The sequence below is a fragment of the Stenotrophomonas sp. CASM110 genome, from assembly GCF_049384345.1.
GTDB classification, from domain to species: Bacteria; Pseudomonadota; Gammaproteobacteria; order Xanthomonadales; family Xanthomonadaceae; genus Stenotrophomonas; species Stenotrophomonas muris.
In genome coordinates, this window is record NZ_JBMRGI010000029.1 from 1 (window position 1) to 56,528 (window position 56,528).

A 56,528-nucleotide genomic window follows, 5' to 3' on the forward strand; every position below is an offset into this window, starting at 1 on the left:
CGATTCCACGATGGACATCTGCCGGCCAGCGGCCGGCACTACCGCATGCCACACCGTGCGCGAATCGCCCGGTAGGTGCCGACCTTGGTCGGCACCCACCCAATCCGGGCGGTGTCGGCGATCCCGATCCGGCGCAGGCAGACCTGACCGGCTGGTAGTGCCGGCCGCTGGCCGGCAACCTCACGATTCCACGATGGGCGTCTGCCGGCCAGCGGCCGGCACTACCGCATGGCACCCGCCCAAATCAGGTTTCCGCCCTCAGGTATTGGCCGGCGAACTCAGCGGCGGCCGCACCAGGTCGCGGTGGAAGAAATAGATTTCCTGCACCAGGAAGCGCCAGCTGGTGTGGAAGCTGCGGAAGCGCGTGCTGGGCGTGGACGAGGCCAGCGCATCGATGCCCAGCGCCTTGCTCAGGCGCAGCGCGCGCGCCATGTGCAACGGGTCGCTGACGATGATCACCCGGTGCAGGTCGCGCTGGTCCATCAGCCGCTTGGCCTCGACCAGGTTCTGCACGGTGTTGCGCGAGGCCGTCTCGATCAGGATCGCATCGTCCGGCACGCCATGCTTGAGCGCATAGCGCCGCGCCACCTGCGATTCGGAAAAGCGCGCGCCGGTGCCACCGTAGCCGCCGGTGAAGATCAGCAGTGGCGCGTACCGGGCTTCATAGAGATCCAGGCCATGACGGATGCGTTCTTCAAAGACCGGCGACGGCTTGGCGTCATAGGCCGCCGCACCGAGCACGATGATGGCGTCGGCCTTGGCTGCCTGGTCGCGCTCCCCCACCCAGACGATCCAGGCGGTCACGCCCAGCAGCCAGACCACCAGCAGCACGAACAGCCGCCACAGCCAGCCCAGCAGGCCGGTGCGGGGCCGGTGCCGGTCGCGGCTCAAGGCGCCCCCCAACGCAGCGCGGGCAGGTCGACATTGCCACCGGACAGCACCAGGCCCACCCGCAGGCCGGCGAACCGCTGCGGCTGTGCCAGCACCGCGGCCAGCACGGTGGCCGAGGACGGCTCGACCACCTGCTTGAGCACCTCCCACAGCAGGCGCATCGCGACCATGATGGCGGCGTCGTCGACCACGATCACCTCGACGCCGGCCGCGCGCAGCAGCGCGAAGTTGGGGGCGCCGATCAGGGTACGCAGGCCGTCGCAGATGGTGTCAGGGGTGAACGCGCCCTGGCGCTCGCCTGCGGCCAGCGAGCGCGCGGTGTCGTCGGCACCGGCCGGTTCGGCCAGCACCAGCCGGGTCTGCGGGCTGGCGAACTGCAGGGCCCGGGCGGTACCGCTGGCCAAGCCGCCCCCTCCGACTGGGACTACCAGCACGTCGAACGGACCGTCGCTGTGCAGCAGCTCCAGGGCCGCGGTGCCCTGCCCGGCCATCACCGCCGGGTCCGCATAGGGATGGACCAGGGTCGCGCCGGTATCAGCCTGTACTTTGGCGCAGGCGGCCTCGCGGTCGGCGATGGTCGGCGGGCAGCGCCAGAGCGTGGCACCGTGGCGGGCGATGTTGGCCAGCTTGGCCGCCACCGCACCTTCGGGCACCACCACGTGGCAGGGAATGCCACGGGTGCGCGCGGCCAGGGCCAGGGCAGCGCCGTGGTTGCCGGACGAATGGGTGACCACGCCGGCACGGGCGCGATCGGCATCCAGCGACCACACCGCGTTGCAGGCCCCGCGGAACTTGAATGCGCCGCCGCGCTGCAGGTGCTCGGCCTTGAACGCCAGCTGCGCGCCGGCCAGCGCATCAAGCGTGCGCGAGCGCAGCACCGGGGTCACGCTGGCGTGCGGCGCGATCCGCGCAGCGGCAGCCAGGACATCGTCGGCACGGGGCAACAGTGAATCGCTCATGACGCAAGATTAACGTATGGCCCCACGCTGGCGACCCCGGCACAGGTCATGCCAGCATGAGGGCCTTCACCTCCATTCATCCTGGCCAGTGAAGTTAAGGGCCGATTCAACGCCTGCGCACGAAGCTGACTGCACAACCCGTCCTCTGGGGGGACCCACCATGAAAACGCGCCTGATGCTTGCCGGTGGCCTGTTGCTGGCCCTGACCGGCTGCACCACCTACGACTATGTCGGCGGTGGCCGCAGCGGCAGCTACTACCACGGTGCGCCGTCGGTGGAGTACCGCTACCCGGCCGGCTATCCCTACAACTACGGCTACCCTTACTACGGCGGCTATGGCGGCTACTACGGCGGCTATGGCAATCCGTACTACTCGCGCCCGATCTACCGCCCGCCGCACAACCACCGTCCGCCACCGCGCCCGCCCGGCAACGGTGGCGAGAACCGTCCGCCGCCGCCGCCGCGGCCGTCGTACAACGGCGGTTCGCCGTGGCGGAACATGGACTCGATGCGTCGCCCGCCGCAGTCGAACATCCAGCCGTCGGCGCCGCCACCGCCGGCCCGTCCGACCCCGGCGCCGAGCGCGCCGAGGATGAACGGTTCCCCTTGGCGCAACATGGATCGTGGGACGCAGCGCACAGTTGAGCGCTGAACCGTCTTGCATTTCACCCGGTCCAGGTTGCACTCTACGGAACCGGTGACGGCCCGCGTCACAAAGTGACAAAAAGCGAGACGGGCCGCCGCAAAAATCTCTACGTCGATATCCGACAGGAACATCTGGATCCCCCCTGTTCCGGCCCTGTCGGATGTCGGCACCTCTGAAGACAGACGGCCCCGCACTGCGGGGCCGTCTGTTTTGCCGGGTCGCCAACCGGAGAGAGCCCCAGCGTCGGTAGATCCACGCCATGCGTGGTCGGGCCTTTCCCGGCAATCCCGAAAAAACAGGGCCGGACAGTCCCCCGACTGCCGGCCCTCTGCTCCCCCACCGTGCGCCTGTACCGGCCCCTGTTCCAATTCCGGTCACGGGCGCCTGCGGCGCCAGCCACGGTGGGTGCTATTGGGTTATCTGCAATAATCCTGCCAACTTTAGGGCTGATTTCGACGCCGGCCGGCCGGCACCGACGCCGCGGCCCCGAATGGCGCTAAAATCGCCACCCCGGCGCCGCCCCGGCCGCGCCCGCCCCCAGCTGAACAGCCCCATGAACCCGTCCTTCCATCGTTACGACGTCATCGTCATCGGCGGTGGCCACGCCGGCACCGAAGCCGCGCTGGCCGCGGCCCGTACCGGCGTGCGCACCCTGCTGCTGACCCACAACATCGAAACGGTGGGCGCGATGAGCTGCAACCCGGCCATCGGAGGCATCGGCAAGGGCCACCTGGTCAAGGAAATCGACGCCCTGGGCGGTGCGATGGCGCATGCCGCCGACCGTGCCGGCATCCAGTGGCGCACCCTCAATGCCTCCAAGGGCCCGGCCGTGCGCGCCACCCGCTGCCAGGCCGACCGCAACCTGTACCGCATGGCGATCCGCGCCATCGTTGAAGGCCAGGCCAACCTGACCGTGTTCCAGGCGGCCGTCGATGACCTGGTCATCGAAGGCGACGCCGTGCGCGGGGTCATCACCCAGACCGGCCTGCGCTTCGATGCCGAGGCCGTGGTGCTGACCGCCGGCACCTTCCTGGCCGGCAAGATCCATGTCGGCCCGACCCAGTACGCCGCCGGCCGCATGGGCGACCCGCCGGCCACCACGCTGGCGGCGCGCCTGCGCGAGCGCCCGTTCCAGGTGGACCGCCTGAAGACCGGCACGCCACCGCGCATCGACGGCCGCTCGCTGGACTACAGCGTGATGGATGAGCAGCCCGGCGACTTGCCGCGCCCGGTGATGTCCTTCCTGGGTTCGGTGGACGAGCATCCGCAGCAGGTCAGCTGCTGGATCACCCACACCACCGAACAGACCCACCAGATCATCCGCGACGCGCTGCACCGCTCGCCGCTGTACAGCGGCCAGATCGAAGGCATCGGCCCGCGCTACTGCCCGTCCATCGAGGACAAGGTGGTGCGCTTCGCCGAGAAGGCCAGCCACCAGATCTTCGTCGAACCCGAAGGCCTGGGCATCGTCGAGATCTACCCCAACGGCATCTCCACCTCGCTGCCGTTCGACGTGCAGCTGGAGATGGTGCGCAGCATCCGCGGCTTCGGCAACGCGCACATCACCCGCCCGGGCTACGCGATCGAGTACGACTTCTTCGATCCACGCGGGTTGAAGGCTTCGCTGGAAACCAAGCTGGTCAACGGCCTGTTCTTCGCCGGCCAGATCAACGGCACCACCGGCTATGAAGAAGCCGCCGCGCAGGGCCTGCTGGCCGGCCTCAACGCCGCACGCCAGGTGCGTGGGCTGGACGGCTGGTGCCCGCGTCGCGACGAGGCCTACCTGGGCGTGCTGGTGGATGACCTGATCACCCACGGTACCAACGAGCCGTACCGCATGTTCACCAGCCGCGCCGAATACCGCCTGCAGCTGCGCGAGGACAACGCCGACCAGCGCCTGACCCCGGCCGGCCGCGAGATGGGCCTGGTGGATGACCAGCGCTGGAGCGCGTTCGAGACCAAGCAGGCCGCCGTCGCCGCCGAGCGCGCGCGCCTGGGCGCGCTGTGGGCGACCCCGGCCAATGCGCTGGGCCGCGAAGTGCAGGACACGCTGGGCGTGGCGGTCAGCCGCGAAACCAACGTGCTGGACCTGATCAAGCGCCCCGAGCTGGATTACGCGCAGCTGATGCAGGTGCCGTCGCTGGGCCCGGCCGTGGCCGACGCCAAGGTGGCCGAGCAGGTGGAGATCGGCGTGAAGTACGCCGGCTACCTGGACCGCCAGCGCGAGGAGATCGAGCGCCAGCAGCGGCATGAAGCCACGCCGATCGCTGAAGCCTTCGACTACGCCACGGTGCGCGGGCTGTCGGCCGAAGCCCTGCAGAAGCTGGAACGCGTGCGTCCGCAGACCATCGGCCAGGCGCAGCGCATCCCGGGCATGACCCCCGCGGCAATCTCGCTGCTGCTGGTGCACCTGGAGCGTGCACGCCGGGGCCGCGTGGCGTAGGCAGCACCGTCCGCTTCTGGTGGGTGCCGACTTGGGTCGGCACATGAATCTGCCTTGGTGGGTGCCGACCTTGGTCGGCACGAATCATCAGATCGCGACACTCCATGCTTCCGTGCCGACCAAGGTCGGCACCTACCAGAGCAGGGCGCGTTACCGTGCGTCTGCGCCACCGCCCAGCACCTTGAACAGCGTCACCCGGTTTCCCGCTTCCTGCTGCTGCAGCGCGATCAGGTCCTGCTGCGCGGCAAACAGGCTGCGCTGCGCATCCAGCGCCTGCAGATAGCCGTCCAGCCCGGTGCGATAGCGCGCATCGGCCAGCGTGTAGCTGCGCTGGCTGGCGGCGACCAGTGCACGTTGCGCGTCCACCTGCGCGGCCAGGTGATCGCGCGTGGCCAGGGCATCGGCCACTTCACTGAAGGCCTGCTGGATCGCCTTCTCGTACTGCGCGATGCCGATGTCCTTGCCAATCTTCGAGGCATCCAGTGAGGCCTTCAACGCGCCGGCGTGGAAGATCGGCGCCGTGATGCTGGGCGCGAACGACCAGCCGCGGGTGCCGGCCGAGAACAGCGTCGACAACGCGGTGGAGCTGTGGCCGTAGTTGGCAGTCAGCGTCAGCGTCGGGAAGAACGCGGCGCGCGCGGCGCCGATATCGGCGTTGGCCGCCTGCAACGCGTGTTCGGCGGACAGCACGTCCGGACGCTGCAGCAGCACGCTCGAGGGCAGGTTGGAAGGCAACGGCGCCAGCGCCACGGTGCCGTCCAGTGCCTGTGCGCTGGGCAGCAATGCCGCGTCCAGCGGAGCACCCACCAGTAACTGCAGCGCATCACAATCCTGCGCCTGCTGGGTCTGCAGCCTGGCCAGCGCAGCGCGCGCGGCGTCCACACTGGTCTGCACCTGCGACAGGTCCAGGCCCGAGGCCAGGCCTTGTGCATGGCGGGCCTCGGTGCGCTGCAGGGTCTGCTGCTGACTGTCCAGCGTCTGCCGGGTGAACGCCAGCGACTGCTCGTCGGCCGCCAGCGCCAGCCAGGCCGTGGCCACTTCGGCGACCAGGCTGGTGCGCGCCGCACGCTGGTTCTCGGCACTGGCCAGCCAGCTCTGCAGCGCCTCGTTCTTCAGGCTGCGGATGCGCCCGAACAGGTCCAGTTCCCAGCTGCTGAAGCCCACCTGCACGGCATCGGATTCGGTCACCTGGCTGACGCCGATCTCGCTGTTGGCATCACTCACCCGCGAACGGGTCACGCTGCCGCTGGCATCCACCGACGGCAGCAGCGCCGCGCGCTGGATGCGGTACTGCGCGCGTTCCTTCTCCACCTGCAGCACCGCCACGCGCAGGTCGCGGTTGTTCTGCAGTGCCAGCGCGATGACCTGCTGCAGGCGCGGCTCCAGGAACACCTCGCGCCAGGCCGGCATCGCCAGTGCTGGCCCGGTCTCGCCGGTGGCGGCATTGGCGAACTGTGCCGGCACCGGCGCCTCGGGGCGCTGGTAGTGCGGGGCCATGCTCACGCAGCCGCCCAGCACGGTGGTCATCGTTGCGGCCGCCAGGGCGCGCAGCAGCATCGGCTTCATGGGCGTGCCTCCGGGGCAGTGGCGTCGGCCGGCGCGCGGCCCGGGAACAGGCGGCGCACCAGCAGGTAGAACAACGGCACGAAGAACATGCCCAGCACCATCGAGGCGACCGTACCGCCGGCCACGCCGGTACCCAGCGAACGGCGCGCGGCCGAACCGGCGCCGGTGGCGAACACCAGCGGCAGCACACCCATCAGGAATGCCAGCGAGGTCATCACGATCGGGCGCAGCCGCAGGTAGACCGCCTGCAGGATCGCGTCGCGGGTGCGCCTGCCCTGCTGCTCGAGGATGCGCGCGAACTCGACGATCAGGATGCCGTTCTTCGCAGCCAGGCCAATCGTGGTCAGCAGGCCGACCTGGAAGTACACGTCGTTGTTGAGGCCACGCAGGTTCATCATCAGCACGGCGCCGAACACGCCCACCGGCACTGCCAGCATCACCGCGAACGGTACCGCCCAGCTTTCATACAGCGCGGCCAGGCACAGGAACACGAACAGCAGCGAGATGGCATACAGCATCGGCGCCTGGTTCCCCGACAGCTGTTCCTGGTAGGCCATGTCCGACCAGGCATGGCTGAAGCCTTCCGGCAGCGTGTCGGCCAGGCGTGCGATCTCGGCCATCGCCTCGCCGGAACTGACGCCCGGTGCCGGCTGGCCGGTGATCTCCATCGCCGAGACGCCGTTGTAGCGCTGCAGCGCGGCCGGCGCACTGGTCCAGTGCGCGCTGACCAGCGACGACAGCGGTACCATCTGCCCGGCCTGGTTGCGCACGCTCCAGCGCTCGATGTCCTGCGGCTGCATGCGGGCTTCGGCCGTGCCCTGGATGAACACCTTCTTGATGCGGCCCTTGTAGATGAAGTTGTTGACGAAGTCGCCACCCAGCGCGGCGTTCAAGGTGTCATTGATGTCCTGCGGATTGACGCCCATCGCCTGCGCCTTGGCGTCGTCCACCTTCACCGCGTACACCGGCGCGTCTTCCAGGCTGGCGTAGCGCACGTTGACCAGCTTCGGATCCTTGGCAGCGTCCTTCAGCAGCGTGTTGCGCGCGGCCACGGCGGCGGCATGGCCGGCACCGCCTTCGTCCTGCAGTTCCAGGGTGAAGCCACCGGCATCGCCGAGGCCGAGGATGGCCGGTGGCGAGGTGATGAACACCTGCGCATCGGGCACGCTGGCCATGGCCGCGGTCAAGCGCGCGGCGATGGTATCGGCATCGTCCTTGCGGTCGTCCCAATCCTTGAGCCGGATGAAGGCCTGGCCGACGTTCTGGCCACTGCCGCTGACACTGAAACCGGCGGTGGCCTGGATTGACAGTACGCTGTCGTCCTTCACCGCGGCGGCGCTCAGGCGATCCATCACGGCACGGGTCTGCTCCAGGGTGGACCCGGCGGGCAGCTTCACCAGCGCGTTGAGCATGCCCTGGTCTTCATCGGGCAGGAACGCGCCCGGCAGGTGCCACAACAACAGGCCGGTGGCCACGCTCAGCACCAGGTAGAACAGTACGCCCAGCGTGCGCCGGCCGAGGAAGCGGTCGACGCGATGGCGCAGTCGGTTGGAGGTGCGCTCGAAGCGATGGTTGAACCAGATGAAGAACTTGCCCAGCAGGCCCGGCTCGCCAGCGTGGTCGCCATGCGGATGGCCGCCCTTGGGAATCTGGTGCAGGATGCTGCCGCACAGCGCCGGGGTGATGGTCATCGCCACCAGCACCGACAGGATCATCGCAGCGGCGATCGTCACCGAGAACTGGCGATAGATCACGCCGGTGACACCGCTGAAGAACGCCATCGGCAGGAACACCGCGGTCAGCACCAGCACGATGCCGACCAGCGCGCCGGTGATCTGGCCCATCGCCTTCAACGTGGCTGGCTTCGGTGCCAGCCCTTCGAAGGTCATCACCCGCTCCACGTTCTCCACCACCACGATGGCGTCGTCCACCAGCAGGCCGATGGCCAGCACCAGCGCGAACATGGTCAGCGTATTGATCGAATAGCCGAAGGCGGCCAGCACGCCGAAGGTGCCCAGCAGCACCACCGGCACCGCGATGGTCGGGACCAGCGTGGCCCGCCAGTTCTGCAGGAACAGGTACATCACCAGCACGACCAGCGCGATCGCCTCGATCAGGGTGATCACCACTTCCTTCAGCGAGATGGTCACGAACGGCGTGGTGGTGAACGCCACGTGGTAGGTGTAGCCATGCGGCCAGTACTTCTGCAGCTGCTGCAGCCGTGCCTCGACGGCCTTGGAGACGGCGATGGCGTTGGCACCGGCGTTGAGCTCGATGCCCAGCGAGGCCGACGGCTTGCCGTTGAACGTGCTGATGCTGTCATAGCTTTCCGGGCCCAGGCCGATCGTCGCCACGTCGCCCAGGTGCACCACGCTGCCATTGGCATCGGCCTTGAGCACCACCTGCGCGAACTGCTCGGGCGTGTGCAGGCGGCTGCGCGCGGTCACGGTCGCGTCCAGCTGCTGGCCCTTCAGCGCCGGCTGGCCACCGAGTTCACCGGCCGACACGTCGGTGTTCTGCGCCTGCAGTGCGGTCTCGATGTCCGACGGCATCAGCGCGTACTGGCGCATCTTTTCCGGGTCCAGCCAGATCCGCATGGCGTATTCCTGGCCGATCGGCTGGATGTTGCCGACACCGCTGACGCGGCTGATCTGGTCGTCGATGCGCGCTTCCATGAAGTTGGCGACATCGAAGTTGTCCATGCTGCCGTCTTCGCTGGTGAACGACAGCACCTCGAAGATCGAACCGCTGGACTTGGTGATGGTCAGGCCGTTCTGCTGCACCGCCTGCGGCAGCGTCGCCATCGCGGCCTGCAGCTGGTTCTGCACCTGCACCTGCGCGGTGTCCGGGTTGGTGCCGGTGGCGAACACCAGGTTGACCTGCGCCGAGCCATCGGAAGCACTGGTCGAGGTCATGTACATCAGGTGGTCCAGGCTCTGCTGGGACTGCTCGATGACCTGGGTGACCGCGTTTTCCACGGTCTGCGACGAGGCGCCGGTGTAGGTGGCGCGGATGGTGATGGTGGGCGGGGCGATCTGCGGGTAGCGGTCCACCGGCAGGATCAGGATCGCGAGCAGGCCGAGCAGGCTGACCGCGATGGCGATCACCCAGGCAAAGATCGGCCGGTCGATGAAGAAACGAACCATGCGCGGCAGGCCTCAGTGCGACTTTTCGTCGGTGTTGCCGTTCGGGTCGACCGCCGGCATCGCCGCCAGCTGCGCCGTGGTGGCCGCCACCGCCTTCACCTGCTGGCCCAGCGCTACCGCACTGCCGTTGCTGACGATCACCCGCTCGCCAGCCTTCAGGCCCTGCGTGATCTGCCACTGGTTGCCCACCACCTGGCCGGTACTGACCCGCCGCTCAACCACGCGATCCTCTGCGTCGAGCAGGCGCAGCAGCGGCTCGCCACGTTCATTGCGCAGCACCGCCTTCTGCGGCACCAGCAGGGCACGCGCATCGGTGGCCATCGGCAACACCGCCTTCAGGTACATGCCCGGCAGAAGCAGGCCCTCCGGGTTCGGAATGACCGCGCGCAGCACCACGTTGCCGGTGCCTGGATCGACTGCGCTGCCGACGAACTCCAGCGTGCCCTCATGGGCATAGGTGCTGCCGTCCTCCAGCAGCACCTTCACCTGGGCCTTGCCATCGATGGCCTTCACCAGGCCGGCGTCGAGCTGCTTGCGCAGCGCCAGCATCTGCGTGCTGGACTGGGTCACATCCAGATAGACCGGGTCCAGCCGTTGAATGGTCGCCAGCGCCGCGTCCTGGCCGGCGGCGACCAGCGCGCCGGCGGTGACGCTGGAGGTACCGATGCGGCCGTCGATCGGTGCGGTCACCCGGGTGTGGTCGAGGTTGATGCGGGCGGCCTGCAATGCCGCGCGCGCGGCAATCACGTTGGCCTGGGCCTGCTTCAGTGCCGAGGTGGCATCGTCGGCGTCCTGCTTGCTGGCCGCGTCCATGCCCAGCAGCGTGCGGGTGCGCTCGGCCTTCGGCTGCGCCGACAGCACAGCGGCCTCGGCCTGCGCCAGCTGGCCACGCGCGGTATCGAAGGCGGCCTGGTACGGCGCCGGATCGACCTGGTACAGCAGCTGCCCGGCCTTGACCTGCTGGCCTTCGGTGAACAACCGCTGGCGGATCAGCCCACCGATCTGCGGCCGCACCTCGGACACCTCGAACGGCACCGCCCGGCCGGGCAGGGTCTGCTGCAGCGCCAGCGGTTGCGCGCGGGCGGTGACGACGCCGACTTCGGGGGTGGCCGGGGCCTCGGTCCTGCCCGCCGAGCAGGCCGCCAGGGCCAGCAGCAGGGGCAACAACAACGCACGGGGGGAGCGGAACAGCGGACGCAGGAGTGACATGGGGGGCGTGGGGGCCTTTCGTTGACCCGTGCACGCTGCCGTGAAAGTGTGCAGAGAATATGGAGATTGTGCGACCGGCTCAGCGGGCGCTTGCTTTCGGCGCCGCATGCGCCGCTAATGGCCCGGCGATGGCGAAGATTCGATTCAAATTCGGCCTGACCGCGAAGACCTTCCTCGCGATCTTCACCGCCTGCCTGCTGGTGCTGGCAGTGAACGGCATTGCCAGCCGCGTGGCGTTCCAGACCGGCTTCCTGGACTACCTCAACGACCAGGGCGACCTGCGCATGCAGCGCGTGATGCCACACCTGCAGCGCGAGTACCGCACGCAAGGCGGCTGGGAGCATCTGCGCGGTGACAGTGACCGCTGGGCGCGGCTGCTGCGCCCGGACCTGGGCCATGGGCACGAGGGGCCCGTGCCGCCGCTGTCCGACCAGACCGGCGTTCCCTCGCGGCTGGGCCTGTTCGATGCACAGCATCGGTTCGTGGCCGGCAACCCGGACGCGATCAGCGACGACGAGCCGCACAGTGTGCAGGTGGACGGACACACCGTCGGCTGGCTGGGCATGGTGCCGTTCCAGACCGTCATCGCTACCAACGACCTGAATTTCTACAACACCCAGATGCGCGCATGGTGGGTGATCGGCATCTCGTTGCTGCTGGTGACCGTAGTGCTGGCCTGGCTGGTGTCGCGCGCGCTGCGCCAGCGCCTGGCCAAGCTGGCCGCCGCCACCCACCGGCTCGCCGCCGGCGACTACGCCACCCGCATCGAGCGCACCAGCGATGACGAGCTGGATGCACTGGTCAACGACTTCAACCGGATGGCGCAGGCGCTGGACGACACCGAGCGCAACCGCCGCGCCTTCATTGCCGACATCTCGCACGAACTGCGCACGCCGCTGGCGGTGGTGCGCGCCGAACTGGAGGCCATCGAGGATGGTATCCGCCCGCTGGACCGCGCCAACCTGGGTGCCCTGCAGGGCGAGATCCGCCAGCTGGGCAAGCTGATCGACGACCTGCACGACCTGTCGATGACCCAGTCCGGCGGCCTGGCCTACCGCTTCGCCCCGCTGGACCTGGTGGCGCTGGTGCGTAGCGAGCTCAATGGCATGCGCGTGCGCTTCTCCACGGCGGGGCTGGCACTGGAAGAAGCGCTGTCCGCCACACCGCTGCAGGTGTCCGGTGACGAGCGCCGCCTGCAGCAGGTGCTGGCCAACCTGCTGGAAAATGCGCTGCGCTATACCCATGGCGGCGGCCGCGTGCGCGTGCAGGCTACGCGCGTGCCTGCCGGCGTGCAGCTGATCGTGGAAGACACCGCGCCGGGCGTACCGGCCGACAAGTGTGCGCTGCTGTTCGAGCGCTTCTACCGGGTGGAGAGTTCGCGCAACCGCGCCAGCGGCGGCAGCGGGCTGGGCCTGGCCATCAGCCACAACATCATCCTCGCCCACCACGGCCATATCCACGCCGAGCCCTCGCCGCTGGGCGGGCTGCGCGTGGTCGTCACCCTGCCGGAGTCCGCATGAGCCTGTCCCCCGCCGCGTCCGCGAAGATCCTGATCGTCGAGGATGAGCCACGCCTGGCCTCGGTGCTGCGTGACTACCTGGCCGCCGCCGGCATGACCAGCGAATGGGTGGACGATGGCGGCCAGGTGATCGACGCGTTCGCCCGCTACCAGCCCGACCTGGTGCTGCTGGACCTGATGCTGCCGCAACGCGATGGCGTGGACCTGTGCCGCGAACTGCGCGCCGGCAGCGACGTACCGGTGATCATGGTCACTGCGCGGGTGGAAGAGATCGACCGCCTGCTGGGCCTGGACATCGGTGCCGACGACTACATCTGCAAGCCGTTCAGTCCGCGCGAGGTGGTGGCGCGGGTGGTGGCGGTGCTGCGCCGTTACCGCCCGGACCCCGCTGCACGCGCCAACAGCGGGCTGCATATCGACGAACCGGCGGCACGCGCCACCTGGAACGGCAAGGGCCTGGACCTGACGCCGGTGGAATACCGCCTGCTGCGCACCCTGCTGGCCACGCCCGGCCGGATCTGGGCGCGCGATGAGCTGCTCGACCGCCTCTACCTGGACCACCGCGTGGTGGTCGACCGCACCGTCGACAGCCATGTGCGCAACCTGCGCCGCAAGCTGGCCGACGCCGGCATGGAAGGCGAACCGATCCGTTCGGTGTACGGCATGGGCTACAGCTACGAACCCTAGCCGGTAGTGCCGGCCGCTGGCCGGCAACCGCAGAATTCCAGGTGCGCCCATTGAGGTTGCCGGCCAGCGGCCGGCACTACCCGTGCGCAACTGCGCTACAGTCGGGCACGCTCGACATCAACGGATCACGACTGCATGGACGACATCCACCCGATCGCGCCGGACAAGCGCGCCGCCATTCTTTCCAGCCTCGCCGACATCGAACAGCGACACGACGTGCGCGTTCTGCTGGCGTGCGAGTCCGGCAGCCGTGGCTGGGGCTTCTCTTCGCCGGACAGCGATTACGATGCACGCTTCATCTACGTGCATCGCCAGCCGTGGTATCTCACCGTCAACGAGAGCACCGGCCCCGGCGATGCGCAGCGGGACGTGATCGAGCTGCCGATCGACGATGAGCTCGATGTCAGCGGCTGGGACCTGCGCAAGGCATTGCGCCTGGTTTCAAAATCCAATCCGACACTGATTGAATGGCTGCGCTCGCCGATCATCTACCAGCAGGATCACACCGCAGTGCCGCAGCTTTGGAAGGCAGCTGAGTCGTTCTATTCACCACTGGGCACGTGGTGGCACTACTTCAACATGGCGCGCTCGAACCATCGCGGTTACCTGCGTGGCGAAACGGTACGCACGAAGAAGTACCTGTACGTGCTGCGCCCACTGCTGGCCTGCCAGTGGATCGAGCACGAACAGACCCCCCCGCCGATGGCCTTCGAGGACATGCTGGACCGGCTGCTGACGCACGGCCCGGTGCGTGAAGCCATCGATGCCCTGCTGGCAGTTAAACGCGCCAGTGCCGAGGTCAGTGCCGGACCACGCATCGCGGCGATCAGCGATTTCATCGATCGTGAACTGGCCATCCGGACTGCGCAGGCGCCGCAGCTGCCCGCTGGACACGGTGATGCGGCGTGGCTGGATGAGCTGTTCCGGCAGATGCTGGCCGAGCACGCGCCGATCTGAGCGGCTGCACCTGACTCGGGTAGTGCCGGCCGCTGGCCGGCAACCGCAGAATTCCAGGTACGCCCATGACGTTGCCGGCCAGCGGCCGGCACTACCACGCAGGTATCATCGCGGTGAACGCCCTGATTTCCGGAGACACCGATGAACCCGCTGCGCCCCTTCCGCGACAAGATGCCCGTCCTCGGCGAGCGCGTGTACATCGATCCGGCCTGCACCCTCATCGGTGACGTGGAACTGGCCGAGGACGTATCAGTGTGGCCGGGTACGATCATCCGCGGCGACGTCAATTACGTCCGCATCGGTGCGCGCACCAATGTGCAGGACGGCACCATCATCCACGTCAGCCACCACAGCCCGTACAACAAGGCCGGCTACCCGACCCTGATCGGCGAAGGCGTGACCGTCGGCCATGGCTGCATCATCCACGCCTGCACCATCGGTGATTACAGCCTGATCGGCATGGGCGCGTGCATCCTCGATGGCGCCCGTGTGGAACGCCATGGCTTCGTCGGTGCCGGAGCGGTGGTCGGCCCGGGCAAGGTGGTCGGTGAAGGTGAGCTCTGGGTGGGCAACCCGGCCCGCCCGGCGCGCACGCTGAGCGACAAGGAGATCGAGTCGCTGCACTATTCGGCCGACCACTACGTGCGGCTGAAGGACGAATACCTGGGCTGAACGGCCAACGCCGCCATGCGGCTCTGCTAAAGTCTGGGCCCGACCAGGACCTGTCGAGACCCCCATGCCTGTGGCTGCCTGCCGGAGAGGACTCCGCCGCCCACAACGAAGGCCATCGCACTGATGGCCGCACCGATGCTCGATACCTACCGCGAGGTGGTGACGCCGGAGGGTGTGCCGCTGCAGTTGCCGGCGGCCGGCCCGGTGCCCCGGGCGATGGCCTGGCTGATCGATCTGGGCGTGCGCATCGCGGTGCTGGTGCTGATGTCGATTCCGCTGGCACTGCTGGATTCGTTCGGCTCCGGGCTCGGCCTGGTGCTGATGTTCCTGGTCTACTGGGCCTACCCGATCGTCTGCGAAGCGCGGTGGGGCCGCACCCTGGGCAAGCGCGCACTGGGCCTGCACGTGCTCGCGCGCGATGGCGCGCCGGTGGGCTGGATGGCCGCCATCACCCGCAACCTGCTGCGCACCGTGGACATGCTGCCGTTCGGCTATGCACTGGGCCTGATCAGCAGCCTGTTCGATTCCCACGGCCGCCGCCTCGGCGACCTGGTGGCCGGTACCGTGGTGGTGCATGCACCGGTGCTGTACCTGCCGCCTCCGCCCACCATCGACAGCGTGCTGGCCCCGCCGCAGCCGCTGCGACCGGAAGAACAGGCGGCGCTGATGGCCTTCGCCGAGCGCGCGCCGCGGCTGTCGGCGGCACGCCAGCAGGAACTGGCCGGCATTGCCGAGCCACTGACCGGCACCCACGGCCAGGTCGGCGTGCTGCGCCTGTATGCCATGGCCAACTGGCTGCTGGGGCGGCGATGAAGCAGGAACAGTTCGTCGCCCGCTACCAGCAGGAATGGCAGGACCTGGAACACTGGCTGCTGCTGCGCGCCGGTGCTTCGCGCCGCACGCGGCGCAAGGCCAGCGCGCTCGCGCTGGACGATACCGCCTTCCCGCAGCGCTACCGGCGCCTGTGCCAGCAGCTGGCGCTGGCCCGCGAGCGCGGCTACAGCCCGCAGCTGGTGCAGCGCCTGCAGCAGTTGATGCAGCAGGGCCACAGCGTGCTGTACCGCACGCCGCCGACGCGCTGGCGCGGTGCGCTGGAATTCCTGGTGGCCGACTTCCCGTTGCTGGTGCGCAGCCAGGCGCGCAGCATGTGGGTGGCGCTGGCGATGTTCGCGCTGCCGGCGCTGGCCTGCTTCGTGCTGGTGCAGGTCTATCCGGACCTGATCCACATGGTGATGGACAACCGCCAGATCGCCGAGATGGAGCGCATGTACGATCCGGCCGCCGAGCGCCTGGGACGCGACAGCGGCACCGACTGGATGATGTTCGGCCACTACATCCTCAACAACATCAGCATCGCCCTGCGTACCTTCGCCAGCGGCCTGCTGGCCGGCCTGGGCACGCTGCTGGTGCTGCTGTTCAACGGCGTGATCATCGGTTCGGTGGCGGGCCACCTGCAGCACATCGGCCATGGTGATCCGTTCTGGCGCTTCGTCGCAGGCCATGGTGCCTTCGAGCTGACCGCGATCGTGATCGCCGGCGGTGCCGGTCTGCAGCTGGGCATGAAACTGCTGGCACCCGGCCGGCGCAGCCGCCTGGATGCACTGGTCGAGGGCGGCCGCATCGGTGCGCGCCTGTGCCTGGGCGTGGCGTTCATGCTGCTGGTGGCCGCGTTCATCGAAGCCTTCTGGTCGTCGATTGCCGACGTGCCGGCGTGGGGCAAGTTCAGCGTGGCCGGCATGCTGTGGGCCGGCGTGCTGCTGTGGCTGTGGCGCGGCGGACGCGGAGGCGGCCATGCGCATTGACCACCTGGACGTGGTGCTGCGCGCGCGCAGCGGCTGGGAAGCAATGGAGCTGGGCAGTGCCCTGTCGCGCCGCCACGCACGCGCGGTATGGGGCAGCTGGCTGCTGGCCAGTGCGCCGCTGTTCGTGGTCTTCAACGCGCTGGGCTGGTGGCTGGATGCATTCGGCTGGGCGTGGCTGGCGATGTGGTGGTGCAAGCCGCTGTTCGAACGGGCGCCGCTGTACGTGCTGTCGCGTGGCATCTTCGGCGAGCCGGTCGGTACGCTGGCGGCCCTGCGCGCGCAACGCAGCTGGGGCAATGCAGGTTTCTGGGGCTACCTGGGCTGGCGCCGTTTCAGCGTGCTGCGCAGCCTGTGCCTGCCGGTGAACCTGCTGGAGGGCAATGCGCCGGCCCAGCGCGGTGCACGCCGCCGCGCTGTGGCCGCTGGTGCGGCGGGTGCCGCCGCCGTGCTGACCGTGGCCTGCATGGCGTTTGAAGCGGTGCTGGTGTCCGGTGCGATCGGCGCGGTGTTCATGTTCATGCCGCTGGAGCTGATGTCCGAATCATGGCGTGCCGCGTGGGACATGATCGGCCAGGACACACCCGCCTGGGCGCGGGCCGGCTTCAACCTGGCGTGCTGGCTGGCCTCGGTGCTGATCGGTCCGTTCTACGTCGGCGCCGGCTTCGGCCTGTACTTGAACCGGCGCACGCAGATGGAAGCGTGGGACGTGGAGATCGCCCTGCGCCGCCTGCGCGAGCGGCTGCTGCCGGCGGCATCGACGCTGGCGCTGCTGCTGTGCCTTGCCCTGCCGCTGGCCTCCGCGCCAGTGCATGCGCAGGACGCGCAGACGGCCGCAGAACAGGCGGACGATGCCGGAGAGGACGAGGACAGCGCGGAGGAACCGGCCACTGCGGCGAACGATCCGGCCAATGCACCGGCCATGATCTTCGGTGCAGCGCCAGTGGACACCGCCGGCTTCCGCCAGGCGGTTAACCGCGCCTATGAGGACCCGCTGCAGCGCCCGACCCGCGAGATCACCCGCTGGAAGCCGATCGAGCAGGCCGAGGAAAAAGAGAAGGAAGACAAGCAGCTGCAGCGTGACACCAACAGCAAGGGTGAACGCAAAGCGCGCAAGGACGGCATCGCCTGGCTGGCACGCCTGGCCGAGTGGGGCCTGTGGGGCCTGCTCGGCGTCCTGCTGCTGGTGCTGCTGCTGACCGCACGGCTGTGGCTGCCGTGGCTGCGCGGCAGTGGCCGGCGCAAGGCCGAGGCCGCACCGCAGGTAGTGGAAGAACCGGTGGAACTGCCGGTCGTGCTGCCGCCGGACGTGGCCACCCAGGCCGGCCTGCTGTGGCACCAGGGGCGGCCGCGGCAGGCGCTGGCCCTGCTGTACCGCGCCAGCGTGCGCACGGTGGGCGAGCGCAGCGGCATCGCGCTTCCGCCCGGTGCTACCGAAGCGCAATGCCTGCGCGCGTCGCGGCGCATGCCCGATGCCACCGACCGTGACCTGTTCGCGCGCATCGTGCGCATGTGGCAGTACGCCGCCTACGGTGGCCGCCTGCCCAGCCGCGCCGATTTCGATGCATTGGCCGATACCCTGCGCCGGCAGTACAGGTGGCTGGCATGAGTCCGCGCCTGTTCTGGTCGCTGCTGCTGGGCGCGCTGGTGCTGTTCGGCGTGCCGCTGACGATCCTTTACCTGCGCACGCACGAACGCGTGACCGAGACCGTGCAGCTGCCGCCGCAGGGCGAAGCTGGCTACAACCCGCTGTACGTGCTGGGCCAGGCCCTGCGTGCCGATGGCATCGAGGTGCACTCGCGGCCGCGGCTGGACCTGCAGCAGATGGCGCTGGGCCCGCACGATACGGTAGTGCTGCTGCAGGACAGCAGCGAACTGCCGGCGCCGGCGGCCAGGGCCCTGCTGGCCTGGGTTGATGGTGGTGGCCATCTGCTGGTGCGTACGCCGCCGCCCGCCGAGGACGACGCCAGCAGCACGCAGGGGCCCCTGCTGGACCAGCTGGGCGTGGACAGCCTGTATCAGCAGAGCGACTGCCAGCCATTCCACGTCATCGATGATCCCAGCCACGTCGAGTTCTGCGGCGGCCGTCGCTTCACGCTGGGCTTTGCCGCCAATGCGCGGGCCGAACGGCGCTGGGGCAACGAGCACAGCCTGGTGTTCGCACGCCTGCACCATGGCCAGGGCAAGGTGAGCGTGCTGGCCGACATGGAATTCATGCGCGGCGAGGTGGATTCGCCGGCGGCACGCCTGGCGTCGGCCGCAGGCAAGGCCAGTGATGGCCTGCACGATCTCTCGCACCGCGACCTGACCCGTTACCTGCTCGACCCGAATTACGGCAAGGGAGCGTTCTGGCTGGTCTATGCCAGCCGCCCGCCGTCACTGTGGGCGCGCCTGTTCTACCAGGGCTGGCCGCTGTGGGCGCCGCTGCTGCTGGCCCTGCTGGGCTGGTTGTGGGCCCGCTCGCAGCACTTCGGCAGCCTGCTGCCGTCGCCGGTGCTGGAACGCCGCTCGCTGCTGGAGCACGTGCGTGCCAGTGGCGAGCTGCTGCTGCGCTTCGGCCACGGCACGCGCCTGTACGACGCCGTGTTCGCCCTGTTCCTGCATCGCCTGCGCCTGCGCGCACCGGTAGCCGCTGCACTGGACGGTGCGCCGCGCGATCAGGCCATCGCCGAGCTGCTGAAATGGCCGCAAGGCCGTGTTGCCAGCGCGCTCACGCCCCCGCCACCGCACGATTCCTCCGCCCTGCGCGAGCGCATCCGCTTGCTGCTCCAGATGAGATCCCTGCTATGACCGAAGTCCCCGAGCTGCCGGCGGCCGCCAACGCCCGCCTGATCGAACGCGTCGATGCCATCCGCACCGCCGTTGGACACGCCTTCATCGGCCAGGCCGATGTACTGGACCAGATCCTGGTGGCGCTGCTGGCCGGTGGCCACGTGCTGATCGAAGGCGTGCCCGGTCTGGGCAAGACCCTGCTGGTGCGTGCACTGGCACAGGCCCTGGAGCTGGACTACGGGCGCGTGCAGTTCACCCCCGACCTGATGCCCAGCGACGTCAGTGGCCACGCGGTGTACGACCCGAAGAGCGAGAGCTTCAAGATCCGTCGCGGCCCGGTGTTCACCAACCTGCTGCTGGCCGACGAGATCAACCGTGCCCCGGCCAAGACCCAGTCGGCCCTGCTGGAAGTGATGCAGGAAGGCCAGGTGACCATCGAAGGCAAGGCCTTCACCCTGGCGCCGCCGTTCATGGCGCTGGCCACGCAGAATCCGCTGGAACAGGAAGGCACCTACCCGTTGCCGGAAGCACAGCTGGACCGCTTCCTGCTGAAGGTGCTGATCGACTACCCGCAGCTGGAGGACGAGAAGCGCATGGTGACCGCGATCACCAGTGGCCGTGCCGCCAGCGATTTCGACCTGAGCCAGGTGCCGCGTGTATTGGGGGCCGGCGAGCTGCTGGAACTTCAGCGCGCGACCGCGGCGATCACCGTCGATGACGAAGTGATCGACTACGCGGTGCGGATTGTGGCGGCCACGAGGCAGTGGCCGGGCATCGCGGTCGGCGCTGGCCCGCGCGGCAGCATCGCGCTGGTGCGTGCCTCGCGCGCTCAGGCGGTGCTGGCCGGCCGTGACTTCGTCACGCCGGACGACGTGCGCGACATTGCGCGCCCGGCGCTGCGCCACCGCATTGCACTGGCCCCGGAGCTGCAGATCGAAGGCCAGGACGCCGACGACGTGCTGGGCGCGCTGCTGGCCAAGGTGGAAGCACCGCGCCGATGAGACCGGCCCCGCTGCTGCTGGCGCTGCTGCTGGCCTGGGCTGCCCTGGGCGGCCTGGTGCTGGGCGGGTGGCTGCCGCGCTGGAGCTGGGCGCTGGCAGCCGTCGTCATCGCGCTGCCCGCCTTGTGGGATCTGTGGCGGCAGTCGCGGCGTCCGTCGCCGCAGGTACAGCGCGAGCTGCCCGAAGCGCTGGCGCTGGGCGTGCGCCGCGAGGCGGCGCTGCGCCTGCAGGCCGAGCAATCGATGACGGTGCAGGTGTTCGACCTGGTGCCCGGCGGCTGGCCGCTGGAAGCGCTGCCGCAGCGCGTGCGCCTGCAGGCCGGTACGGCGTCCACCCTGCACTACCACCTGCAGCCGCTGCAGCGTGGGCACTTCCGCTTCGAGGGGGTGCACCTGCGCATGCGTTCGCCGTGGCGCCTGTGGTGGCAGCAACGCACGCTGCCGCCGGCGCTGGAGGTGCGGGTCTATCCGAACTTCGTGCCGCTCACCCGCTTCGCATTGTTCAGTGCCGACCAGGCCTCGCGGCTGGTTGGTGCGCACGTGAAGCGCCGCCGTGGCGAAGGCACCGATTTCCACCAGATGCGCGAGTACCGCATCGGCGACAGCCTGCGCCAGCTGGACTGGAAGGCCACCGCGCGTGCGCGCAAGCTGATCTCGCGCGAATACCAGGACGAGAAGAACCAGCAGCTGCTGCTGATGCTGGACAGTGGCCGGCGCATGCTGGCCAGCGAAGGCGGGCTCTCGCACTTCGACCATGCCTTGAACGCCTCGCTGGTGGTGGCTTACCTGGCGCTGCGCCAGGGCGACGCTGCCGGCCTGTACGCTGCCGGGGGCGAACGCCGCTGGGTGGCGCCGCAGCGCGGCATGGGTACGGTCGAGCACCTGCTGCGCGCCAGCTACGACCTGCAGCCACGCGCGGTGGCCACCGATTACCTGGCCGCCGCCACCGAGGTGTCGCTGCGCCAGCGCCGGCGTGCGCTGGTGATGCTGGTCAGCAACGTGCGTGATGAGGACATCGAAGACCTGCTGGCGGCAGTGCGCCTGCTGCAGCGGCGCCACCTGGTGTGCGTGGCCAGCCTGCGCGAACGCGAGCTGGACGGCGCACTGGAGGGCGAGGTGCAGACACTGGAAGACGCCACCCAGGCCGGTGCCGCCGCGCTGTACCTGCAGCAACGCGCGAAGGCGCATGAGGCCCTTCGCAGCGAAAAGGTGATGGTGCTGGACGTGACCGCCGATGCCCTGCCCGGCGCGCTGGTGGAACGCTATCTGGCGGTGAAGCGCGAAGGGCTGCTCTGATACCCGCGATCGCTCTGGTAGGTGCCAACCTTGGTTGGCCCGAAACCCACAGCGCCGACCAAGGTCGGCATCTACCAAAACCGGTTGCCGGCCAGCGGCCGGCACTACCCCTGCGGCAACCGATGCATCGCCCTGGTAGGTGCCAACCTTGGTTGGCACGAATCCACAGCGCCGACCAAGGTCGGCATCTACCAAAACCGGTTACCGGCCAGCGGCCGGCACTACCCCCTGCAACAACCGATGCATCGCCCTGGTAGGTGCCAACCTTGGTTGGCCCGCCCCACAGCGCCGACCAAGGTCGGCATCTACCAAAACCGGTTACCGGCCAGCGGCCGGCACTACCTCTGCGGCAACCGATGCATCGCCCTGGTAGGTGCCAACCTTGGTTGGCACGAACCCACAGCGCCGACCGAGGTCGGCATCTACCAAAACCGGTTGCCGGCCAGCGGCCGGCACTACCCCTGCAACAACCGATGCATCGCCATGGTAGGTGCCAACCTTGGTTGGCACGAACCCACAGCGCCGACCGAGGTCGGCATCTACCAAAACCGGTTGCCGGCCAGCGGCCGGCACTACCCCTGCAGCAACCGACGTTGCAACCGCTCCACCGCACGCTGCAGCAGCACCCGGTTGCGGCCCAGCTTCATCCACTGCGGCAGGCGCGAGAACATCGAACCGTTGGTAACGCCCGCGCGCTCGCGCAGAGGCGCGGCAGCGTAGTCGTGCAGTGCCTGCAGATGGGCTTCGTTGTAGGCCCACAGCACTCCGGCCGCAGTCTTTTCGACCAGCCGCAGCGGCAAGCCAAAATGCGGATCGATCGCCTCATTGCCACGCCATCGCGACAACGTGACCTCCACCTCGCTGCTGCGTCCGCACTGACTGCAGTCCGCCGCCAGCGTCCGCAACGGCGACACTGCACGTGCACGGTGCAGCTCGGCGCGGACCCATTTGTGCCCGCAGTATCCGCAGGGACGATAGCCGCTGTAGCGCACGGGCCCGACCCAGTCGCCCGCGGCACAGCAACCGCAGCCGCATCCACTGTCGAGGGCTGCGCTGCAGCCCAGGCAGCGGAAACGTCGCGATTCCGGCGTCCGCACCACCCAGCCGGGCGTATCGCAGCGGTGGCAGTGCACCGCGATACGGTCCGAATAGCGCCACAGGGCGTGGCCGTCATCCAGATGCCGGCCCGGCAGCGGCGCAGGCCGCAGGTCGCGATTGCGCCGCACCGTCATCAGACGTAGATCCGCGTCGGCGCCTCGTCGACGATCGCGTGCGGCACGAAGCGCGCACTGTCGCGGGTGATCGCGCTGTCATCCTCGCGGATGCCGATGCCGCAGGCATGGTCACCGATCACCCAACTGCCGATCAGCGGATAGCCGCCTTCGAAGCGGGTGAGAGGATGCGCACGCTGGATGATCGCCGGGCCGTCGTAGGGACCGTCGCTGCGTTGGGTGCTGCCATCGGCCAGGTGCATCTCGATGTTGGCGCCTTCGCGCGAGAACAGCGGTTTGCGTACCCAGCCCGACGCCAGCGTGCTGCCGTCATCGAAATGCGCTTCCAGCAGGTTCGGATGGCCCACGTTGCGCTGCCACAGCAGCGGCAGGATGCCCTTGTTGCTCAGCACCGCCTTCCAGGCCGGTTCCAGCAGCTGCACGCCCGAACCGGGCAGCGCGCGGCCGAATTCCTCGGCCATCAGGTCTTCCAGCGGATACAGCTTGAACAGCGTGCCGATCACCGAATCGTCCAGCGCGGTGAAGCGTCCGTCCTCGGACAGGCCAATGTCCTCGATGGCGATGGCCTGGCCATGCAGGCCGGCCTGCGACGCACAGTCGCGCAGGTACTCGACCGTGCCGCGGTCTTCCTCCGAACTGCCGACCGCGCTGAAGTACAGCGGGGGCGGCAGCTGTGTGGCGAGGTCGCCGAAACGCTCGACCAGCGCCTCATGGATGGCGTTGAACTGGTCGGCATGCTGCGGCAGGCGACCGGCATTGCGCTGGTCTTCCAGCCACTGCCACTGGAAGAAGCTGGCTTCGAACAGCGAGGTCGGCGTGTCGTAGTTCAATTCGTACAGCTTGGCCGGACCGTTACCGTCGTAGGCCAGGTCCAGGCGGCCATAGAGGTGCGGCTGGCGCTGGCGCCAGCTGTCGGCGATCCAGTCGCGGTAGTGCGACGGAATCGCCAACTGGTCCATCAAGCGTTCGCTGCCGATGACATCACCGACCAGATCCAGCGCCATCTGGTGCAGCTCGGCGCTGGGGTCTTCGATGTCCTGTTCGATCTGGCGCAGGGTGAAGGCGTAATACGCGCTTTCATCCCAGTACGGCTGGCCGTCGATGGTGTGGAAGCGGAAACCCGCCTCTTCCGCGCGCGCCCGCCACTGGGCACGCTCGGCAATCCGGATGCGCTGCATGGGTCGATCAGCCGCCGTAGCTGCCGCTGGTGCTGCGGCGTGCGCTGGTATTGCCGAAGCCACCACGGCTGGCAGTGACCGCACGGTTCGGCTCGCTGGTGACCGGCGCCAGGCCGGCCTTGCCGGCACCGATGCCGCTGGCGGTGTTCAGGCCACCGGTGCCACCCGGTGCCGGGCGCGCCCAACCCGCATTCTTGTCCTGGTAGGCCGGTGCCGACGCCGGCGCCTGCGGGGCGAGGCCGCCGCGGTTGCTCAGCATCTGCGACATGAAGAAGCCCATCATCATCGGGCCGATGAACGAGGTACCGGCCGAGGTGTGCTGCTGCACGCACTGCTCCGGCTTGTAGTCCTTCTCGCAGGCTTCCTTGCTGGCGTACTTCGGCGCCGCATCGGCGGCCTGCTTCTGCGCTTCGGCGAACGCATTGCGGCACGACGACGGATCGCCGGTGGCCTCGGTGCAGGCCTCCACCGAGGTATACAGGCCTTCCTGCACCTTCACCTCCGGCTCCTTCTGGCAGGCGGTGAACAGCAGCGGCGCGGCGCTCATCAGCAGCAGCGCGGTGGTGCGGGAACGTTTCATGGCCTCATGCCCTGTCGACGGATCAATGCCCCAATGATGCCAAATCCGGGCCAGCAACCGGAATCGGCAAAGTGCGAAAGATGAACGGACTTTCATTTTCGTCGGCATTGGGGTCAGAGCCCATCGCGCCGCGATGGGATCCGACCCCAGGCGACGCACCGCTCTGGTAGGTGCCAACCTTGGTTGGCACACATCCCGCGGCGCCCGGTCATGCCCGGCGCGCGCAGCCAAGTCTCCGGCAAGAAGCCCCCTTGTTGTTCAAGGGGGGCGCGCCGAAGGCGCGGGGATAAGGGGAAATGCGCGGACCGCCAAGCCGCTGCAAGCGGTGAAGGTGGTTGCAGCAGCAACCGAAAAAATTGGCCATGATCGGCTGACCCCCACGTCGTACGGCCCGCCCGTTCCGCCCGCCATGCCCGAATACCGTTCCCGCACCTCCACCGCCGGTCGCAACATGGCCGGCGCCCGCGCCCTGTGGCGCGCCACCGGCATGAAGGACGGCGACTTCCACAAGCCGATCATCGCCATCGCCAACTCCTTCACCCAGTTCGTGCCCGGCCACGTGCACCTGAAGGACCTCGGCCAGCTGGTCGCGCGCGAGATCGAACAGGTCGGCGGTGTCGCCAAGGAATTCAACACCATCGCCGTGGACGACGGCATCGCGATGGGCCACGACGGCATGCTGTATTCGCTGCCCAGCCGCGAGATCATCGCCGACGCCGTGGAGTACATGGTCAACGCGCACTGCGCCGACGCGCTGGTGTGCATCAGCAACTGCGACAAGATCACCCCCGGCATGCTGATGGCCGCGCTGCGCCTGAACATCCCGGTGGTGTTCGTCTCCGGCGGGCCGATGGAAGCGGGCAAGACCAGGCTGTCCGAGCACAAGCTGGATCTGGTCGATGCGATGGTGGTGGCCGCCGATGACAGCGCCTCCGACGAGAAAGTCGCCGCGTTCGAGCGCAGCGCCTGCCCCACCTGCGGGTCCTGCTCGGGCATGTTCACCGCCAACTCGATGAACTGCCTGACCGAGGCGCTGGGCCTGTCGCTGCCCGGCAACGGCACCACGCTGGCCACCCACGCCGACCGTGAGGCGCTGTTCCGCCGCGCCGGCCGCCTGATCGTCGAACTCTGCCATCGCTGGTATGGCGGCGAAGACCCCAGCGCACTGCCGCGCGGCATCGCCACCCAGGCCGCGTTCGCCAATGCGATGACCCTGGACATCGCCATGGGCGGCTCCACCAATACCATCCTGCATCTGCTGGCCGCAGCACAGGAGGCGGAGGTCGACTTCGACCTGACCCACATCGACGCGCTGTCGCGGCGCGTGCCGCAGCTGTGCAAGGTGGCGCCGAACACGCCGAAGTACCACATCGAGGACGTGCACCGCGCCGGCGGCGTGTTCGGCATCCTCGGTGAGCTGGACCGCGCCGGCCTGCTCGATACCACGGTGCCGACCGTGCACAGCGCCAGCCTGGCCGACGCGCTGGAACGCTGGGACGTGGTGCGCAGTGACAACGACACCCTGCATGCCTTCTTCAAGGCCGGCCCGGCCGGCATCCCCACCCAGGAGGCCTTCAGCCAGGCCACGCGCTGGCCGACCCTGGACATGGACCGCGCCGAGGGCTGCATCCGCTCGCTGCAGCATGCGTACTCACTGGAAGGCGGCCTCGCCGTGCTGCGTGGCAATCTGGCCGTGGATGGCTGCGTGGTGAAAACCGCCGGCGTGGACGAATCGATCCACGTGTTCGAAGGCCCCGCGCGTGTCTATGAAAGCCAGGACGCGGCCGTCGCCGGCATCCTCGCCGACGAGGTGCAACCGGGTGAGGTAGTGGTGATCCGCTACGAAGGGCCGAAGGGCGGCCCCGGCATGCAGGAAATGCTCTACCCGACCAGCTACCTGAAGTCGAAGGGACTGGGCAAGCAGTGCGCGCTGCTCACCGATGGCCGTTTCTCCGGCGGCACCTCGGGCCTGTCGATCGGCCACGTCTCGCCGGAAGCCGCCAGCGGCGGTGTCATCGGTCTGGTGGAGAACGGCGACCGCATCCGCATCGACATCCCGGCCCGCCGCATCGACCTGCTGCTGGATGAGGCCACGCTGGCCCAGCGCCGCGCCGACGCCGACGCGCGTGGCTGGAAACCGCGCGCGCCACGCCCGCGCAAGGTTACCAGCGCGTTGAAGGCCTACGCCCTGCTGGCCACCAGCGCCGACAAGGGCGCCGTACGCAACACCGCCCTGCTCGGCGATTGATGCCGATCCGGTAGTGCCGGCCGCTGGCCGCCATCTGGGAAAAGGGGACGGAGGGGATTAAGTCGTTTGTGCCTCAAACGACTTAATCCCCTCCGTCCCCTTTTTTCAGCCGATCACGCGCTTGAACGGCGGCAGCGCGTCGATGATGCGCTTGCCGTAGCGGCGGGTCAGCAGCCGCGAATCAAGAATGACCACGCGGCCGGTGTCGGTGGAGGTGCGGATCAGGCGGCCGGCGAACTGGGTCAGCGTGCGCAGCGCATGCGGAATGGCGATCAGGTTGAACGCGTTGAGCCCGCGTCCCTCGAACCACTCGCTGAGGGTGGCGGTCTGCGGGTCGGTCGGCACGGCGAACGGCACCTGGGTGATCACCACCGTGGTGCAGGCCTCGCCGGGCAGGTCGAGGCCCTCGCCGAACGAGTTCAGGCCGAACAGCACCGAGCCCTCGCCTGCCTCGACACGCCGCAGGTGTTCCTCGATCAGCCGGGTCTTGGACATCTCGCCCTGCACCAGCACCTGCTTGCGGCGCGCGGCCGGCATCAGCCCGGCCACCTTCTCCATCTTCCAGCGCGAGGTGAACAGCACCATCGAGCCCTTGGCCCAGTCCAGTTCGGTGTCCAGGTAGCGCGCCACTTCGCGCGGGTGGCCTTCGCGGTCGTCCGGCGTGACCGGGAACTTCGGCACGATCAGTTCGGCCTGGTTGGGCAGGTCGAACGGCGACGACAGCGAGACCATCTCGGCCTCTTCCGGAATGCCGTTGTCGATCGCCAGCGCCTGGAAGTCGCCACCGCCGGTCAGCGTCGCCGAGGTCATCACCACCGAGTCCACTTCATCCCACAGCAGCTTGCGCAGCACGTGCGCGGCCGACACCGGCGAACCGTGCAGCACCAGGTCGCCATCGCGGGTGGCAGTCACCCAGCGCGCCATCGGCGGCGCGCCGTCCTTGTCTTCGCGGCGCCACGCCTGCCACAGGTTGTACTGCTGCTCGATCATCTCCAGCGCCATGCCCAGGTTGCGCTGCAGGCGCTCGCGCGCGGCATCGTCCGGCTTGCCCTTGGCCACCTGCGTGGTGGCCGCATGCGCCCAGTTGTAGAGGCTGCGGGTATCGTCGGCCAGTGCCTCGATCGGCTCGCGCCAGGCCTCGGGCAGGCGTCCATTGGCCGCGCGCCACATCGGCTCTTCGTCCGCCGGCGCCGGCATCCACACCCGCTCGATGTGATCACGGAACGCGCGCAGCTGCTTGGCCACGTTGCTGGCGACTTCGATCGCTTCGTTGGGCAGCAGGTTGCCCAGCCGGTCCTTGTCGACCGCGCGGTACGCACCGGCGATCAAGATCTGCAGGCGGCCGGTGCGCTTGGCCATCTCGTCCAGCGCGAGGCTGGCCGCGCCCTGGTCGATCGCCACGTTGCCGATGTGATGGCCTTCGTCCAGCACCAGCAGCATGTCCGAGGGTGGCGCGATCAACGGCTGGCCGTTGTCGCTGTCACCGATCGACAGCGCCGACAGCAGCAGCGCGTGGTTGGTGACCACGATCTGTGCGTCGCGCACCGTATTGCGCGAGCGCAGCACCGCGCACTGCGCCGAATAGGCGCAGCGTCGCCCGGCACAACCCGAGGCCGGCGTGGTGATGCGGCTGCGCAGGCCGGGACTGATGGTCTCCGGCGCATTGTCGATATCGCCATCCCAGCTGCCGCTGGTGAAGGCGTCGGTCAGGCGTTTGGCGATGTCCATCTCGATCGGCGCCAGCGGCCGGTCGAACAGTGGCGCGTCATCCTCGAACATGCCGCCCTGCGAGCCCTCGCCCTGCGCCTCGGCGGCATTGCGCGTGCACAGGTAGCGGGTGCGTCCCTTGGCCAGCGCCACGGTCGCTTCCAGGCCGGTGGCCTTCAGGAAATTCGGGATATCGCGCTCGACCAGCTGCGACTGCAGCGCCACGGTGCCGGTGCTGATCACCAGCTTCTTCTTGGTGGCCAGCGCGATCGGCACGCCTGCGGTGAGGTAGCCCAGGCTCTTGCCGACGCCGGTCGGCGCCTCGACCACGCCAACGCCACCGCTTTTCGACAGCGCGCGCGACACCACGCCGATCATCTGGCTCTGCGAGCGACGGGTGGAGAAGCCGGGGGTGTTGGCCTGCAGCGTCGTGTACGCCTTGCGGATCGCGTCCTTCAAGGTGTCATCGAGCGTGCGCGGAGCGGCGACGGTTTCGGTCACGCCGGGAACTACCGTAGCTGGATCAGGCCGGTCATTGTCGCATGGCCGGCCGCGTTCACTGTTGCTGGCACCCTGAACGAGCCAGCGACGACGCCCGCCGGCGCGCACGGTCCGAAGCCCGCGCCGCACAAGGGCGAAACACGCCGGGCGTGGCCCGGCGCCAGCGCTCAGGCGACCGGGGCGGGACGGCTACGCAGCAGGCGCACCAGCGCCCACACCAGCAGCACCACGCCGATGGCCTCGACCATCGCCAGCGCGAAGTGCACCACGCCGAAGATGGCGCTCATGCCCGAGATGGCGCTGAAGTTGCCGCTGCTGACCAGCCACATCGGCAGCATGCCCGCCGCCAGGCCACCAAGGCTGGACAGCAGCAACAGCAGCAGGCCGACCAGCGCGCCGGTGCGGGTGGCATCGCGCGGCGCACCGACCACCCAGACCAGGCCGACGCACAGCGCGATCAGCACAGGCAGGCGCACGCCGACCATGCTCAGCACGGTCACCATCAGGGTTGTGCTGTCCATCGGTCAGTCCTCGCCGGCCAGCACGGCCGAGCCCTGGCGCAGCGACTGGTAGACCTCGCCGGTCTGCGGGCGCACGCCGTGCCACTGCAGGAAGCTCTCGGCGGCCTGCTCGACCAGCATGCCCAGGCCGTCGACGGTATTGCGGCACTGCGCCGCACGGGCCCAGGCCAGGAAGGCGATGGCCGCCTCGCCGTAGTTCAGGTCGACAGCAGTGGTCATCGAATTGACCAGCGACAGCGGCAGCTTGAACTCGACGTCGCGGTCGCGGCCAGCCGAGGTGGCATTGACGATCAGTTCGAAGTCGCCGAGGTCGCGCAGGTCTTCCCAGTAGCGGCTGATCGCACGGCCGGGCTCGCCCATCGCGTCGATCAGTTCGTCGGCGCGCTCCGGCGTGCGGTTGACCACCACCAGTTCGGTGATGCCGGCATCGAGCAGCGCCGGGGCGACGCTGCGCGCCGAGCCACCGGCGCCGATCATCAGCACGCGGCGACCGCGCAGGTCCAGGCCGTGGCGGTCGGTCAGGTCGCGCACCAGGCCGATGCCATCGGTGGTGTCGCCGTGCCAGCGGTCGCCCTTGCGCAGCAGTGTGTTGACCGAGCCGGCGCGGCGCGCGCGCGCGGTCAGCGTGGTGCACACCGAGAACGCGGCTTCCTTGTGCGGCAGGGTGACGTTGGCGCCGACACCGTCCTCGGCGGCGAAGGCCTCCAGTCCGGCCAGGAACGCATCCGGGGCCAGGTCGATCGCGCGGTAGTCGATGGCGATGCCTTCCTGGCGACCGAACGTCGCGTGGATCTGCGGCGACTTCGAGTGGGCAACGGGGTGTCCGAAGACGGCGTAACGGTCGGTCATGGAATCCTCAAGCTGGCTAGACTGATGCTCTTTCGTGCACGGAACCGGATGATGCGCATCACCCCGCCCCTGCTGGTGCTCGCCGCCAGTCTACTCTCTGCCCCCGTGGCGATGGCGTTGAACGAGTACGGCATCGAAGGCATGGGCGTGGTCTCGACCCGCGCCGACGAAGGTCGCGCCACGATCAGCGCCGATGGCCAGCGCATCGTCTTCGCCCGCCGCGGCGAGGCCGGCTGGGGCCTGTGGGAGGCGCGCGTGGTGGACGGTCGCTGGCAGCAGGCACAGGTACTGCCGGTAGGCGTGGCCGGTGAAGCCCGCGATCCCTACTTCAGCCGTGACGGCCGCTGGCTGCTGTTCGCGGCCGGCCGCGAGGGCGCGCTGGCGCTGTACCGCGCCGCGTTGGCCGCCGACGGCCGGCTGGGCCCGGCGCAGCCGCTGGCCGGTGACGGCGGGCGCCGGGAAGAGCGCGGGCCGGCCCTGAGCGCGGACGGCAAGCAGCTGTTGTTTGCCCGCCAGCAGGGCCGTGGCGCCGGCTGGGACCTGTTCGTGGCGACGCTGGATGCGCAGGGCCTGCGCGGCCCGGCCAGCGCACTGAGCGCGTTGAACAGCGCCGACGACGAGACCGACGGCGACTGGCTGGGCCAGGACGGCGCCGTGGTGTTCAGCCGCGGCAATGGCAGTACCGCGCAGGTCTGGAGCAGCGGCTGTGCGTGGAGCGGTGTAGCGCTGCAGCCGCTGGGGCTGTCGTTCAACCAGGCCGGCGGCTGGACCGGTGCGCCGGTGGTCGACAACGCCAAGCCGGGCGAGATGATGGTGGCCAGCAGTGCAGCGAAGGCGCCGCGTGCCGGTGGCGTGGACGTGTACCGGTTGGCGGTGCCGAAGGTGGCGGCGGTGGCCGGGTGCGCGCGGTAGATCCACGCCATGCGTGGATGAAACGCCCCGTCAGCGCGACAACACCTTGGCGCGCAACTGCTCGTACTCCATCTCGCTCAGCTGGCCGTTGTCCTTGCGCTGGTTCAACGCGGCCAGCTCGGCCTGCACGGTCGCCGGCAGCGCCTGCTCACGGGCCACGTGGCGGGCAGCGGAGAGCTGTTCCGGCGGGCGCTTGCCGGCCCGCCAGGCGGCGATGAAGACAGCGACGATGATGGCGCCGAACACCAGCGTACCGGTGCCCCAGATCAGCCATTGCACCCATCCCAGTTCGGGTCCCATCGCGCAGTCCTCCGTCTATCGTGGCGCTATTGTCAGCGCTCGCGCAGCCATCGCGCCACCTGCGGCGCGAAATAGGTCAGCACACCATCGGCGCCGGCCCGCTTGAAACCCAGCAGCGACTCCAGCACGCAGGCGCGTTCGTCCAGCCAGCCGTTGGCGAAGGCGGCCTTCATCATCGCGTACTCGCCACTCACCTGATAGGCGAAGGTCGGCACACCGAATGTCTCCTTCACCCGGCGCACCAGGTCCAGGTACGGCATGCCCGGCTTGACCATCACCATGTCGGCGCCCTCTTCCAGGTCCAGCGCGATCTCGCGCAAGGCCTCGTCGCCGTTGGCCGGGTCCATCTGGTAGGTCTTCTTGTCGGCCTTGCCGAGGCTGGCCGCGCTGCCCACCGCATCACGGAACGGGCCGTAGAACGCCGAGGCGTACTTGGCCGAGTAGGCCATGATGCGCACGTTGATGTGGTTGTCGGCATCCAGCGCACGGCGGATCGCGCCGATGCGGCCGTCCATCATGTCCGACGGCGAGACGATGTCCACACCGGCCTCGGCGTGCGACAGCGACTGCTTGACCAGCGCTTCGACAGTGATGTCGTTGAGCACGTATCCCTTGTCGTCGATGATGCCGTCCTGGCCGTGGGTGGTGTACGGGTCCAGCGCCACGTCGGTCATCACTCCCAGTTCCGGGAAGCGCGACTTCAGCGCGCGGATCGCACGCTGCGCCAGGCCGTCCTCGGCCCACGCCGCCGACGCGTCCAGCGACTTCAGCGACGGGTCGATCACCGGGAACAGGTCGATCACTGGAATGCCCAGTTCCAGCGCTTCTTCGGCCACCTTCAGCAGCTCTTCGATCGACAGCCGCTCCACGCCCGGCATCGACGGCACTGCGGTGCGGCCCGCCCGTTCGTGCACGAACACCGGGTAGATCAGGTCGTCGGTGGTCAGCGTGTTCTCGCGCATCAGGCGGCGCGAGAACTCGTCGTGGCGCATGCGGCGCGGGCGGTAAAGCGGGTGGGACATGGCAGGCTCCGAGGAGTGGCTATTGCAACAGGTAGCCCTGCGGCAGCAGGGGTTCGGGCAACGGGCGTTCGCCGAGCGCGTCGAGCTGGTCGATCTCGATCGTGCGCACCAGCGCGTCCAGCGGCAGGTCGTTCGGCTCCAGGCCGAACGGGTCTTCCATTTCTTCGCCCAGCTGGTCCAGGCCGAAGAAGGCGTAGGCCAGCACTGCCGACAGTACCGGCGTGCCCCAGCCCAGCGAGCTGGCCAGGCCGAACGGCAGCAGCACGCAGAACATCCATGCGCAGCGATGCAGCAGCAGGGTGTAGGCGAACGGCAGCGGCGTGGTGAGGATGCGCTCGCAGCCGGCCTGGATCGACGACATCGCGTGCAGTCGCTCTTCCAGCTGGGTGTAGAGGATCGGGTCGAGTTCGCCGGCGCGCAGGGCGTGGGCCAGCTCGGCAGCGATCATCGACAGCAATGCGTCGGGCACGTTCTCGCGCTGGCCCAGCTGCTCGCGCTGCGGCTTGTCCAGCCACGGCAACGCCGCCAGGGCCACGATGCGCCCGCGCAGGCGCGCGGCCAGCGCATGGGCAAAAGCCGTAGTGAGGTAGGCGATGCGGCGGCGGCGACCGGCGTCATCGGCCAGCAGCAGGTTCACCTGGCGGGCCAGCGAACGCGATTCGTAGACCAGCTGGCCCCACAGCTTGCGGCCTTCCCACCAGCGGTCGTAGCAGGCGCTGTTGCGGAAACTGAGGAAGATCGACAGCACCAGGCCGAGCAGCGTGAACGGCGTGACGGAAACGCGCTCGATGCCGGTCGGCGGCGCCAGCTCCACCACCGCGGCCACCGCGATGGACAGGATCAGGATGGCCAGCACCTTCGGCGCGATCGCTTTTACGATCGAGCCGCGCAGGATGTACAGCAGTTGCCAGCCGTGGGGACGGGGTCGGATGATCATGGGCCAGCCGCGCCGGGCGCGGATTCACAGGCACGCGGGGGGCTCGCGCAGCCGTTCATTGTACGCCCCTGCCCGGCCCGCGGCCGTGTACCTGCGACGCCCTGTCGCACCCGGCGATGCGGCTCAGATCACGCCGCCCCCCAGGCCCAGGCGCAGGATGCCGACCACCACCACGATGCCGTTCAGCACCAGCCCGGCCCAGGCCCGGCCGCGCTTGGTCGGGTGGGTGAACAGGATGCCCAGCGCGGCGATCACCGCGCCCACGGCGGCGAACGGGATCAGGAACCAGTTGCCCCAGCCCAGCAGCGGAATCAGCGCCAGGATCATCCACAACAGCGCCAGTACGCCCCACAACAGACTGATCACGCCCATTCCACTCTCCCGCCGTTGGTTCCTGTCTGTGCACCATAGTCGTTCCCGCCGTCGCCGCCTACTGCCGTTGGCGGGGCTGTCACCGGCACCGTGCTAGCGTGCCGCCGTGCCTGCTCTGGGCCGGGTGTTGGCGCCGATTCAGAGTGGCCCGCCGATGATCGCAACCAGTCCTACAGGGGTCGTGCCATGAACATCCGTTGGGCCGCGTTGGCGGCCATCCTGCTGGTCGCCGCTGGCTGTGCCAGCACCTCCAAGGTCATGCTGGGGCGCGCCCGCGCGCCGATCGATCCGGCACTGGTGCAGATCTATTCGACGCCGCCGGCCGGCTCCCAGGAAATCGCCCAGCTGGAATCGGCGTCTGCCGTGGGCTTCGGCACGCAGGGCCAGACCGATGCAGCGGTGGCGCGCCTGAAGCGCGAGGCCGCAGCGCTGGGCGCCAATGGCGTGGTGCTGATGGGCGTGGGCAGCAGCGGCTCACCGGTGGGCATGTCGGTGGGTGCCGGCACGTTCGGCTCGCATGTCGGCGGTGGCGTCGGCATCGGTATTCCGACTACGCAGAAGCGCGCCGCCGGCGTGGCGATCTGGGTGCCGAACCCGGAACCGCCGGCACGACTGCCGACGCAGGTGATCACCCCGCAGCGGTGACGCGGCAGCATCACCGCAGGTAGTGCCGGCCGCTGGCCGGCAACCTCAGGAATCCTCCCGACGTCAGGGGAATGCCGGCCAGCGGCCGGCACTACCGGGGGGTGTTCAGCGCTTGTACTTCGGCACGAACACCTTGTTCACCGCGTCGGCCAGCTGGTCCGGCGGCAGCAGGCCCTGGTCGAGCAGGAAGTTGTTGAACGCCAGGCGGTCGAACTTCGCACCCAGTGCCAGCTCAGTCTGCATGCGCAGTTCCAGGATACGGGTGTAGCCGTAGAAGTAGCTGCCGGCCTGGCCCGGCATGCGCACCATGTAGCGGTCCAGTTCCTGGGTGGCCATCGCCTTGGACAGGCCGACCTGCTCCATCAGCACGCGCTCGCCGTTGGCGCGGTCGGTCAGGCCGAGGTTGAGCATCGGGTCGAGCATCGCGCGTGCGGCGCGCAGCAGGCGGAACTGCAGGGCGATCATCTGCCCGTCCAGCGGCTCGTACGGCACCATCTCGGCCTCGGCATACAGTGCCCAGCCTTCCACGTTCACCGAATTGAACGCGAACATGGTGCGTGCCAGCGACACGCCGCGCTCGACCATCGCGGTGAACTGCAGTTCGTGACCCGGGCGACCTTCATGCGCACTCAGCGTCCACGCCGCCGCACCGAAGTTGAAGTCGTCGTACTGTGCGCCCGGGCCCGCGGCCGGGTTGCCCAGCGGCAGCACGAAGGTGCCCTGCTGCCCGGTGTTGTTGACCAGCGGCGCAGGCAGGAAATGCGGGGCCGGGCTGGCCGCGCTCTCGGCGGCCGAACCCAGGCGCATCTGCATGGCGCGCTTGGGCACGTCGACGATGGCGTGCTCGCGGATCAGCGGATCGATCGCATCGATCACCTTGCGGTAGTGGCCTTCCAGATGGTCGTCGGCGATCTTGTCGGCCTTCAGCGCGCGGATCACCGCCACCGGGTCGCTCGGGTCGGCCACCTTCAGGCCCTTGTCCTTCACCACCAGCGGCGCCAGCTGCTGCATCGCCGAGCGGGTTTCCATGAACTCCAGCTGCGCACGCTGCATCAGCAGCTTCGGGTCGATGTCGATGCCGACCTGCTTGAGCTGGTAGGCGTACAGCGGCGCCGGCAGCCGTGCGTCGGTGCGCGCCTTCGGCAGCACGGTCGAGCGCGTCCAGCTGGCGTAGTCCTTCATCTGCCCGGCCAGGGCCTTCATCGCTTCATCGGCGCCGGCGATCTGGTACTTCTTCAGCAGCGACTCGATGCCGCTGATGTAGGTCTCGACGTTGTCCAGCGACTGCTGCACTTCGATCTTCGTCGGCTGCAACAGGCTGCTGTCCTTCAAGCGCTCTTCGTAGCGCTGGCGGGCCAGCGTGGTGAACGCGGTGCCGCCCGGCTGCAGGCCGGCGTAAGCCTTGAGGCGGTCGATCGCCTTGGCCCGGCGCTCGGCCGGCACCTGGTCGGACAGCAGCAGGTTGAGGCCGCTGAACACCGTCTGCGGCGCGTCACTCCACGGCAGCAGGTACTTCTCGTTGAGCTCACTGCCTTCGATGTTCTGGTTGGCGGCGTGGATCATGATCTCCAGGTCCTGGCGGACGTTGGGATCCTGCTCGGTGGCCAGCTTCGCCTTCAGTTCGTCGCGGGCCTTGGCCATCGCGGCGCGGTAGCGCTTGCCGTTGTCCGCGCCGAGGTCGGCCACCTTGTCGTCGTAGCCGGGCACGCCGAAGAAGCCGGTTTCTTCCGGCTGGAACGGGCCCTGCGCATCGAGCAGGATCTGCGCCAGTGCGTTGCTGCGGGCGACCCAGGCCGGGCTGGCCGGTGTGGCGGCCTTGGCGGCGGGTGCCGCCAGCGCCGGCGGTGCGGACAGCAGCGGGGCGGCGGTCAGGGCCAGGGCAACGGCCAACGCGATCGGCTTCATGGTGCACTCCAGGACAGGGTTGCCCGCACCCTACGCGCTCAGCGCGGTGGCGACAATCGGCCGGAGGTCACAACGCTGCGGTCAGCGGGCATTCGCCGCGTTCGCGGCAGGCCTGCAGTTCGCATTCCTGCGCGGCCTCATCGTCATCCAGCGCAGTCAGGTCGAAGGTCTGCTTGTTCTCGCCCAGCACGTACATCACCGGGTAGTCCCACACGTCGTCACTGCGGGTGCCCTTCACGAACAACCGGCCGTGTGCGCGGGGACCTTCCAGGGCCACGGTCAGGCCGACATCGCGCTGGCCGTTGAGCGCGGTCTGCATGCTGCCCAGCGGCATCGATTCGGTACGCAGCGGCTCGCCGAAGGCTTCCACCAGTGCGATGCTGCAGCCGGCGCGACGCATCGCCTCGCGCATCGGTGGGCTCTCGCGTGCCGCCTCACTCCAGCGCAGCACGCTCCAGGCCACCGTGCCACCGGCCCCGGCCAGCACCAGCAGCACGGCCACGGGCATCGCCCAGCGCCAGTGGCGGGACCACCAGCCGGCGGGCTTCGGGCCGTGGGTGGGAATCGGCGGCGGCAGTGTCATCGGCGGGCTCCTTCCCGTCTGTATTTCAAGGCTTCAGGCAGCGCCCCAGGAAGGCTTCGGCCACACGGTAGCGATGCAGGGCATCGGCGCCGGACAGGCCATGCTTGGCACCCGGGTAGGTCATCAGCTCGAACGGCTGGCCGCGCTTCTGCAGCGCGCTCATCAAGCTGGTCGAATTGGTGAACAGCACGTTGTCGTCCGCCATGCCGTGGATCAGCAGCAACGGCGAGCGCAGCCCATCGATGTGGGTCAGCACGCGCGCTTCACGGTAACCGGCGTCGTTGCGCGCCGGCAGGTCCATGTAGCGCTCGGTGTAATGGCTGTCGTACAGGCCCCAGTCGGTGACCGAGGCGCCGGCCACGCCGCAGGCGTACTGGTTCGACGCCTTGGCCAGCAGCATCAGGGTCATGTAACCGCCGTTGGACCAGCCCTGCACGCCGATGCGCGCCGGGTCCACCCACGGCTGCTGCTTGAGCCAGGTCACGCCGCGCAGCTGGTCGGTCACTTCCACCGTGCCCTGCTTCCCGTACAGCGCACCACCGAAGTCGCGGCCGCGGCGCGGGGTGCCGCGGTTGTCCAGCGAGAACACTACGTAGCCCTGCTGGGCCAGGTACTGGTTGAACAGATGGTCGCCACGGCCGGGCCAGCTGTCGGTGACGGTCTGGCTGGCCGGGCCGCCATAGACATACACCGCCACCGGGTAGCGCCTGGACGGATCGAAGCCGGCCGGCTTGATCAGGCTGTAGTGCAGTGGCGTCTTGCCGTCGGCGGCGGTGAGCGTGCCGAACTCGACCGGGCGCTGCGCGTCGCGGTAGCGCGCATACGGGTGCTTGGGATCGGCCAGGTTGTTTTCCACCAGTGTGGCGATCTTCTCGCCGTTGGCGCGGAACAGCTCGATCTGCGGCGGCGTGGTGCTGTTGGACCAGCTGTCCACATAGACGCTGGCGTTGCGGGCGAAGCTGGCGCTGTGCATGCCCGGCGCCTTCGACAGGCGCTGCGGCTCGCCGCCCTGCAGCGATACCGCGTAGATCTGGCTTTCGCGCGGGCTTTCGATGCCGGCGCGGAAGTAGGCCTTGCCGGCCGTCTCATCCACCGCCAGCAGCTCGTCCACCGGCCAGTTGCCGTGGGTCAGCGCGGTGGTCTTGCCGTTGCTGTCGATGCGGTACAGGTGCTGGAAGCCGGTGCGCTCGGACGACCACAGCACGCTGCCGTCTTCAAGGAAGCGCAGGCTGTTGTGCAGCGGCACCCAGGTCGGGCTGGTCTCGTGGGCGAGTACGCGCTGGCGGTTGGAGTCGAGTGCCACTTCCACCAGGTCCAGCTGCTTCTGGTCGCGCGACTGGCGCTGGAAGCTCAGGTGCTGCGCATCGCGCCAATCGACGCGGGCCAGGTAGATGTCCTGTTCCTTGCCCAGATCGACCCAGCGCGGCTGTGCCTCGGCGGCCGGTGCGATCACGCCCAGCCGCACGCGCACGTTGGCGTCGCCGGCGGCCGGGTAACGCTGTTCGATCACATCGGTGCGGTCGGCGTAGACCTCGTAGCGCTTCTGCACCGGCACCGGTGCCTCGTCGATGCGCGCGAACGCGATGGCCGAATCGTCCGGTGCCCACCAGTAACCGGTGTGGCGGTCCATCTCTTCATCGGCGACGAACTCGGCCACGCCGTTGCCGATGGTGGTGCTGCCGTCGCGGGTCAGCTGCAGCTGCTTTCCACTGGCCAGGTCGATCACCCACAGGTTGCGGCCGCGGATGAAGCTGACGAAGCCGCCCTTGGGCGACAGCTTGGCGTCGGTGGCGAAGCCCTCACCGTGGGTCAGCTGGCGCACGGCCGCCGCCCCCTGCTGTTTGAGGTCGTACAGGTACAGCTCGCCGCCCAACGGGAACAGCAGGCGCTGTGCGTCCGGCGACCACTGGTAATCGACGATGCCGGTCATCGCGGCGATGCGCTGGCGCTCGCGGCGCGCCTTTTCCTCATCGCTGAGGGTCTCGGTGCCGGGCAGCACCACCTTGGAATCAACCAGCAGGCGGGTCTGGCCGCTGCCGATGTCGTAGGTCCACAGGTCCAGCTGATTGCGGTCGCTGTCCTTGCCGCGCAGGAAACTGACCTGCGAACCGTCCGGCGCCACCTTCGGCTTCATCAGGGTCGGGCCGGACAGCGGCAGCGGGCCGGTGATGGCTTCCAGGGTCAGCTTTTCGGCGTGGGCGGCGGTACTGGTGGCGAGCATGAGGGCAAGCGAAGCGAACAGGTGGCGCATGGAGGATCCCGGCAAACGGCAGGTCCGCCCGGCGGCGGGCGCGGGGCGGTCGTTCCCCCATCCTAACCAAGCCCGTGCAGGAAGGCAGCATGACCTTCTGCCCATGCTGCGGTGCTGGGGTCAGGGCCCTTTGCGTTGCAAAGGGATCCGACCCCGCGGCGGGTCAGCGCTGGCCGAACAGGTGCTTGCGCTCTTCGTCGCTGAGCGGCTTGCCGGCGTTCGGGTTCACCTGCTGGCGCAGCGCATAGGCGCGCTGGGTGGCCGGGCGCGCGGCGATGGCCTCGTGCCAGCGCTTGAGGTTCGGGAACGCGGCGAAGTCCACCGGCAGCTTGTCGTAGGCGCCGATCCACGGGTAGCTGGCCATGTCGGCGATGGTGTACTCGTCGCCGGCCAGGAAGGCGTGCTGGGCCAGGCGCTTGTCCATCACCCCGTGCAGGCGGCGCACCTCGTTGTCGTAGCGCTCGATCGCGTAGGGAATCTTTTCTGGTGCGTACACGTTGAAGTGGCCCATCTGGCCACTCATCGGGCCCAGGCCGGCCATCTGCCAGAACAGCCATTCCAGGGTGGTCACGCGGCCGCGCGGGTCGCTGGGCAGGAAGCGGCCGGTCTTCTCGGCCAGGTACAGCAGGATCGCACCGGACTCGAACACGCTCTGCGGGGCACCGCCATCGGCCGGGGCGTGGTCGACGATGGCCGGCATCTTGTTGTTGGGCGAGATGGCCAGGAACTCTGGCTTGAACTGGTCACCCGAGCCGATGTTGACCGGGTGGATGCGGTACTCCAGGCCGGCTTCCTCCAACAGCAGGGTCACTTTGTGGCCGTTCGGGGTGGGCCAGTAATACAGGTCGATCATGGCGTCGGCTCGGGGTGCGGAAAGGAACCTGAAGTCTAGTGCGTGAGTTGGGTTGGCACCGTCATGGCGGGCCGGTAACCTCGCGGCTCCCCCGAAACGCACTGTCCTGCATGAGCCACAGTCCTCGTCCCCTGTCCCCGTTGTCCTCGCTGATCTTCGCCTCGCGCTGGCTGCAGCTGCCGCTGTACCTGGGCCTGATCCTTGCCCAGTGCGTCTACGTGTTCCTGTTCGGCAAGGAACTGTGGCACCTGCTGTCCCACTCGGTGTCGATGGGCGAACAGCAGATCATGCTGATCGTGCTGGGCCTGATCGACGTGGTGATGATCTCCAACCTGCTGGTGATGGTGATCGTCGGCGGCTACGAGACCTTCGTCTCGCGCCTGCGCCTGGAAGGCCACCCGGACCAGCCGGAATGGCTGAGCCACGTCAACGCCAGCGTGCTGAAGGTGAAGCTGGCGATGGCGATCATCGGCATCTCCTCGATCCACCTGCTGAAGACCTTCATTGCCACCAGCGCGCTGAAGGGACTGCCACTGTGCAAGCCGGAACAATGGGCGGCAGCAGTGTCTTCGGCTTCGACCAGCTTCTACAACGCTGGCGTCGATACCTGCACGACCATGACCCAGGAAGGCGTGCTGTGGCAGACCATCATCCACTGCGTGTTCATCCTGTCGGCGATCGGCATCGCCTGGACCGACAAGCTGATGTCCAACGGCCACAGCAAGTCGCACGACAAGGCACACGACCACTGAGGTCGCCGCCGGCCACGACATGATCGCCGCGGCCCCACCCGGCCACCACCCCTTGTGCGGGGCGGTGGCCGGGATGCTAGATTGCATCCTCGCCGTTGCCGGCGGTGGCGTCGGGAAACGCCACCCTGCCGCGCCTGGACCACGGGTCCCGGCCATGCATATCAATGATTTACGTCACGTCGTCTTCTAAAGGGGAGCAGGATGTCGCACGTCTCAACGATCACCGCCGCGCGCCGGTGGCTGCCGGTTGCCTTGGCACTGGCGCTGGCCGCCTGCTCGGGCAAGGAAGAATCCGCAGCACCGGCTCCGGCCGCCGCCCCCACCGCCGCTGCACCGGCCGCACCGGTGGTCGCCGCCAAAGTGCAGTCGATGGGCACCGAGCAGCTGCGTGAGTCGGCCAGCCAGGCCCTGCGCGAGAACCGCATGTACGCGCCGGCCGGCGACAACGCCATCGAGTACTACCTCGCCCTGCGCGACAAGACCCCGGACGACGCCTCGGTGAAGAGCGCGCTGACCGACCTGCTGCCGTACACCCTGATCGCCGCCGAGCAGCACCTGGGGCGCGAGGACTACACCGAAGCGCAGCGGCTGGTGGCGCTGATCGAGAAGGTGGATGCATCCGCGCCGGCCCTGCCGCGCCTGAAGGACGGCCTGGCCAAGGGCGTGCAGAACGCGGCCAAGCGCACCGAGGCCGAAGCCGAGAAGGCCAAGAAGGACGCCGAGGACCGCAGCAAGCAGCAGACCGAACAGCAGCGCCTGGCCGAGCAGCGTGCCAAGGAAGCCGACGCGGCCAAGCAGATCGCTGCGCAGCAGGATGCCGCCCGCCGCGACAACGAGCGCCAGGAAGCCGAGCGCCAGGCCGCCGCGCGCCGCGAAGCCGAGCTGAAGCAGCAGCAGGCCGCCGCCCAGCAGGCCAGTGCCGCACGCCAGGCCGCGGCTCCAGCGGCCGCTGCGGCGCCGAACCTGCGCCCGGTCAGCACCCCGGCGCCGCGCTATCCGTCCGAGGCACTGCGTGCAGGCACCTCCGGCGAAGTGCTGGTGGAAATCACCGTCGGGACCGACGGTTCGGTGACCAACGCCCGTGTGCTGCGCGCAACGCCATCGCGCGTCTTCGATCGCGAGGCCATGAACGCGGTCAAGCGCTGGCGCTTCGAGCCGGTCAGCGCACCGGTCACCACCCGCCGGACCCTGGTATTCGCCCCGGGCGGCACCTGACCGCAAAAAGGGGACGGAGGGGATTAAGTCATTTCCGCCCCCCGCAATGAGGACACGGCCCGGCATGTCCGGGCCGTGTTCGTTTCAGGAGAGGCTGTCGATCAGGCGTTGCAGTGCCGGATCGCGCGCGGCCAGCACCTGGAACAGGCCCAGCGCATGCAGGCCCGGCAGCAGCCCACGCAGATCTGCTTCGGCGGTGACGCGGGTGGCGTCATCGCTGGCGGGGTCCTGCCAGTCACGGACGCTGGCGAGGAAGGCGCCGACGCTGCCCTTGCGCACGGTGAGGCCGTTTACCTGCACCTCGTTCTGATGGTCGGGAAGAATGTCCTGCGGCTGCATGGTGATGCTCCTGTGGGATCGGGAGCCCAGTGTGACGCCCGGTCATCGGCAGTTCTGCCGTATAACTGCCATTGGATATGGCAGATCAGACACCGACCGGCTTGATTGATCCGGCATTGGCGGACGCCGACGGCGGCCCCATCGTGCTGGCCGGCCAGCTGCGCGTGCCCGGGAGGCGGCGCACCGCCCGCCACCAACACCGGCGCGGTCAATTGCTGGGCGCCCATCAGGGCCTGTTGCGGATCGAAGCCGGGAATCTGCAGTGGCTGCTTCCGGCCGGGCACGTTGCCTGGATACCGCCGCTGCTGCCCCATGCGCTGCTCGGGGCAGACGGGTTCGATGGCTGGAGCCTGTACGTCCGCGCCGATGCCGGCCTGGACCTGCCCGCCGAGCCGCGCATTTTCCAGCCCAACGCGCTGTTGCAGGCAGCGATGACGCGCGCGCTGAGGTGGCCACACCAGGCACTGGACGCTGCGCAGGCACGCCTGGCCGGCGTCATCGCCGATGAGATCCGTGCCAGCACTCCCTTGCCACTTGCCCTGCCACAGCCGCGGGATCGCCGGTTGCGGCGGATCGCGGCGGCGCTGGCGCGTTCGCCGGACGACCTGCGCAGCGTCGAAGCGTGGGCAGCCGCCAGCGGACTGTCCAGCCGCAGCCTCGCCCGCCGTTGGCAGGCCGAAACAGGCATGGCCCTGGGCCAGTGGCGGCAGCGCCTGCGCGTGCTGCTGTCACTGCCACGCCTGCTGGCAGGCGAACCGGTGATCAGCGTCGCCCTGTCGATGGGCTACGACACGCCCAGTTCCTTCATCAACGTGTTCAAGCGCGAGATGGGGGTAACGCCCGCGCGGTACGCAAAAGGGGACGGAGGGGATTAAGTCGCTTCTGACTCCTCCGATACGCCTGCGCGGCATTACCTGATGCCCTACGCCACGGTGCCGATGCCAGGCTGAGGCCCCCTTCGACCTGGGAATCCCATGCCCCGACAAGCGCGCCTGATGCTGGCCGGCCAGGCCTATCACGTGATCCAGCGCGGTGTGAACAAGGGTGCGATCTTTGTCGACGACATCGACCGGCAACTGTTCCTGCATCTGCTGCACAGCGCTTTCCTCAAGCACCGCGTCGCACTGCATGCCTACGTACTGATGGACAACCACATCCACCTGCTGGCCACGCCATCCACGCAGCGTGGGCTGGCCGATGCAATGCGCATGCAGGGCAACAACTATGTGCAGGCTTTCAACCAGCGGCACGGCCGCACCGGTCCCCTGTGGCAGGGCCGCTTCCATTCCTCGATGATCGACAGCGACGCTTACCTGCTCAGCGTATACCGCTACATCGAACGCAATCCCGTTCGTGCCGGCATTGCGGTCAGTGCTGAAGATCATCCGTGGTCCAGCGTGCACGGCAACCTTCAACGACGCGATGACCCCATGCTGACCCCGCATCCCGCATTCAGAGCGTTGGCCGCGACCGCTCGCAACAGGACGGCGGTGTATGCGCGATTCCTGCGCGATGTGAATGCGTCCGCCGATCTGCCCGCAATCCGCAGTCATAGCGCCAAACAGCGTCCGTTGGGGGATGCTGCGTTCCTGCGGATGGTAGAGAAGACGCTCGGGCGCCCGGTGGCGATGCGAAGACAAGGCCGCCCGCGCAAGGAGGGGACGGGAGGGGCAGAAACGACTTAATCCCCTCCGTCCCCTTTTTGGGGTCAACCGGAGATGGCCAGGCGCTCGTTGTGGTAGCGGCGCACGGCGGCGAACCACAGCACGGCGGCCAAGCCGAGGCTGGCGCCGAGGTAGATCGCCCAGACTGCGGGGGTGATGGTCTCGTGGCGGATCACCTTCAGCAGCATCTGGTTCTGCGACAGGAACGGCACGGCGTACTGCCACAGTTCGCTCTTCAGCGGATAGGCCACCAGTGCGTAGCCGGGCAGCATCGGCAGCAGCATCAGCCAGGTCATGTGGCTCTGTGCTTCCTTCATGCTCTTGGCCGCGGCCGACAGGAAGGTCAGCAGCGAAGTACCGATCAGCAGCATCGGCAGCATCACCAGCAGCATCTGCAGCATCGAGCCGACGTTCATGTTGAACTGGCGGCCGATGTTGCCGGGTGCGATCTGCGCGCTCACCTTGAACGCGACCAGGGTCAGCAGCAGCGACACGAAACCGACCACGCAGGCGGCGGCGATCTTGCCGCTGACGATCGCGCTGCGCGAGCCCGGCGTGGCCAGCAGGGGTTCCAGCGACTGCCGCTCGCGCTCGCCGGCGGTGGCGTCCATCACCAGGTAGGCGCCACCGATGAACGAGGTCAGCGTCAGCAGTACCGGCAGCAGCATCGACAGGATCATGCCGCGCTTGGCCTCGGCACTGGCCAGGTCCTGGCGCGCCACGTCCAGCGGGCGTGCCACCTGTGCATCGATGCCGCGTGCCATCAGGCGCAAGGCACCGACCTGGCCGTTGTAGGTGGCCAGCGCCGCCTCCAGGCGTGCACTGGGTACCTCGGCCGCGCGACGCGTGCTGTCCTTGATCACCTCCACCAGCGCCGGCTTGCCCTCGGCCCAGTCCTTGCCGAAGTCCCCGCTGATGCGCAGCGCCACATCGATATCCTGGCTGCGGATGGCCTCGGCCAGGTCCTTCGGCGCCGGTGCGGCATTGAGGCCCTGTGCGGCGAGGAAGCGCACCAGGTTCGGCGCGTTCTCCGCGCCGATCGTCGGGATCTGCAACGGCTCCTCGATCTGGGTGCGCACCCGGCTCTCGGCCAGCTTGCCCATGCCCAGCAGCAGCACCGGGTACAGCAGCGGCCCGAACAGCAGGGTCAGCAGCAGCGTGCGGCGGTCACGCGACAGGTCGCGCAGTTCCTTGCGCATCACCGTCATCAGGGTCGACATCATGCTCATGCGTGCAGGCCCTCTTCGCTGCCGATCAGTTTCACGAACGCGTCCTCAAGATTGGCTTCACCGGCTTGTGCACGCAGTTCGTCGGCGCTGCCGGCGGCCATCACCGTGCCCTTGGCGATGATCACGATGTGGTCACACAACGCGCCCACCTCCTGCATGATGTGGCTGGACAGGATCACGCAGCGACCCTCTTCGCGCAGGCCCAGCAGGAAGCGGCGCAGCGCGCGCGTGGTCATCACGTCCAGGCCGTTGGTCGGTTCGTCGAGGATGACGTTGCGCGGATCGTGCACCAGCGCGCGGGCAATCGCGGTCTTGGTGCGCTGGCCCTGCGAGAAGCCATCGGTCTGCCGGTCGAGGATGTCGCCCATGTCCAGCGCGTGCGACAGCACCTCGATGCGTTCGCGGATGCGCTCGGCCGACAGGCCATGCAGCTCGCCGAAGTAGGCGATGTTCTCGCGCGCGGTCAGACGCTTGTAGACGCCGCGCGCATCGGGCAGTACGCCCAGGTGGCGACGTACCTCCACCGGATTGCCGGCGGCATCGATGCCATCGACGCTGATGCTGCCCTGGTCAGGGGTCATCAGCGTGTAGAGCATGCGCATGGTGGTGGTCTTGCCGGCACCGTTGGGGCCGAGCAGGCCGGTGATCTGCCCATCGCCGGCGCGGAAGCCGACGTTGGCGACGGCCTGGATGCGGCCCGTGCGGGTATCGAAGGCCTTGTGCAGGTTGTCGGCGACGATCATGGTTCCCATCCGTTGAACGAGGTGAACGCCGGCACGTAGCTCAGCGTGTCCAGGCAGCCGGCATCCAGCGCCTTGGCATCGGTCTTGTCGATGAACTGGCCGAGCAGCCGCGGCATGCAGCCGGCGGTCAACGTGCCATGGCCCTGGCCACGGGCGACCAGCGCACGGCCATTGGGCAGGCCCTTGAGCACCTGTGCGGCGTAGCGCGGGGGGGTCACCGGGTCCAGCTCACCGGACAGCAGCAGTGCCGGCACGTCGCTGCGCAGCGGCACGGCATCGGTTGCCGGCGCCGGACGGTGCGGCCACACCGGGCAGGCGGCGAAGAAGGCGCTGGCCACTTCGTTGCCGAACAGCCGCTCGGGGTCCTCGGCCGGCGCGTGGTAGCGCGGCGCATCCTCGCTGCAGATCACCGACCACTGCATGCCGCGGTTGATCTGGAAATCCATGCTGCGGTTCGCGCCGCGCGCCAGCGATGCCAACGGGGCATAGCGCCCGTGTGCGGCTTCATCCAGCACCAGTGGCAGCAGCGAGGAATACTGCGGCACGTAGGAGAAGGCGAAGGCCAGGCCGACCACGCTGTCCGGCGTCAGGACATCCTGCCGCGGTGCGTTGGTACCCGGGTCGCGATACTCGACCGAGACCGGTGCACGGCGCAGGGTGTCGACCACGCTGCGCAGCTGCACGCGGGTGTCGGTCGGGAAACGCTTGCTGCACGCGGCATCCTTGCGGCACTGCGCCGACTGCAGGGCGATCGCATCCTCGAAGGTGGTCGCGAAGTCGCCACCGACCACCAGCTCGTTCGGTACCACGCCATCGATGACGATGCTGCGGGTGTGCTGCCGATAGGCCCCGGCATAGCGCTGGGCCACGCGGGTACCGTAGGAGCCGCCAACCAGGTTCAGCTGGTCCACACCGAGCGCCGCACGCACCGCATCCAGATCGGCGATCGCCTCGGTGGTGGTGTAGAAGCGCGCATCGGCACGCCCCTGCAGCGATGCGGCGCAGCGCTGGGCGTAGTCGCGCAGCGATACCTCGGAAGGCGCGGCATCCTCGTCCATCTGCAGCGGCTTGCCGTCCGCGCCCAGGCAGCTGAGCGGGTTGGAGCCGCCGGTGCCGCGCTGGTCGATCAGGAACACGTCGCGCTGCTTGCGCACCTGGCGCAGTGCGGTATCGACGATGACCGCCACCTCGCTGGCCGCCTGGCCGGGGCCGCCGGCCAGGAAGAACACCGGGTCGGGCTGGCTGGCGCCGCTGCTGCCCGATTCCAGCCAGGCGATGCGCAGGCCGATCCGGCGGCCATCGGGCTGGGCCCGGTTCTCCGGCACCTGCAGGGTGGCGCACTGCGCCTCCACGTTGGCGCTGGCGCCTTCGGTGGACAACGTGCAGGGCTGGAAGTCGATCGTGCCGAAGCGGCGGCTGGGTGCATCGCTGGCGCTTCCGGCGGCGGCCGGCGGCGGCTGGCTGCACCCGGCAAGCATCAGGCTGGCCAGCATCCCGGCCAGCGCGAGGTGGTGTCTTTGCATCGTGCTCGTTTCCCCTGGAGGACGTTCCTGTCGACCACGACGGGCTGCCGTGGAAGATGTGACCCAACTTACACGGGCAGCGCGCCGACGGCGATGGGCAATGACGAATCCGCCGCCGACGGCGCGCAGACCTGGCAGTCCCGCGCTCGGCCTTGGCCCGTGCAGGGCGGCATCGGCGGCGGCCAGCAGCACCCCAAGGGCCAGTGTTCCGGCCCGACGGCGATGCGGGGTCTGAAAACGGCGAGCACGGCGACCGGCGCATGCGCACAATCCGCGGAAAACCCAAGGAGACGCCCATGCACGCGTGGTACCTCGGCGGCATCGACCACCGCCCGTTCCTGCACCTGTTCGAGATGAGCGACAGCGCGCTCGCCACGCTCGGCATCCAGCGTCGCTGGGCCGGCGCCAACGGCGGACATCCCTGCCGGATCAGCCTGAGCGACCCCGCGCCTGGCAGCGAGCTGCTCCTGCTGTCCCACGTCCACCTGCCGCTGCATTCGCCGTACCGCGCCGCCGGCCCGATCTTCGTGCAGCGCGGCGTGACCCGTTGCGTCCTGCCGCCGGGCGAGGTGCCCCCGTATGTGCAGCGCCGGATGATCTCGATGCGTGCCTATGACCACGCCGCGCTGATGTGCGGTGCCCAGGTCTGCGCGGGCACCGAGGTGGCCGACCACCTGGATGCACTGTTTGCCGACCCGTCGGTGGCGTTCGTGCAGCTGCACAACGCGGCGCATGGCTGTTTCTCGTGCCAGGCAGATCGGGTGGCTAGCGGGACTGCGTCGCGTGATCTCCATGACGTGATCGATGCCACGCCGGTCACGTGACGTCCAGCGCATCCGTTCAGCCCTGCGTGAAGCCTGCGGGAAGGGCTTCACATGCGCAGTCACGGATCGGCACTGCGATGGTTCCGTCGCCTGCAGTGCGACTCGATACTCGCCGTGGTGCCGCCGAAAGTCCGCCGCGCAGCGCAGCTCCTGCGGTCACCGTTCCCTTTCGACGACCACAAGGATGCGCCATGTCATTCCGATCCCCACCGCTGTTGCTGGCCACCTCGTTCGCCGCTGCGGGCCTGTGCCTGGCCGGCAACGCGTTCGCCCACGGCACGATGACCACGCCGGTCAGCCGCGTCTATGCCTGCTTCCAGGGCAATCCCGAGAATCCGACCAACCCGGCCTGTGCCGCGGCCAAGGCCATCGGCGGTTCACAGGCGTTCTACGACTGGAACGGCATCAACCAGGCCAACGCCAACGGCAACCATCAGGCCGTGGTGCCCGACGGGAAGCTGTGCAGCGGCAACAACCCGACCTTCCGCGGCCTGGACGTGAACCGCAGTGACTGGCAGACCACGCCGATCCAGGCCGATGCCAATGGCAAGTTCACCTTCGTGTTCAAGGCGACCGCACCACACGCCACGCGCGACTGGCGCTTCTTCGTCACCCGCGAAGGCTGGCAGCCGGGCAGCCCGCTGCGCTGGGCCGACCTGCAGGAGTTCTGCATGCTGGGCAATACGCCGCTGTCGGCCGACGGCACCTACAAGCTTCAGTGCACATTGCCGCAGCGCACCGGCCAGCATGTGATCTACAACACCTGGCAGCGCTCGGATTCGACCGAGGCGTTCTATACCTGCATGGACGTGCGCTTCCAGGGCGGCGGAGGGACCGCACCGGCACCGCAATGGCAGGACGCCGGCCCGGTCACCGCACGCAGTGAGCTGCCGGTTGGCACGACGCTGGCGCTGCGCGTGTTCAACGCCAACGGCAATGACGTCGAACGTGTGGAGGCCACCCTGGCCAACGGCCAGACCGCACCCGCGCAGTGGCCGTTGGTGCTCGCCCGCAAGGTCAATGCCAGTGCCCAGCACGCGCGCGTGGGCGTGCTTGCCAATGGCGTGATCACGCCGACCGCCTCGGCCACCGACAACCGCGTGTACCTGAAGGACGGCAACCGCTTCCAGCTCGATACCCAGGTGCCCGACCCGGGTACACCGTCACCGGGCGGTGATTTCGACCACGTGTACCCGGCGGGCATCGGCAGCTATGTGCCGGGCCAGACCGTGGTGAAGGGCAGCGACGGCAAGCTGTACGCCTGCCGCCCGTTCCCGGAAGGTGCATGGTGCAACGTCAACGCCGAGGCGTACCGGCCGGGTGTGGGTGCGGCCTGGCGCGATGCGTGGATTGCATACTGAGACCGGGTACAGGGAACGGTGGCAGAGCGCCGTTCCCTGCATAGCGTGAGACGCGCCAGCGCGTGAGTGTGAAGCCGTTCCCATATGCAACCACGCGATGCTTTTTTCAACGTAATCCGATGGATGCGGGCGGGCGGGATGCCGAGACTTCGCAGGGTTTCACCACCCACAGGAGATCTCCATGCATCTGTCACACCGGACCGTCATCGCGCTGTCTGTGATCGCAGGCATTGCCACCTCTGGCAGCGCGTTCGCCCACGGCACCCTGTCCAAACCCGCCAGCCGTGTCTATGCCTGTTACCAGGGCAATCCCGAAAATCCGACCAACCCCGCCTGCGCTGCCGCCAAGGCCATCGGTGGTGCGCAACCGTTCTATGACTGGGCCGGGATCAACCAGGCCGAGGCCCATGGCAACCACCAGGCCGTCGTGCCCGATGGCGAGTTGTGCAGCGGCGGCAACAGCAAGTACCGCGGCCTGGATCTGAACCGCAGTGACTGGCAGACCTCGCCGATCCGTGCCGACGCCCGTGGCCGCTACACGTTCGAGTTCAAGGCGCCGGCCCCGCATGCCACCCGCGAGTGGAAGTTCTATGTCACCCGCGATGGCTGGCAACCGGGCAGCCCGCTGCGCTGGGCCGACCTGCAGGAATTCTGCACGCTGGGCAACGTGCCGGTCTCCGGTGACGTCTACAAGCTGGACTGCCCGCTACCCAAGCGCAGCGGCCAGCACATCATCTACAACACCTGGCAGCGCTCGGATTCGGGCGAGGCGTTCTATACCTGCGCAGACGTGCGCTTCGAGGGGGGCGGTGGTGTGACCCCGCCGCCGCAGTGGCAGGACGCGGGTCCGGTCACTGCCCGTGGTGCGCTGGACGTGGGCACCATCCTGACCCTGCGGGTCTTCAACGCCCAGGGCAACGATCTGGAAAGCCCGCAGATCACCCTTGCCGCCGGCCAGACCGCTGCGAACCAGTGGCCGCTGGCACTGGCCCACAAGGTCAATGGCACTGCGCAGCAGGCGCGCGTGGGGGTGATGAAGAACGGCGTGATCACGCCCGTCGCCTCGGCTACCGGGAACCGCGTCTATCTGAAGCCAGGCCACCTGTTCCAGCTCGATACCCGCGTGCCGGATCCGGTCGATCCGATCGATCCGCCGCCGGCTGACGACTACGACTTCGTATACCCCGCGGGTATCGGCAGCTACACGCCGGGCCAGACCGTGGTGAAGGGCACCGACGGCAAGCTGTATGCCTGCCGCCCGTTCCCGGAAGGCGCCTGGTGCAACATCAATGCAGAGGCCTACCGCCCGGGTACCGGCTCTGCCTGGCGTGATGCCTGGATCGAGTACTGAAGGCAGGGCACCGGGGGCGGCGTGGGGTCGCCTCCGGTTTCCAGGGTTGCCGGCCAGCGGCCGGCACTACCGGGGTTCATGCGGTTGCCGGCCAGCGGCCGGTACTACCGGGGTTCGTGGGGTTGCCGGCCAGCGGCCGGTACTACCGGGGTTCGTGGGGTTGCCGGCCAGCGGCCGGCACCAGCCGGACTTACTTGCTGCTGACGTACTTCTCGCGGCGGATCTGCGGGTTGCCCAGGCCGGCGGCCTTCAGCAGCTCGGCGCAGGCATCCACCATGTCCGGGTTGCCGCACAGGTAGGCGATGTCCGTGGCCGGGTCCGGCGTGAAACCGGCCAGCGCCTGCTGCACGTAACCGTACTGCACGTCCGGATGCGGATCGGCGGGCAGTTCGCGCGACAGGCATGGAACATAGCGGAAGTTCGGGTGTTTTTCGGCGAAGCTGTAGAAGTCCTCGCTGTACAGCAGCTCGCCCGGGCTGCGCGCGCCCTGCAGCAGCACGATCTGCGCACCACGTTCGGCCATGGCCTTTTCCAGCAGCGGCAGCATCGAGCGGTACGGGGTAACGCCGGTACCGGTGGCGATCAGCAGGTAGCGGGCATTGTGGTCACCGGGATTCAGGCAGAAGCGGCCGTAGGGGCCGGACGCACTGATCTGGCCGCCGTGCTCCAGCGCCTCGAACAGCGCGGTGGCGGCGCCACCGGGCACGAAGCTGACCGCGATATCCACCGCCTCGCCCGGGCCCAGTGCGTGGTCGTGAATGGTCGCCAGCGAGTAGCTGCGCTTGGTTTCGGTGCCATCGGCGTAGCTGAAATGGACCTGGATGAACTGGCCGGGCTGGAAATCCAGCGGCTGCCCATCGTCACGCACGAACTGGTAGTGGCCGACGGTCGGGGCCAGCATGCGGCGGCCGACCAGCTTGAGGGGGAATTGAACAGGCACGACTTTTCGGGACAGTGTGTAGCCGGGGCAAGCCCTCGGGGTCTTCTATAATAGCCCCTCCCCGCCCCTCTCCAGCGCCAGCCCATGGGCGCGAAGGCTTCGAGCTTGGCATCCCAGAACGATACGGCGCCCGCCCTGCGCGTGCGCGACCTGCGCAAGACCTACGACAACGGCACCCAGGCCCTGAAGGGGGTTTCCCTGGAAGTGGCCCCGGGCGACTTCTTCGCCCTGCTGGGCCCCAACGGTGCCGGCAAGTCGACCCTGATCGGCATCATCAGCTCCCTGGTCAACCTCAGCGAGGGCCAGGTGGAGGTGTTCGGCAGCGACCTGGTGCGCAACCGCAGCGCCACCATGCGCCTGATCGGGCTGGTGCCGCAGGAAATCAACTTCAACCTGTTCGAAAAGCCCTTCGACATCCTGGTGAACTACGCCGGCTTCTACGGCGTGCCGCGCGAGGAAGCGGAGCAGCGCGCCGAAGAGGAACTGAAGCGGGCCCACCTGTGGGAAAAGGCGCAGGTGATGAGCCGCACGCTGTCCGGCGGCATGAAGCGCCGGCTGATGATCGCCCGCGCAATGATGACCCGCCCACGCCTGCTGATCCTGGATGAGCCGACCGCCGGCGTGGACATCGAGATCCGCCGCGACATGTGGCGCGTGCTGAAGGAGATCAACGCTGCCGGCACCACGATCATCCTCACCACGCACTATCTGGAAGAAGCCGAGTACCTGTGCCGCCACCTGGCGATCATCAACCATGGCCAGATCGTCGAGCAGGGGCCGATGCGCACCCTGCTGGCCAAGCTGGACGTGGAGGGCTTCCTGCTGGACATCGACGGTGACCTGCCGGCGCAGCTGCCGGTGATCGAGGGCGCGACCCTGACCGCGCCGGACCCGCACACGCTGGACATCGACATGCCGCGCGCAATGGACCTCAACCGCGTGTTCGCCACGCTCAACGAGGCCGGTATCCGCGTGCGTTCGATGCGTACCAAGAGCAACCGCCTGGAGGAGCTGTTCGTGCGCCTCACCGGCAACCTGGAGAAGCCTGCATGAGCACCACCGAGCTGACCGACGGCCAGCGCAACCGCATCGCACTGATGACCATCGTGCGCCGCGAAGTCGCCCGCATCATGCGCATCTGGGGCCAGACCCTGGTGCCGCCGGCGATCACCATGACCCTGTACTTCCTGATCTTCGGCAACCTGATCGGGTCGCGCGTGGGTGACATGGGCGGCTACACGTACATGCAGTTCATCGTGCCGGGCCTGGTGATGATGAGCGTGATCCAGAACAGCTACGGCAACATCAGTTCCTCGTTCTTCGGTGCCAAGTTCGGCCGCCACGTGGAAGAGCTGCTGGTCAGCCCGATGCCGAACTGGGTGATCCTGTGGGGCTACGTGGCCGGCGCCGTGCTGCGCGGCCTGATGGTGGGCGTGATCGTGCTGATCATCGCGATGTTCTTCACCCCGGTGCGCATTCCGCACCCGCTGGTGATGCTGACCACGGTGATCCTGGGCGCGACGATCTTCTCGCTGGCCGGTTTCATCAATGCGGTGTATGCGAAGAAGTTCGACGACGTGGCGATCGTGCCGACCTTCATCCTGACCCCGCTGACCTACCTGGGTGGCGTGTTCTATTCGGTGAAGCTGCTGCCGGGCTGGGCCGAAGCGGCCACGCACGCGAACCCGATCTTCTACATGGTCAATGCGTTCCGCTATGGCCTGCTGGGCAGCAGCGATGTGCCGCTGCCGGTGGCCTATGGGTTGATGATCGGCTTCGTGGTGGCGCTGACGGCGCTGGCGTTGTGGCTGCTGCGCCGTGGCGTGGGCATGCGCAGCTAAGGGTGGCCTGCAGGGCCTGCGGCCCTGCACCCGCCGAATCAACGTCAACTTCAACGGCAACGGCAAAAGCTGGCATTCCTTGGGTTGGCGGGGTGGGTCCGATTGCGGGGGACGCCGTAAACCCATCCCTGGGGGCTTGGCCGCGGCATCCAGGCCGCGGACACCCCCGCAATCGGACCCACCCCGCCTTCGACAAATTCCGGCGATCTGCCGGGATGTCGTTCTGCGCTGCTGTTGGTAGGTGTCGACCTTGGTCGACACGACGGATCGACGCCATGCGTGGATGGAGCTTTCACGGCAAAGCCGATGTTCCGCTTTTCTCGTTCGGGATTGCAGCTAGGCTGTGGCGATGAAGATCACTTCCATTGCGCTGGACAAAGCCGTGTCGGACGGCCCCATCGATGCCTTCAGCCATGCGTTGCTGGGCGATTCACCCACGCTGGATGAGGTGCTGGAATACCTGGCCTCGCGGCACGCGGCTGATCCCCGGTATCGCTACCTGTGCACGCTCGATGATGCCGGCCAGTGCCGCTACACCAGCATGCACGCGTCAGACGACGCGCGCATCGCGCTCTACGAGGACGAAGACCCGGCGACCCCCGACGATGCGTTGGCGGCACGCGGGCGGTTGCTGGCGCATGTGGTCGCGCAGCTTGAGCATTCGACGCATCGGCTGGAATGGAGCACGCTGGCGGGCACGCTGATGTGCAATGACGCAGACATCGAGGCATTGGTCGCGGCCAATGCCGCACCGGATCTCATCGTCGACGAGGTGGTCTGCGTGCAACAGGTGCCCGTGGATCGTGACGACCTGCTGATCGCCGCCCTGCCCAACGGCTACTTCAGCGCGGACTGGAACATATTCCAGAACCACGCCCTGATCCGGCACCTGCAAGAGCATTACGACTACCGCCTGTTCGGGCTTGGCGCATCGTGGCTGGGCTTCCAGCGTGACAGCGCGCCGTCGCCTGCGGAAGCGGACGCTCTGGTCGCGGACCTGCAGCGCGTCTACGCTGCCGGAACGCACGACACCTGGTCACAACTGGCTGCAACGCTGTCCTCCCGCACCACGCTTCTATTGGGATACACCGAAGGCTTCAGCGAACAGCTGCCCTGAGCGCGGTTCTACACGCGCTCGCGCAGCGAGCGACCCGCTTCCGCTCCTGATCTGTTTTCCGTGGTGGCCGCACCCGGCCAACCCCGCTGAACCGTGCTTTCCGCGAACCACCACGAGGGGCACCGCCGTTGGCCGCGATCTCCGGCACAATCGAAATCCTGATTCCCCAGAACACGGTGAACGTGCAATGCGCATCCTGATCCTCGGCGCCGGCGGTACCGGCGGTTACTTCGGTGGTCGCCTGGCCCAGGCCGGTGTGGACGTGACCTTCCTCGTGCGCCCCGCGCGCGCCGCCCAGCTGGATCGCGACGGCCTGGTCATCCGCAGCCCGCTCGGCGATGCCAGCTTCCCCGTGCAGCATGTCACCGCTGATGCACTGCCCGCATTGGCCGCGCAGAAGCCGTTCGACCTGGTCATCCTCAGCTGCAAGGCCTACGACCTGGACAGCTCGATCGACGCCATTGCCCCGGCCGTGGGCGCAGGCACCACCGTGCTGCCGATCCTCAACGGCCTGCATCACTACAACGCACTGGACGCGCGCTTCGGCCGCGACGCCGTGCTTGGCGGCCTGTGCTTCATCAGCGCCACCAAGGCCCCCGACGGTGCGGTGCTGCACCTGGGCAAACCGGCCAAGCTCACCTTCGGCGAGCGCGACGGCGGCCTGGCTTCGACGCGCGTGCGCGCCTTCGCTGCGGTCTGCGCGCAGGCCCATCTTGATCACCTGGCCAGCGAACACATCGGCCAGGAACAATGGATCAAGTACACCTTCCTTACCGCGCTGGCGGCGGCGACCTGCCTGCTGCGCGCCGACATCGGCACCATCGTTGCCACCGATGATGGCGAGGCGATCGTGCGCGGCCTGTACGACGAATGCCTGGCCGTGGCCGAAGCCGCCGGTGAACCGGTTCCCGAGGCCGCGCAGGACACCGCGCGCGGCACCCTGACCCAGGCCGGCTCGGCACTGAAGGCATCGATGCTGCGTGACCTGGAAGCCGGCCAGCAGGTGGAGGCCGAACAGATCGTCGGCGACATGCTGGCCCGCGCGCGCAAGGCCGACCAGGAAGCCCTGCTGCTGCAGGTCGCCTACAGCAGCCTGCAGGCCTACCAGGCACTGCGCGGCGCGTGAGCTTCATCTCTGCCGCCAGTGCATTGCCCTCGCGGGTGCTGATCCTCGGGCTGGGCTGGAGTGGCGGTGCGCTGGCCCGACATCTGCAGGCATTGGGCGCACACGTCGCCGGCACGGTACGCGATCCCGCATCGGCACCACGCGATGGTCTGCGTCGCCATCCGCTGGCTGCCGATGCCACGCCATCGCCCGCCCTGCTCGATGAGATCGCACAGGCCGAGGCCGTGCTGTGCAGCGTGCCACCCGATGCCGATGGCGATCCTGCACTGCGCCTGCTGTTGCCCGCGCTGCGGGCCAGCCCGGCATTGCGCTGGGTGGGCTATCTGTCGTCCACTTCGGTGTATG

The 56,528-nt window shown here is 68.4% G+C and carries 51 protein-coding genes (1 of these 51 running past the window's edge); 27 read left to right on the forward strand and 24 right to left on the reverse strand.

Features of this window, described 5'->3' with window-relative positions:
* Positions 1–258: 258 nt before the first annotated feature.
* Together VG561_RS19225 and VG561_RS19230 are read right to left on the reverse strand one after the other, a co-directional pair.
* Positions 259–903 (reverse strand): YdcF family protein, encoded by a 645-nt coding sequence (locus VG561_RS19225; RefSeq protein WP_069117674.1) that lies wholly within the window; start codon positions 901–903, stop codon positions 259–261.
* The gene (locus VG561_RS19230) at positions 888–1,850 is read right to left on the reverse strand and encodes a pyridoxal-phosphate dependent enzyme (protein WP_142235062.1); all 963 of its coding nucleotides are present in this window, start codon (positions 1,848–1,850) and stop codon (positions 888–890) included. Before VG561_RS19230 ends, VG561_RS19225 begins: the two co-directional genes overlap by 16 nt.
* 160 nt (positions 1,851–2,010) lie before the next feature.
* Between VG561_RS19230 and VG561_RS19235 the strand changes: the two genes are divergently transcribed.
* On the forward strand, positions 2,011–2,502 hold the full coding sequence (locus VG561_RS19235) for a hypothetical protein (RefSeq protein WP_032957537.1): 492 nt from the start codon (positions 2,011–2,013) through the stop codon (positions 2,500–2,502).
* A gap of 547 nt (positions 2,503–3,049) precedes the next feature.
* Positions 3,050–4,939, forward strand: a complete 1,890-nt coding sequence (gene mnmG / locus VG561_RS19240; RefSeq protein ID WP_111206564.1) for a tRNA uridine-5-carboxymethylaminomethyl(34) synthesis enzyme MnmG — start codon at positions 3,050–3,052, stop codon at positions 4,937–4,939.
* 150 nt (positions 4,940–5,089) lie between these two features.
* Here the strand turns inward: mnmG and smeC are convergent, their stop codons facing one another.
* From smeC to smeA, 3 genes are read right to left on the reverse strand one after another with little or no spacing between them, the layout of a single operon-like run.
* Entirely contained in the window at positions 5,090–6,505 is a 1,416-nt protein-coding gene (gene smeC / locus VG561_RS19245) for a multidrug efflux transporter outer membrane subunit SmeC (RefSeq protein WP_423179896.1), read from the reverse strand.
* Positions 6,502–9,651 (reverse strand): multidrug efflux RND transporter permease subunit SmeB, encoded by a 3,150-nt coding sequence (gene smeB, locus VG561_RS19250; RefSeq protein ID WP_423179897.1) that lies wholly within the window; start codon positions 9,649–9,651, stop codon positions 6,502–6,504. Before smeB ends, smeC begins: the two co-directional genes overlap by 4 nt.
* A 12-nt stretch (positions 9,652–9,663) precedes the next feature.
* The gene (gene smeA, locus VG561_RS19255; RefSeq protein ID WP_142235058.1) at positions 9,664–10,860 is read right to left on the reverse strand and encodes a multidrug efflux RND transporter periplasmic adaptor subunit SmeA; all 1,197 of its coding nucleotides are present in this window, start codon (positions 10,858–10,860) and stop codon (positions 9,664–9,666) included.
* Positions 10,861–10,988: 128 nt separating this feature from the next.
* Here smeA and baeS point away from each other — a divergent pair, with 128 nt between their 5' ends.
* The 10 genes from baeS (at position 10,989) to VG561_RS19305 (ending at position 21,562) form a co-directional block, all read left to right on the forward strand.
* Positions 10,989–12,380, forward strand: coding sequence for a sensor histidine kinase efflux regulator BaeS (gene baeS / locus VG561_RS19260; RefSeq protein WP_423179898.1), 1,392 nt, complete (start codon positions 10,989–10,991; stop codon positions 12,378–12,380).
* Entirely contained in the window at positions 12,377–13,066 is a 690-nt protein-coding gene (locus tag VG561_RS19265; RefSeq protein ID WP_014648775.1) for a response regulator, read from the forward strand. Before baeS ends, VG561_RS19265 begins: the two co-directional genes overlap by 4 nt.
* Positions 13,067–13,201: 135 nt before the next feature.
* A complete protein-coding gene (locus VG561_RS19270; protein WP_423179899.1) occupies positions 13,202–14,023 on the forward strand; it encodes a nucleotidyltransferase domain-containing protein in 822 nt (273 codons plus the stop codon).
* Positions 14,024–14,164: 141 nt separating this feature from the next.
* On the forward strand, positions 14,165–14,695 hold the full coding sequence (locus VG561_RS19275; RefSeq protein ID WP_014038860.1) for a gamma carbonic anhydrase family protein: 531 nt from the start codon (positions 14,165–14,167) through the stop codon (positions 14,693–14,695).
* A gap of 123 nt (positions 14,696–14,818) precedes the next feature.
* Positions 14,819–15,508 (forward strand): RDD family protein, encoded by a 690-nt coding sequence (locus tag VG561_RS19280; protein WP_014648778.1) that lies wholly within the window; start codon positions 14,819–14,821, stop codon positions 15,506–15,508.
* Positions 15,505–16,497, forward strand: a complete 993-nt coding sequence (locus tag VG561_RS19285; RefSeq protein ID WP_014648779.1) for a stage II sporulation protein M — start codon at positions 15,505–15,507, stop codon at positions 16,495–16,497. The genes VG561_RS19280 and VG561_RS19285 overlap by 4 nt, the downstream gene beginning before the upstream one ends.
* Positions 16,487–18,103: a DUF4129 domain-containing protein gene (locus tag VG561_RS19290; RefSeq protein ID WP_423179900.1), complete on the forward strand. Its 1,617-nt coding sequence runs from the start codon at positions 16,487–16,489 to the stop codon at positions 18,101–18,103. The genes VG561_RS19285 and VG561_RS19290 overlap by 11 nt, the downstream gene beginning before the upstream one ends.
* Positions 18,100–19,284, forward strand: coding sequence for a DUF4350 domain-containing protein (locus VG561_RS19295; protein ID WP_423179901.1), 1,185 nt, complete (start codon positions 18,100–18,102; stop codon positions 19,282–19,284). The genes VG561_RS19290 and VG561_RS19295 overlap by 4 nt, the downstream gene beginning before the upstream one ends.
* The gene (locus VG561_RS19300) at positions 19,281–20,267 is read left to right on the forward strand and encodes an AAA family ATPase (protein WP_014648782.1); all 987 of its coding nucleotides are present in this window, start codon (positions 19,281–19,283) and stop codon (positions 20,265–20,267) included. The genes VG561_RS19295 and VG561_RS19300 overlap by 4 nt, the downstream gene beginning before the upstream one ends.
* Positions 20,264–21,562 (forward strand): DUF58 domain-containing protein, encoded by a 1,299-nt coding sequence (locus tag VG561_RS19305; RefSeq protein WP_014648783.1) that lies wholly within the window; start codon positions 20,264–20,266, stop codon positions 21,560–21,562. Before VG561_RS19300 ends, VG561_RS19305 begins: the two co-directional genes overlap by 4 nt.
* A 572-nt stretch (positions 21,563–22,134) precedes the next feature.
* On the opposite strand, the gene VG561_RS19310 is transcribed toward VG561_RS19305, so the two are convergent.
* From VG561_RS19310 to VG561_RS19320, 3 genes are read right to left on the reverse strand one after another with little or no spacing between them, the layout of a single operon-like run.
* The gene (locus VG561_RS19310) at positions 22,135–22,794 is read right to left on the reverse strand and encodes a hypothetical protein (RefSeq protein ID WP_180835841.1); all 660 of its coding nucleotides are present in this window, start codon (positions 22,792–22,794) and stop codon (positions 22,135–22,137) included.
* The gene (locus VG561_RS19315; RefSeq protein ID WP_142235052.1) at positions 22,794–23,972 is read right to left on the reverse strand and encodes a glutathionylspermidine synthase family protein; all 1,179 of its coding nucleotides are present in this window, start codon (positions 23,970–23,972) and stop codon (positions 22,794–22,796) included. Before VG561_RS19315 ends, VG561_RS19310 begins: the two co-directional genes overlap by 1 nt.
* Before the next feature lie 7 nt (positions 23,973–23,979).
* Positions 23,980–24,552 carry a DUF1190 domain-containing protein gene (locus VG561_RS19320; RefSeq protein WP_005420172.1) on the reverse strand — a complete coding sequence of 191 codons (573 nt, stop codon included), beginning with the start codon at positions 24,550–24,552 and terminating at the stop codon, positions 23,980–23,982.
* Between the two features lie 409 nt (positions 24,553–24,961).
* On the opposite strand from VG561_RS19320, the gene ilvD reads away from it, so the two are divergent.
* Positions 24,962–26,800, forward strand: coding sequence for a dihydroxy-acid dehydratase (gene ilvD / locus VG561_RS19325; RefSeq protein WP_032959069.1), 1,839 nt, complete (start codon positions 24,962–24,964; stop codon positions 26,798–26,800).
* Positions 26,801–26,905: 105 nt separating this feature from the next.
* On the opposite strand, the gene dinG is transcribed toward ilvD, so the two are convergent.
* From dinG to aroE, 3 genes are all read right to left on the reverse strand, one after another.
* On the reverse strand, positions 26,906–29,008 hold the full coding sequence (gene dinG, locus VG561_RS19330; protein ID WP_049404916.1) for an ATP-dependent DNA helicase DinG: 2,103 nt from the start codon (positions 29,006–29,008) through the stop codon (positions 26,906–26,908).
* 167 nt (positions 29,009–29,175) lie between these two features.
* A complete protein-coding gene (locus tag VG561_RS19335) occupies positions 29,176–29,529 on the reverse strand; it encodes a hypothetical protein (RefSeq protein WP_014648789.1) in 354 nt (117 codons plus the stop codon).
* A gap of 3 nt (positions 29,530–29,532) precedes the next feature.
* Complete coding sequence (gene aroE / locus VG561_RS19340) at positions 29,533–30,378, reverse strand: shikimate dehydrogenase (RefSeq protein WP_014648790.1); 846 nt, start codon at positions 30,376–30,378, stop codon at positions 29,533–29,535.
* Between the two features lie 48 nt (positions 30,379–30,426).
* Between aroE and VG561_RS19345 the strand changes: the two genes are divergently transcribed.
* Entirely contained in the window at positions 30,427–31,290 is an 864-nt protein-coding gene (locus VG561_RS19345) for a TolB family protein (protein WP_014648791.1), read from the forward strand.
* A 30-nt stretch (positions 31,291–31,320) separates the two neighbouring features.
* Here VG561_RS19345 and VG561_RS19350 read toward each other — a convergent pair whose 3' ends face one another.
* The 4 genes from VG561_RS19350 to VG561_RS19365 form a co-directional block, all read right to left on the reverse strand.
* Positions 31,321–31,590, reverse strand: coding sequence for an SHOCT domain-containing protein (locus tag VG561_RS19350; RefSeq protein ID WP_142235051.1), 270 nt, complete (start codon positions 31,588–31,590; stop codon positions 31,321–31,323).
* A 32-nt stretch (positions 31,591–31,622) separates the two neighbouring features.
* A complete protein-coding gene (gene hemB / locus VG561_RS19355; protein ID WP_014648793.1) occupies positions 31,623–32,612 on the reverse strand; it encodes a porphobilinogen synthase in 990 nt (329 codons plus the stop codon).
* 19 nt (positions 32,613–32,631) lie between these two features.
* Positions 32,632–33,549 (reverse strand): bestrophin family protein, encoded by a 918-nt coding sequence (locus VG561_RS19360; RefSeq protein ID WP_049404914.1) that lies wholly within the window; start codon positions 33,547–33,549, stop codon positions 32,632–32,634.
* A gap of 123 nt (positions 33,550–33,672) precedes the next feature.
* A complete protein-coding gene (locus tag VG561_RS19365) occupies positions 33,673–33,921 on the reverse strand; it encodes a hypothetical protein (protein WP_005420185.1) in 249 nt (82 codons plus the stop codon).
* A 186-nt stretch (positions 33,922–34,107) separates the two neighbouring features.
* Between VG561_RS19365 and VG561_RS19370 the strand changes: the two genes are divergently transcribed.
* Positions 34,108–34,566, forward strand: coding sequence for a hypothetical protein (locus VG561_RS19370; RefSeq protein WP_005420187.1), 459 nt, complete (start codon positions 34,108–34,110; stop codon positions 34,564–34,566).
* A gap of 105 nt (positions 34,567–34,671) precedes the next feature.
* On the opposite strand, the gene VG561_RS19375 is transcribed toward VG561_RS19370, so the two are convergent.
* From VG561_RS19375 to VG561_RS19390, 4 genes are all read right to left on the reverse strand, one after another.
* On the reverse strand, positions 34,672–36,471 hold the full coding sequence (locus tag VG561_RS19375; protein WP_053495951.1) for a DUF885 domain-containing protein: 1,800 nt from the start codon (positions 36,469–36,471) through the stop codon (positions 34,672–34,674).
* 67 nt (positions 36,472–36,538) lie between these two features.
* Positions 36,539–37,054 carry a cytochrome c oxidase assembly factor Coa1 family protein gene (locus tag VG561_RS19380; RefSeq protein ID WP_142235050.1) on the reverse strand — a complete coding sequence of 172 codons (516 nt, stop codon included), beginning with the start codon at positions 37,052–37,054 and terminating at the stop codon, positions 36,539–36,541.
* Positions 37,055–37,079: 25 nt separating this feature from the next.
* On the reverse strand, positions 37,080–39,305 hold the full coding sequence (locus VG561_RS19385) for a S9 family peptidase (protein ID WP_423179902.1): 2,226 nt from the start codon (positions 39,303–39,305) through the stop codon (positions 37,080–37,082).
* 163 nt (positions 39,306–39,468) lie between these two features.
* On the reverse strand, positions 39,469–40,158 hold the full coding sequence (locus VG561_RS19390) for a glutathione binding-like protein (protein ID WP_014648797.1): 690 nt from the start codon (positions 40,156–40,158) through the stop codon (positions 39,469–39,471).
* Between the two features lie 110 nt (positions 40,159–40,268).
* Between VG561_RS19390 and VG561_RS19395 the strand changes: the two genes are divergently transcribed.
* Both VG561_RS19395 and VG561_RS19400 read left to right on the forward strand, forming a co-directional pair.
* Positions 40,269–40,910 (forward strand): TIGR00645 family protein, encoded by a 642-nt coding sequence (locus tag VG561_RS19395; RefSeq protein WP_019661669.1) that lies wholly within the window; start codon positions 40,269–40,271, stop codon positions 40,908–40,910.
* A 201-nt stretch (positions 40,911–41,111) separates the two neighbouring features.
* Positions 41,112–42,125, forward strand: a complete 1,014-nt coding sequence (locus VG561_RS19400; protein ID WP_014648799.1) for an energy transducer TonB — start codon at positions 41,112–41,114, stop codon at positions 42,123–42,125.
* Positions 42,126–42,209: 84 nt separating this feature from the next.
* Here the strand turns inward: VG561_RS19400 and VG561_RS19405 are convergent, their stop codons facing one another.
* Positions 42,210–42,464, reverse strand: a complete 255-nt coding sequence (locus tag VG561_RS19405) for a hypothetical protein (protein ID WP_032959056.1) — start codon at positions 42,462–42,464, stop codon at positions 42,210–42,212.
* A gap of 77 nt (positions 42,465–42,541) precedes the next feature.
* Here VG561_RS19405 and VG561_RS19410 point away from each other — a divergent pair, with 77 nt between their 5' ends.
* On the forward strand, positions 42,542–43,339 hold the full coding sequence (locus tag VG561_RS19410) for an AraC family transcriptional regulator (protein ID WP_423179903.1): 798 nt from the start codon (positions 42,542–42,544) through the stop codon (positions 43,337–43,339).
* A 99-nt stretch (positions 43,340–43,438) separates the two neighbouring features.
* Positions 43,439–44,149, forward strand: coding sequence for a transposase (locus VG561_RS19415; protein ID WP_032959053.1), 711 nt, complete (start codon positions 43,439–43,441; stop codon positions 44,147–44,149).
* Positions 44,150–44,172: 23 nt separating this feature from the next.
* Here the strand turns inward: VG561_RS19415 and VG561_RS19420 are convergent, their stop codons facing one another.
* The 3 genes from VG561_RS19420 to VG561_RS19430 are packed head-to-tail and all read right to left on the reverse strand — an operon-like array spanning position 44,173 to position 47,623.
* The gene (locus VG561_RS19420; RefSeq protein WP_053496393.1) at positions 44,173–45,357 is read right to left on the reverse strand and encodes an ABC transporter permease; all 1,185 of its coding nucleotides are present in this window, start codon (positions 45,355–45,357) and stop codon (positions 44,173–44,175) included.
* Positions 45,354–46,100, reverse strand: a complete 747-nt coding sequence (locus VG561_RS19425; protein ID WP_049442045.1) for an ATP-binding cassette domain-containing protein — start codon at positions 46,098–46,100, stop codon at positions 45,354–45,356. Before VG561_RS19425 ends, VG561_RS19420 begins: the two co-directional genes overlap by 4 nt.
* A complete protein-coding gene (locus VG561_RS19430; RefSeq protein ID WP_423179904.1) occupies positions 46,097–47,623 on the reverse strand; it encodes an alpha/beta hydrolase in 1,527 nt (508 codons plus the stop codon). The genes VG561_RS19425 and VG561_RS19430 overlap by 4 nt, the downstream gene beginning before the upstream one ends.
* Before the next feature lie 296 nt (positions 47,624–47,919).
* Between VG561_RS19430 and VG561_RS19435 the strand changes: the two genes are divergently transcribed.
* The 3 genes from VG561_RS19435 to VG561_RS19445 all read left to right on the forward strand — a co-directional run bounded on the left by VG561_RS19435 (position 47,920) and on the right by VG561_RS19445 (position 51,159).
* Complete coding sequence (locus tag VG561_RS19435; RefSeq protein ID WP_423179905.1) at positions 47,920–48,447, forward strand: DUF1203 domain-containing protein; 528 nt, start codon at positions 47,920–47,922, stop codon at positions 48,445–48,447.
* 191 nt (positions 48,448–48,638) lie between these two features.
* Complete coding sequence (locus VG561_RS19440; RefSeq protein ID WP_423179906.1) at positions 48,639–49,808, forward strand: lytic polysaccharide monooxygenase; 1,170 nt, start codon at positions 48,639–48,641, stop codon at positions 49,806–49,808.
* A gap of 181 nt (positions 49,809–49,989) precedes the next feature.
* The gene (locus tag VG561_RS19445) at positions 49,990–51,159 is read left to right on the forward strand and encodes a lytic polysaccharide monooxygenase (protein ID WP_142235043.1); all 1,170 of its coding nucleotides are present in this window, start codon (positions 49,990–49,992) and stop codon (positions 51,157–51,159) included.
* Positions 51,160–51,349: 190 nt separating this feature from the next.
* Here VG561_RS19445 and VG561_RS19450 read toward each other — a convergent pair whose 3' ends face one another.
* Positions 51,350–52,099: a ferredoxin--NADP reductase gene (locus VG561_RS19450; RefSeq protein WP_423179907.1), complete on the reverse strand. Its 750-nt coding sequence runs from the start codon at positions 52,097–52,099 to the stop codon at positions 51,350–51,352.
* 84 nt (positions 52,100–52,183) lie between these two features.
* Here VG561_RS19450 and VG561_RS19455 point away from each other — a divergent pair, with 84 nt between their 5' ends.
* From VG561_RS19455 to VG561_RS19475, 5 genes are all read left to right on the forward strand, one after another.
* Positions 52,184–53,152: an ABC transporter ATP-binding protein gene (locus VG561_RS19455; protein ID WP_005411567.1), complete on the forward strand. Its 969-nt coding sequence runs from the start codon at positions 52,184–52,186 to the stop codon at positions 53,150–53,152.
* A complete protein-coding gene (locus VG561_RS19460) occupies positions 53,149–53,940 on the forward strand; it encodes an ABC transporter permease (protein ID WP_014038898.1) in 792 nt (263 codons plus the stop codon). Before VG561_RS19455 ends, VG561_RS19460 begins: the two co-directional genes overlap by 4 nt.
* Before the next feature lie 349 nt (positions 53,941–54,289).
* A complete protein-coding gene (locus VG561_RS19465) occupies positions 54,290–55,057 on the forward strand; it encodes a hypothetical protein (protein WP_041863959.1) in 768 nt (255 codons plus the stop codon).
* A gap of 187 nt (positions 55,058–55,244) precedes the next feature.
* Complete coding sequence (gene panE / locus VG561_RS19470) at positions 55,245–56,183, forward strand: 2-dehydropantoate 2-reductase (protein ID WP_053496507.1); 939 nt, start codon at positions 55,245–55,247, stop codon at positions 56,181–56,183.
* On the forward strand, positions 56,180–56,528 hold the 5' portion of the coding sequence (locus VG561_RS19475) for an epimerase (RefSeq protein WP_423179908.1). It continues 536 nt past the right edge of the window; the window shows 349 of its 885 coding nt (coding positions 1–349); its start codon is at positions 56,180–56,182; its stop codon lies off the right edge, out of view. The genes panE and VG561_RS19475 overlap by 4 nt, the downstream gene beginning before the upstream one ends.

Bases quoted from the DNA above. Each gene is read 5' to 3' on its own strand.
- VG561_RS19455 (WP_005411567.1), top strand. From the start codon at position 52,184: ATGGGCGCGAAGGCTTCGAGCTTGGCATCCCAGAACGATACGGCGCCC.
- VG561_RS19345 (WP_014648791.1), top strand. From the start codon at position 30,427: ATGATGCGCATCACCCCGCCCCTGCTGGTGCTCGCCGCCAGTCTACTC.
- VG561_RS19425 (WP_049442045.1), bottom strand. From the start codon at position 46,100: ATGATCGTCGCCGACAACCTGCACAAGGCCTTCGATACCCGCACGGGC.
- VG561_RS19370 (WP_005420187.1), top strand. From the start codon at position 34,108: ATGAACATCCGTTGGGCCGCGTTGGCGGCCATCCTGCTGGTCGCCGCT.
- VG561_RS19350 (WP_142235051.1), bottom strand. From the start codon at position 31,590: ATGGGACCCGAACTGGGATGGGTGCAATGGCTGATCTGGGGCACCGGT.
- VG561_RS19335 (WP_014648789.1), bottom strand. From the start codon at position 29,529: ATGGACAGCACAACCCTGATGGTGACCGTGCTGAGCATGGTCGGCGTG.
- VG561_RS19320 (WP_005420172.1), bottom strand. From the start codon at position 24,552: ATGAAACGTTCCCGCACCACCGCGCTGCTGCTGATGAGCGCCGCGCCG.
- baeS (WP_423179898.1), top strand. From the start codon at position 10,989: ATGGCGAAGATTCGATTCAAATTCGGCCTGACCGCGAAGACCTTCCTC.
- VG561_RS19305 (WP_014648783.1), top strand. From the start codon at position 20,264: ATGAGACCGGCCCCGCTGCTGCTGGCGCTGCTGCTGGCCTGGGCTGCC.
- VG561_RS19230 (WP_142235062.1), bottom strand. From the start codon at position 1,850: ATGAGCGATTCACTGTTGCCCCGTGCCGACGATGTCCTGGCTGCCGCT.
- VG561_RS19270 (WP_423179899.1), top strand. From the start codon at position 13,202: ATGGACGACATCCACCCGATCGCGCCGGACAAGCGCGCCGCCATTCTT.
- VG561_RS19380 (WP_142235050.1), bottom strand. From the start codon at position 37,054: ATGACACTGCCGCCGCCGATTCCCACCCACGGCCCGAAGCCCGCCGGC.
- mnmG (WP_111206564.1), top strand. From the start codon at position 3,050: ATGAACCCGTCCTTCCATCGTTACGACGTCATCGTCATCGGCGGTGGC.
- smeA (WP_142235058.1), bottom strand. From the start codon at position 10,860: ATGTCACTCCTGCGTCCGCTGTTCCGCTCCCCCCGTGCGTTGTTGTTG.
- VG561_RS19385 (WP_423179902.1), bottom strand. From the start codon at position 39,305: ATGCGCCACCTGTTCGCTTCGCTTGCCCTCATGCTCGCCACCAGTACC.
- VG561_RS19435 (WP_423179905.1), top strand. From the start codon at position 47,920: ATGCACGCGTGGTACCTCGGCGGCATCGACCACCGCCCGTTCCTGCAC.
- VG561_RS19360 (WP_049404914.1), bottom strand. From the start codon at position 33,549: ATGATCATCCGACCCCGTCCCCACGGCTGGCAACTGCTGTACATCCTG.
- VG561_RS19415 (WP_032959053.1), top strand. From the start codon at position 43,439: ATGCCCCGACAAGCGCGCCTGATGCTGGCCGGCCAGGCCTATCACGTG.
- VG561_RS19265 (WP_014648775.1), top strand. From the start codon at position 12,377: ATGAGCCTGTCCCCCGCCGCGTCCGCGAAGATCCTGATCGTCGAGGAT.
- VG561_RS19290 (WP_423179900.1), top strand. From the start codon at position 16,487: ATGCGCATTGACCACCTGGACGTGGTGCTGCGCGCGCGCAGCGGCTGG.
- VG561_RS19395 (WP_019661669.1), top strand. From the start codon at position 40,269: ATGAGCCACAGTCCTCGTCCCCTGTCCCCGTTGTCCTCGCTGATCTTC.
- VG561_RS19235 (WP_032957537.1), top strand. From the start codon at position 2,011: ATGAAAACGCGCCTGATGCTTGCCGGTGGCCTGTTGCTGGCCCTGACC.
- VG561_RS19410 (WP_423179903.1), top strand. From the start codon at position 42,542: ATGGCAGATCAGACACCGACCGGCTTGATTGATCCGGCATTGGCGGAC.
- VG561_RS19280 (WP_014648778.1), top strand. From the start codon at position 14,819: ATGGCCGCACCGATGCTCGATACCTACCGCGAGGTGGTGACGCCGGAG.
- VG561_RS19405 (WP_032959056.1), bottom strand. From the start codon at position 42,464: ATGCAGCCGCAGGACATTCTTCCCGACCATCAGAACGAGGTGCAGGTA.
- VG561_RS19440 (WP_423179906.1), top strand. From the start codon at position 48,639: ATGTCATTCCGATCCCCACCGCTGTTGCTGGCCACCTCGTTCGCCGCT.
- VG561_RS19285 (WP_014648779.1), top strand. From the start codon at position 15,505: ATGAAGCAGGAACAGTTCGTCGCCCGCTACCAGCAGGAATGGCAGGAC.
- VG561_RS19375 (WP_053495951.1), bottom strand. From the start codon at position 36,471: ATGAAGCCGATCGCGTTGGCCGTTGCCCTGGCCCTGACCGCCGCCCCG.
- VG561_RS19275 (WP_014038860.1), top strand. From the start codon at position 14,165: ATGAACCCGCTGCGCCCCTTCCGCGACAAGATGCCCGTCCTCGGCGAG.
- panE (WP_053496507.1), top strand. From the start codon at position 55,245: ATGCGCATCCTGATCCTCGGCGCCGGCGGTACCGGCGGTTACTTCGGT.
- VG561_RS19430 (WP_423179904.1), bottom strand. From the start codon at position 47,623: ATGCAAAGACACCACCTCGCGCTGGCCGGGATGCTGGCCAGCCTGATG.
- VG561_RS19310 (WP_180835841.1), bottom strand. From the start codon at position 22,794: ATGACGGTGCGGCGCAATCGCGACCTGCGGCCTGCGCCGCTGCCGGGC.
- VG561_RS19315 (WP_142235052.1), bottom strand. From the start codon at position 23,972: ATGCAGCGCATCCGGATTGCCGAGCGTGCCCAGTGGCGGGCGCGCGCG.
- VG561_RS19420 (WP_053496393.1), bottom strand. From the start codon at position 45,357: ATGAGCATGATGTCGACCCTGATGACGGTGATGCGCAAGGAACTGCGC.
- VG561_RS19300 (WP_014648782.1), top strand. From the start codon at position 19,281: ATGACCGAAGTCCCCGAGCTGCCGGCGGCCGCCAACGCCCGCCTGATC.
- VG561_RS19390 (WP_014648797.1), bottom strand. From the start codon at position 40,158: ATGATCGACCTGTATTACTGGCCCACCCCGAACGGCCACAAAGTGACC.
- VG561_RS19295 (WP_423179901.1), top strand. From the start codon at position 18,100: ATGAGTCCGCGCCTGTTCTGGTCGCTGCTGCTGGGCGCGCTGGTGCTG.
- VG561_RS19400 (WP_014648799.1), top strand. From the start codon at position 41,112: ATGTCGCACGTCTCAACGATCACCGCCGCGCGCCGGTGGCTGCCGGTT.
- smeC (WP_423179896.1), bottom strand. From the start codon at position 6,505: ATGAAGCCGATGCTGCTGCGCGCCCTGGCGGCCGCAACGATGACCACC.
- VG561_RS19365 (WP_005420185.1), bottom strand. From the start codon at position 33,921: ATGGGCGTGATCAGTCTGTTGTGGGGCGTACTGGCGCTGTTGTGGATG.
- VG561_RS19460 (WP_014038898.1), top strand. From the start codon at position 53,149: ATGAGCACCACCGAGCTGACCGACGGCCAGCGCAACCGCATCGCACTG.
- hemB (WP_014648793.1), bottom strand. From the start codon at position 32,612: ATGTCCCACCCGCTTTACCGCCCGCGCCGCATGCGCCACGACGAGTTC.
- VG561_RS19445 (WP_142235043.1), top strand. From the start codon at position 49,990: ATGCATCTGTCACACCGGACCGTCATCGCGCTGTCTGTGATCGCAGGC.
- ilvD (WP_032959069.1), top strand. From the start codon at position 24,962: ATGCCCGAATACCGTTCCCGCACCTCCACCGCCGGTCGCAACATGGCC.
- aroE (WP_014648790.1), bottom strand. From the start codon at position 30,378: ATGACCGACCGTTACGCCGTCTTCGGACACCCCGTTGCCCACTCGAAG.
- smeB (WP_423179897.1), bottom strand. From the start codon at position 9,651: ATGGTTCGTTTCTTCATCGACCGGCCGATCTTTGCCTGGGTGATCGCC.
- VG561_RS19465 (WP_041863959.1), top strand. From the start codon at position 54,290: ATGAAGATCACTTCCATTGCGCTGGACAAAGCCGTGTCGGACGGCCCC.